This window comes from Peribacillus sp. FSL P2-0133 (assembly GCF_037975445.1).
Classification (GTDB): Bacteria; Bacillota; Bacilli; order Bacillales; family DSM-1321; genus Peribacillus; species Peribacillus simplex_E.
In genome coordinates this window covers 5,759,620-5,810,370 of sequence record NZ_CP150254.1, presented here as the reverse complement: position 1 = coordinate 5,810,370, position 50,751 = coordinate 5,759,620, and the positions used below count along the sequence as shown (strand labels likewise).

Sequence of the window (50,751 nt, the reverse complement as noted above, 5' to 3'; positions counted from 1 at the left end):
ACTTATCCCTCCTTTGCAAAAAATTTTTAATGATTGTATCTAAATGTATAGGCACAAATAAACTCATCGATTGCCGTCTTTATATTAATTTTGACAGCAAAGGTTCGGTGAGCTGTATAAAGGAATTTTGTGTTGTGTAATGTGAAGTGCCTAAAAACTATATCTTGCGCTGTACAACCTTTGTACAGACTACATCTGGTAAGCCAGTGCAGATTTGAATGTTTATTCATCAACAGGTATTTTAAGAATTATATAATAAAGAAGAAAAAAGGGTTTTCGACAATATCCACCATCTGTGGACAGATTAATATACACAGGTCGAATAAACTATCCACAAGTTATACACAGTCTGTGGATAAACGTTCCCTGTTGATAAAGTTATTCAGAGTGAAAACACAAATATAATATCAGAAATTCAGGCGTCTTGCAATGGGTTAGAAAACTTTATCCACAACTTACCGAGCTTGTGGGAAAAACTTTTCCACAGGCCATTGTTATGTGCAAAAGTCTATAAAATGGTTTGTGGATAGAAAAAAACATGTCGAATTTTATCCACAGACCGTGATTATAGCCTCGAATTAATTTAACTTGAACAACTTGGTTCAAGCTGAAAGACGTGCATGTGACAGATAGAAAGTGATTCAGGTTCATTCATATTATTTGTCGAATGTTGTGTCGATCAAGAGAGGATTCATTGCGAATCTCATATTTGTGCCCATCGATAAAATGATGGAAATTTCCCGTTCCCCAAAAATTTCTATATCAGTTCGGAGCAAAATCATTTACAATAGGCTAGGTAGTAAAAAAAGGCCTACTGGACATTGAGCATTAAAAATGAAATATTTTTATGGATGAGGTTGACAAGTAGAAACCTCCATCTATATAATTGTAAAGACTGTCTTTAACTGTTATTCCTCAGGGAGGTGTCATATAATGAAAAGAACTTATCAACCGAATAACCGCAAACATAGTAAAGTTCACGGTTTCCGTGCACGTATGAGCACGAAAAACGGACGTAGAGTAATCGCTGCACGTCGCCGTAAGGGCAGAAAAGTATTATCTGCATAGACCACTGAAAAGTCTCAGTGGTCTTTTTTCGCAAAATAAGGGATTTACTGAGACTCAATTCATGTAATGAAGGTGTAAAAATGAAAAAAAAGTTAAGGATTAAGAAAGAGGACGAATTTCAGCTTGTGTTTAAAAAAGGTGAATCTTCTGCTAATCGGCAATTCGTTGTCTATGTCCTTGAAAAGCCGGGTCAGGATTATTTTCGGATCGGCCTTTCAGTCAGTAAAAAAATCGGGAACGCCGTTGTTAGGAACCAAATCAAAAGATACATACGGCAAGCGTTTTTGGAATTGAAAGAAGATATAGAAGAGGGTAAGGATTATATTGTGATTGCTCGAAAACCAGCGGCGGAGATGGACTTTTTCCAGGTGAAAAGCAGCTTGATTCATGTCCTGAAACGTTCTAAATCATTAAACTTTAAAAAGAAAAAACAATAAAGTCCCCTTATATCGAATAAGCACTCCTCGGATCATGTGGTTACTTGAGAAAAATGACATAGAAAATTCCGATTGTAAACTGTGGAAAAAGTGGATTACTTTTCCTTGAAATCTTCTAATAATCAGTTCACAATTGTTTCAAAAAAGATTGATTGCAGTTAGGAGGAAATTACGGTTGAAAAAACGAATATTACTCATTATTGGACTAGCCTCGATAATGATGTTGTTAGCAGGGTGTACGGAAATCAAAGAACCTATTACTGCAGAGAGTGAAGGTTTTTGGAATTCATACATTGTCTATCCATTATCAGCCCTGATCATTTGGCTTTCTGAAGCATTTGGTGAGAACTATGGTTTGGGAATCATCGGTGTTACACTTATCATTCGCTTAGCATTACTTCCATTAATGATCAAACAGGTGAAAAGCTCGAAAGCAATGCAGGCCATTCAGCCTGAAATGAAAGAACTTCAAGCAAAATACAGCTCAAAAGATGCTGCCACACAACAAAAACTACAACAAGAAACAATGGCTCTATTTTCAAAATATAATGTGAATCCATTGGCGGGATGTTTGCCGATATTGGTGCAAATGCCGATTTTGATCGGATTTTACCATGCAATCAGCCGGACGGAAGAAATTGCTTTACATAGTTTTCTTTGGTTTGATTTAGGTTCCCCGGATCCTGTTTATGTTTTACCGGTCGTTGCAGGTATCACGACTTTTATTCAGCAAAAGATGTCCATGGCTGGAATGAACTCCAATCCACAAATGGCGGCACAAATGACGATGATGCTTTACATCATGCCAATCATGATTGTTGTTTTTGCTATTAATTTCCCCGCTGCTCTTTCTCTTTACTGGGTAGTTGGTAACCTTTTTGGTATCGTTCAAACATATTTCATCAAAGGTCCGGATCTTAGAAAAGCAGCTGCGGAAAACGCGGGAGGGGCAAAGAAAAAGTGAAAAAGGTAACTGCTACAGGACAATCTGTCGAAGAAGCAGTAAATTTAGCTTTAGCTCAACTGAACAGCACTAAAGATCGCGTGGAGATTGAAATAGAAGATGAGGGCAAAAAAGGATTTTTTGGTTTATTTGGTGCTAGGAAGGCCATTGTCCATGTGACATTGCCTGCAGATCCCATTGAAGAGACACTTGGGTTTTTGAAGAATGTCAGCGTGGAAATGGGAGTCGATGCACAAATTGATGTCACTCGTAAAGGGAAGAACGTAACATTCCATTTATCAGGTGATAAAATTGCATTATTGATTGGTAAAAGAGGTCAAACACTAAATTCACTTCAGTATTTAGCGCAGCTTGTTGCAAATCGATATTCGAAGCAGTTTTTGAATATTACTGTAGATGCAGAGGATTATCGAAATCGCCGCAATGACACTTTAGTCCAATTGGCTGAAAGAATGGCAAATAAAGCCATGAAAACAGGTAATGCTGTTTCACTCGAGCCGATGCCATCCTATGAACGGAAGGTCATCCATAATGCCCTCTTGGATTATCCAAAAATAAAAACAACTTCAAGTGGGACTGAGCCATATCGCCACTTGGTCATTACTCCACTTAAATGAACCTTCTGCTTTTAAGCAGGGGTTCTTTTTTTAGGCCATGAAATCGTTGTGTGTTTAATGTTTTTTTCAAGTATTAATTCAACAATAACTGACAAAATTCTTTTTATATTCTCTTGATTCGTAAAGGGAATGGGAGAAAGGGAAGCGGGCGACATTTGTTATTCACATGTGGATAAGTTAAAATGAATATTACAGAATATGGATTAATTGCATGTGGATAACTCTTGGAGAGCAGGAGTATCTACTTTTTTTCATGAATATACTGTGGTATTGTAGTAATTTAGGGATTCGACGATTTTATTAACAGAAAAAAATAGAACCATCATTATATAAGAGGTGAAAACATGGAATTCGATACAATCACCGCTATCTCTACTCCCTTAGGGGAAGGGGCAATCGCCATCGTTAGAATCAGCGGTGATGAGGCCATAGAAATAGCCGATAGGATCTTTAAAGGACCAGGTGGAAAAGGATTGCTTGAAGTGAAATCACATACGATTCATTATGGCCACCTTATCCAGCCTAAAACAGGTGAAATCATAGAGGAAGTCATGGTTTCGGTCATGATGGGTCCAAAGACATTTACAAGAGAAGATGTAGTTGAAATAAATTGTCACGGTGGAATCGTTTCGGTCAATCGGGTATTGCAGCTTATTCTCTCACAAGGTGCTCGTTTAGCGGAACCTGGTGAATTTACGAAACGGGCCTTTTTGAATGGCAGGATCGATCTTTCTCAAGCTGAGGCCGTTATGGATTTAATCCGGGCTAAAACGGATAAAGCCATGAATGTTGCATTAGGTCAAATGGAAGGCAGGCTTTCGAAATTAATCCAAAACCTGCGTCAGGAAATTTTACAGACCCTCGCTCAAGTCGAGGTAAATATAGATTATCCGGAATATGATGATGTCGAAGAAATGACGCATCGTTTATTTTTGGAAAAGGGCAGTTATGTGAAGAATGAAATAGAGAAACTGCTTCACACGGCCCAACAGGGGAAAATACTTCGGGACGGGCTTGCGACCGTTATCATAGGGCGCCCTAATGTCGGAAAATCTTCTTTGCTTAACAGCTTAGTTCATGAAAATAAAGCGATCGTCACTGATATTCCAGGTACAACACGTGACGTTATCGAAGAATATGTCAATGTTCGCGGTGTACCGCTTAAACTTGTCGATACGGCAGGAATTCGCGAAACGGAGGATATCGTCGAACGAATTGGAGTTGAACGGTCCCGTGCAGTATTAAAAGAGGCTGATTTAATATTGCTTGTATTGAATTATTCAGATGATTTCACTACTGAAGATGAGAAACTATTTCAAGCGGTTGAGGGTATGGATGTCATCGTTATCATCAATAAAACCGACCTTCCACAAAAAATCGATATGGCCAAGGTCAAGGAAAAGGCGGCATCCCATAAAGTTGTTACGACTTCATTACTGGAGGACCGAGGGGTCGATGAATTGGAGGAAGCTATCGCTTCTTTATTTTTCGAGGGTTCTTTAGAAACGGGAGACCTGACCTATGTTTCCAATGCCAGGCATATAGCTTTGCTGGGACAGGCATTACAGTCAATTGAAGATGCAATCGATGCTATTGAAATGGGTACACCGGTTGATTTGGTTCAAATCGATTTCACGAAAGCATGGGAGCTACTTGGAGAAATCATTGGCGAAAGCGTTCAAGATAATTTGATCAACCAATTGTTCTCTCAATTTTGTTTAGGAAAATAAGCGTAAAAGGAGGAAAAGGATATGCAGTACGAAGCAGGTAGCTATGATGTCATTGTTATTGGTGCCGGTCATGCTGGAAGTGAGGCAGGCCTTGCAGCGGCAAGAGTCGGAGCTAAAACGTTGATGATCACCATTAACTTGGATATGGTCGCCTTTATGCCATGCAATCCCTCCGTTGGTGGGCCGGCAAAAGGGATAGTCGTTAGGGAAATTGACGCTTTAGGCGGAGAAATGGGAAAAAATATCGACAAGACCCATATTCAAATGAGGATGCTCAATACGGCTAAAGGTCCGGCTGTTCGTGCATTGCGGGCGCAGGCAGATAAATTTCTCTATCAACAAGAAATGAAAAAGACGATAGAAGACCAAGAAAATCTAACATTGATTCAAGGAATGGTAGAGGAATTAATTGTTGAAAACAACGTATGCACGGGTGTCATCACTAAAACAGGCGCGGTGTACCGTGCGAAGACTGTCGTAATCACGACTGGAACATATTTACGCGGTGAAATCATTTTAGGGGAACTGAAATATTCAAGCGGCCCTAATAATCAGCAGCCTTCCATCAGGCTTTCTGAACATTTAGAGCAGTTAGGATTTGATTTGGTCCGTTTTAAAACAGGAACGCCGCCACGCGTGAATAGCTCTTCCATAGATTACAGCAAGACGGAAATTCAGCCTGGCGATGAAATGCCGCGTGCATTTTCTTATGAAACGACAAAGTTCATAACGGATCAATTGCCATGCTGGTTAACGTACACGAATGAGGGGACACACCAGCTCATTGATGAGAATCTACACCGTTCACCAATGTATTCGGGAATGATTAAAGGAACTGGGCCGCGTTATTGTCCATCGATTGAAGATAAAGTCGTCCGTTTTAATGATAAACCAAGGCATCAAATATTCCTGGAGCCTGAAGGTCGCAATACAAAGGAAGTTTATGTGCAAGGTTTATCTACAAGTCTGCCTGAAGATGTGCAAGTGAAAATCCTGCAAACAATTCCAGGACTTGAAAAGGCGGAAATGATGCGCGCTGGATATGCAATTGAATATGATGCTATCGTTCCTACACAGCTATGGCCTACACTTGAAACGAAGAAAATCAAAAATCTTTATACTGCTGGCCAAATTAACGGGACATCCGGCTACGAGGAAGCAGCAGGACAAGGATTGATGGCCGGTATTAATGCAGGATTGAATGCAATGGGTAAAGAAGAACTGATATTAAGCCGTTCGGATGCCTATATTGGTGTTCTCATTGATGACCTTGTAACGAAAGGCACGAATGAACCATACCGATTGCTGACTTCACGTGCAGAATATCGTTTATTATTGCGTCATGATAATGCCGATTTACGCTTAACGGAAATTGGATTCAATATCGGAATGATCAAAGAAGAACGCTACAATCGATTCCTTATGAAAAAAGAAGCGGTTGAAATGGAAAAGGAAAGACTGAAATCAAACTTCATCAAACCGACCAAAGAGGTACAAGAAGTCATTACTGCAAGTGGCGGCAGTGAGTTAAAGGATGGAATCCGGGCCTCCGATTTATTGAAACGGCCTGAAATGGATTATTCCCATATCCAGAAGTTGGCGCCAAGTGATGTCGAACTGAGCGATGAAGTGACGGAACAGGTCGAAATCCAGATCAAGTATGAAGGATATATCGAAAAATCCTTGCAGCAAGTCGATCGCCTGAAAAAAATGGAGAATAAAAAGATTCCAGAGAATATCGATTATGATGCAATTTCTGGACTTGCAACGGAAGCACGTCAAAAATTAAAGCAGGTCCACCCGCTATCAGTAGCTCAGGCTTCAAGAATTTCCGGTGTGAATCCCGCTGATGTTTCCATTTTGCTTGTTTATTTGGAACAAGGAAAGATTGCCAGAGTATCTCAGTAATGGAAATACCCGAAAAGGATTGAAAAGACATGAATATTGAACAGTTCCAACAAGCACTGCTGGAGAAAGGGATCGAGCTTTCTCCTCAACAGCTTGATCAGTTTGACACTTATTATCGATTATTGGTGGAATGGAACGAAAAGATGAACTTAACAGCCATCACTGATAAAGAAGAAGTTTATCTTAAGCATTTTTATGATTCAATCAGTGCAGCCTTCTATTTTGACTTTAACAAATCATATCGAATTTGCGATGTTGGGGCTGGAGCTGGATTTCCGAGTATTCCATTGAAGATTTGTTTCCCTGATATCCACGTCTCGATTGTGGATTCCTTGAATAAGCGAATTTCTTTTTTGAATCACCTTGCGGATTCCTTGCAATTAAAGGGAGTTTCCTTCTATCATGACCGGGCGGAAACCTTCGCCCAAAAACAGGAGCATCGCGAATCCTATGATATTGTCATGGCAAGGGCAGTAGCCAGGATGTCCGTTTTAAGTGAACTATGTTTGCCGCTCGTTAAACTGGATGGGACGTTCATTGCCATGAAAGCGGCTAGTGCACAAGATGAAATGGACACAGGGAAGAAGGCCATTTTTACATTAGGCGGAAAAATTGAAGAAATTCATCCTTTCACATTGCCAGAGGAAAATAGTGAAAGAAACATCATTACTGTAAAAAAAGTGAAGAAGACTCCTAAAAAATACCCAAGAAAACCAGGGACACCGAATAAGCAGCCTATTGAATAACCCTGTACGATGAGTAAGTTTTCATAGTAAGCGTAGATGATTCAGATATATGGCTGGTACTTGCCCTTATTTTCTTTTACTATAAATGTATGACCTTATTATTTTCACTCAATACTGCATTTGCCAACAAGAAGGCATTTTCGGTACATGTCAAAACTTGTGCCCTGTGCTGGCTGATTCAGGGAAATAATTTTGGGCAAGCCGCCGATAGTTATAATAACTGGCCTTCCATTCCTCATTATTGCCTTGATGGCGCCAGTCGACATGTTTTTTACAGCGAAGGGCCATATGTATAACCATGTCGGGAAATGTATGCAGGACTTGTCCTATAAATAGAGAATATGTTATTTGGGAGTTTTAAAAGGTGGTGTAGGAAGATGAAGCATCCTTTTTCGCGGTTCTTTGGGTTTGGCGAAAAGGAAGAAGAGCAACTAGAGATAGAGACACCTAGCAATAATAATGAAGAAATAAGAAAAATTTCCATTTCTGATATTGTGCCTAATCGATTTCAACCAAGGACCGTTTTTAATGACGATAAAATTGCCGAATTGGCTCAAACGATCCATACACATGGGATCATTCAACCAATTGTAGTAAGGGCTTATGGTCAGGGAAAGTATGAAATCATTGCAGGTGAGCGTCGTTTTCGAGCCATGCAAAAGCTTGGCTGGGAATTGGCACCCGCTATAATCAAAGATTTCACCGATACAGAAACGGCTTCCGTTGCGCTGATAGAAAACCTTCAGCGTGAAGAACTGACACCGATTGAAGAAGCTTTGGCTTATGGAAAACTATTGGAGCTGCATAGTTTAACACAAGAAGCTTTGGCACAAAGACTGGGAATAGGACAATCTACCGTGGCGAATAAGCTTCGGCTGCTTAAGCTGCCCCAGGAGGTTCAGGATGCACTTCTTCAAAAGCAAATTACGGAACGCCATGCCCGCTCGTTGATACCGTTGAAGAGTCCTGAAAAGCAGCTTAAACTGCTTTTGGAAATCATCGAAAAAGGGTTAAACGTCAAACAGACCGAAGAGCAGGTCGTCAAGCTCTTGAAGGGTACTGTGCAGAAGCCGAAACCTAAGCGAAAAGCGTTTAGTAAAGACATGAGGATTGCCGTGAATACCATACGCCAATCACTCAATATGGTTACAGACAATGGAATAAATTTGGATGCAGAGGAAGAAGAATTCGAGGAGTATTATCAGTTCACGATTAAAATACCCAAGAAAAAAACTTGAGTCCCTATCCTTACCCGCTTGGTAGTCTCCGATTACCAAGCTTTTTTTATTTTCGCGCCAAAACTGGTATTTCCACCTTAAAAAACATTCAACTTTTCCCGGATTTTTAATGCTTTTAGATATATTTCAAATTTTAAGAGGAATTTCAGAAAACGATTTCTTCCAGTAACATTCATGATAAAATAGAAAGAAATAAATGGATTTACGGTAAAAATCAATAGATATAAGCGTGATGAAGATAGTTGAAAGCGGGTGAATTCGTGGGTAAGATTCTAGCCATTGCCAATCAAAAGGGCGGTGTTGGAAAAACGACAACTTCTGTCAGTCTAAGTGCTTGTCTTGCATACATAGGACAGAAAGTCTTAATGGTCGATATTGACCCGCAGGGAAATGCGACAAGCGGTGCAGGCATTGACAAAGCCGATGTGGAACAATGTATTTATGATGTATTGGTTGATGATGTCGAAGCCAGTACCGTCATCATGGAAACAAAGGTAGAAAACCTATATGCCATACCTGCGACAATTCAACTAGCAGGTGCAGAAATTGAACTTGTTCCAACCATCTCAAGGGAAGTCCGATTAAAAAGGGCGTTAGAAGAGGTGCAGGGCCAATATGATTACATTGTGATTGACTGCCCTCCATCATTGGGTTTGCTTACGCTTAATGCCTTAACGGCCGCCGATGCAGTTTTGATTCCGGTACAATGTGAATATTATGCATTGGAGGGTTTGAGTCAACTATTGAATACAGTCCGCCTCGTCCAAAAGCATTTGAACCATGATTTGAAAATCGAGGGTGTGCTATTGACGATGTTGGATGCAAGAACGAATCTAGGTCTCCAGGTCATAGAAGAAGTCAAAAAATACTTTCAGGATAAAGTCTATCAAACCATCATTCCCCGCAATGTCCGTTTGAGTGAAGCACCGAGCCATGGAGAACCGATAATTATATATGATCCAAAGTCTCGAGGGGCGGAGGTCTATCTAGAACTGGCAAAGGAAGTGGTATCAAATGGCTAAAGGACTTGGCAAAGGACTTAACGCACTTTTCAACAGTGGGGAGATCAGTAAAGATGAAATCGTGCGAGAAATCAAATTAAGGGAATTAAGGCCAAATCCTTATCAGCCCCGAAAGAGCTTTCGGCTTGAAGCTATAGAGGAATTAAAGCAATCCATCATGGAACATGGGATATTACAGCCGATTATTGCCCGGGAAAGCATTAAGGGATATGAAATCGTGGCTGGGGAAAGGCGTTATCGTGCTGCCAAGGAAGCTGGTTTAAAGACAGTTCCGGTCGTTGTGAGGAAATTGAGCGAACAGCAGATGATGGAACTGGCGATTTTGGAAAACCTGCAACGGGAAGATTTGAATCCGATCGAGGAGGCTGTCGCTTATCAAACGCTTCTTGAAAAAATGGAATTCACCCAGGAGCAGTTGGCCAACCGGCTGGGTAAAAGCCGTCCCCATATAGCAAACCATGTTAGATTGCTATCTTTGCCTGAAGGGATTAGGAGATATATCTCCGACGGGGAAATTTCCATGGGGCATGGCCGGGCATTGCTAGGTTTAAAGAAAAAAGAGATGCTTAAGCCAGTAGCGGATAAAATCCTCAAAGAAGGAATGAATGTCAGACAGCTAGAGCAATATATACATCAATTGAATGATACCGTTTCACGTGAAACTAAACATAAGAAACAAGAAAAAAAAGATATCTTCATAAAGCAACGGGAGACAAGTCTGCGTGAAAGACTAGGAACGAGCGTAACGATAAAACAAAGCAAGAAAAAAGGAAAAATAGAAATAGAATTCTTTTCAAAAGAAGATTTAGAGAGAATTTTGAACTTGATCGATCAAGAGAACCTATCCTCTTAGATCACCTTATGAAAAGATCGTGACGACATATGCAGAAAATTAGGTGGATGAGATGGTATTATTAGGGGCTTTGGTGAATGGTGCCTGCATTTTAATCGGTTCGATTTTAGGAAGGTTTTTGCAACATATACCTGAAAAGATAAAAGAAACGGTCATGAGCGGTATCGGTTTGGCCGTCATGGTCCTAGGTTTGCAGATGGGCTTTAAAAGTGATAATTTCCTTGTTGTCATTTTAAGTATTGTCGGAGGGGCTGTCCTCGGTGAATGGATGAATCTTGAGGCCAGGCTGAATTCTTTAGGCAATTGGCTTGAACGCAGGATGAAAGCGAAGGAAGGAATTTCGATATCTCAGGGATTTGTAACGGCTACGCTCATATTTGGCATTGGGGCGATGGCCATCATCGGTGCCCTGGATAGCGGTATCCGGAATGATCATGACGTTTTGATAACAAAAGCGATCATCGATGGATTTACGGCATTGGTCCTCGCCAGTACGCTTGGCATAGGTGTACTTTTTTCAGCATTTCCGGTCATTCTTTATGAGGGGTTCATAGCGATTTTTTCAAGGCAGATCAATACGATGATCCCAACTGCTTTAATGGATTCCTTCATACTGGAAATGACGGCAACTGGGGGAGTCATGATTTTGGCGATTGGTTTGAATATTATCGGTCTGACCAAAATAAGGGTGGCAAATCTGCTTCCGGGCATAATGATCACCGCGATTCTGGTTACTTTCATGTATTATGTATAAAAAAAAGAAGGAAGGGGCCATCCCCTTCCTTCTTTTTTATGATAAGAAAAAACCGATCATAGGGTTTTTTCTTGCTTGAATGACCATGTGAAAGGAGTGATGGAAGGTTTTATTGGATAATGATTTTGTGCTTCATAAATCCCCTCGGCAATGGTTTTGGCCATTTTTAGCACAAGATTAAGACGCGTGTTCTGCAAGACCATGAACTCCATGAATCCACTTACATTCACGATTCCTGTAATATGGGCATTTCCGACGGAAGGAAGATCTTTATTGACCCCAGCTCCTGGCTTCACTGGTCCCTGGCCGATTTGAACGATGCCGACGCTTTTCATTTTCCCTAAGCAAGCATCGATTCCGACGATAAAGGAATTGGCATGCATCTTTTTGATTTCATTTAATTTTTCCTGTAAATTCATCGCATGTATAGGGTCATCCAGAGTACCATAAACATGGAATGAAGAAGAACCGTTTTCAGCTTTTTCACTAAGCAGAGTGCCGACAAGTGGTCCGAGTGAATCGCCTGTGGAACGGTCCGTGCCTATGCAGACGATGACGATTGGTTGGAGCTTTCCGGTTGGTAGGAGGTTGATTAATTCCTGGGAAATTTGCTTGGATGCATCCGTATCTTCATGCAGGATGCGACTCAATCTATTTTTATTATTATTAAATAGACTAGAATTCAGATTCATCGGCTCAACTCCTTTACTTTATTTGGTATTACAGTATACGGATAAAAAGGGGAAAATATACGGCATTTAACATCATGGATGAGGGAATTTTTTGTAGAACATGCAAACAGGTGAAGGGGATATGAATCGACGTTATCCTCTACCAATTGCTTTCATTTATACTTTCTAGTAAATAATTACTTTAATATTTGGGTAAAAACTTCTAATTCTTTTACCTATATACCCATAATTTTTTTGTACAGAAACCATTATTTATTGATAAAATAGAGAAAATCGCTCTACTTCATGGTTATCTCAATGCATGAAGGGTAGAGGAATACGTCTATATGGGGAAAAATCATATAGACGATATAAAAGATTTGCAGTTAATTGCATTAGGCAGGAGGAAAATATGGATCGCATTTATGATAACGTTACAAAAGAGATATTGGATGAAAAGATATGGCTGCTGTTGGGCGAGGGGATTATTAAAATCTTCCTTGTTCTGATGTTATCGCGTATTATTATTAGAATAGGAAAGACTATTCTGAATAAATTTTTCAAAGCACGTTTAAGGAGTCCCATTCGGGTATCGGAGCGCAGGGAAGCGACACTCATTAAATTGCTCGAAAATATCATTACCTATGTCATCAATTTCATTGCCTTGATAATGATTCTGGAAATTTTCGGAATAGAAGTAATGCCATTACTCGCTGGTGCCGGTGTTCTCGGTTTGGCAGTTGGTTTTGGTGCTCAAAGTTTGGTCAAGGATATAATTACAGGATTTTTCGTTATTTTTGAAGATCATTTCTCGGTTGGGGATTATATTAAAATCAATAATTTTGAAGGGGAAGTCATTGAGATCGGGCTTCGTACAACGAAAATTAAAAGCGGTGCAGGTGAATTGCACTTCATACCCAACGGCAGCATCATCCAGGTCACGAATTATTCCATTTTAAATAGTATGGCTGTTGTTGATGTGACCATACCTAACGATGGATCGGTCGAGCGTGCTGAGAAGGTGCTGATTGATCTTTTAAACAGTATGGAAGGCAAATACGATGCATTGATCAAAACACCTGAATTTTTGGGAATTGAAAAAATTAGTCCTGAAGAAATCGTCTTTCGGATTAAAGCGGAAACAAAGCCGATGCATCACATTGAAATCAGTAGGATATTAAGAATTGAAATAAGTGCTGCGCTTGATTCAAGTGGGATTAAATCTACGTACAATGGCAGCGAGTCATAGGAATTAGGGGGCTCATGGTTATGGAGGAAAAGGAATTTGCACTTAAGGATATTGTGGAAATGAAGAAACCGCATCCCTGTGGAGTGAATAAGTGGAGAATTATACGGCTCGGTATGGATATCCGGATAAAATGTGAAGGGTGCGGCCATAGCGTGATGCTGCCTCGACGTGAATTCGCGAAGAAAATGAAAAAAGTTCTGCAAAAGCATGAGGAGTAATCATGCTTTTTTTTTGGAGTGAAAGTAGTCCTGCGTTTCTCATGATTTACTTGTCTTTTTAGGAAGTGAAATCTATAATTGGGAAAGGTTTAGGTAATTGGAGGGTCTTTATAGAAGATCAGTTCTTTTCCCATATGTACGAATCATCTTGAAGGAGTGAAATATAAATGGCTTTAACAGCTGGTATAGTCGGTTTGCCTAACGTAGGTAAATCCACTTTATTTAATGCAATTACTCAGGCAGGTGCGGAATCTGCCAACTATCCTTTCTGCACGATCGACCCAAATGTCGGGATCGTGGAAGTGCCAGATCACCGTCTGCAAAAATTGACTGAATTGGTAAAACCGAAAAAGACGGTTCCGACAGCATTTGAATTCACGGATATCGCCGGGATTGTAAAAGGAGCAAGTAAAGGAGAAGGATTAGGTAATAAATTCCTTTCCCACATCCGTCAAGTGGATGCAATTTGTCAAGTCGTCCGTTGTTTTGCAGACGATAACATTACCCATGTCTCCGGAAAAGTAAATCCAATCGATGATATCGAAGTCATCAACCTTGAATTGATCCTTGCCGATTTGGAATCTGTTGTCAAACGCATCGACCGTGTCGGAAAAATGGCCAAGCAAAAAGATAAAGCCGCTGTGGCAGAACATGAAATCCTAGTAGCTTTAAAAGAAGCATTGGAAGATGAAAAGCCTGCACGTACCGTCGAGTTTACTGAAGAGCAGCAAAAAATCGTGAAGGGCATGCATTTACTTACAGCGAAGCCGACGCTTTACGTGGCGAACGTGAGCGAAGATGAAGTGGCGAATGCTGACGATAATGAATATGTACAGCAAGTTCGTGAATATGCTGCTAAGGAAAATGCCGAGGTGATCGTGATTTGTGCCAAAATCGAAGAGGAAATTGCAGAGCTTGAAGGTGAAGAAAAGGAAATGTTCCTATCTGAACTTGGCATCGAGGAGTCAGGTCTTGATCAGTTGATCCGTGCTTCTTATAATCTGCTTGGATTGGCAACATACTTTACAGCTGGTGTACAGGAAGTGCGTGCTTGGACATTCCGCAAAGGGATGAAAGCCCCTCAATGTGCCGGCGTCATTCACACGGACTTCGAACGTGGTTTCATCCGTGCCGAAACGGTTTCTTATACCGATTTACTTGAAGCGGGCAGTCATGGTGCTGCAAAAGAAGCAGGTAAAGTTCGTTTGGAAGGAAAAGAATACATCGTTAACGATGGCGATGTTATCCATTTCCGTTTTAACGTTTAAGATTCAAAGACCCTACCATTCCATATGTAGGGTCTTTTTTGTGGGACTTGAATCATGGATTACAATTAATTGTAATAAGTCGAACCGTTCGTTGCAAATCCACTTTAACTATGCTATAATTTCATCTTGTGAGTAATTATAAATAATTGCTCCTTGCCCAATTGGGCCGCTTAGACCAAAAGGAGGTGACAGTGATGAGAAAATACGAAATTATGTATATCATCCGTCCAAACATTGAGGAAGAAGCTAAAAAAGCTTTAGTTGAACGTTTCAACACAATCCTTTCTGATAATGGTGCGGAAGTAGAAGCAAAAGAATGGGGTAAACGCCGTCTTGCATATGAAATCAATGATTTCCGTGATGGTTACTACATGCTTCTTAAAGTTAACGCTGAAAGTGCTGCGATTCAAGAATTCGATCGTCTTGCTAAAATCAGTGAAGACATTATTCGCCACATGGCTACTAGAGAAGAAGTATAATTCGATATTTAATATAAATTCTAATCTTGTTTCATATGAAACAAGCTTGAAACCTAGGGGTTGATTCTGATGATGAATCGCGTAGTTTTGGTAGGACGCTTAACTAAAGATCCTGAATTACGATATACACCTAATGGAGTTCCCGTAGCTACCTTTACTTTAGCTGTGAACCGTGGTTTTACGAATCAGCAGGGTGAACGTGAAGCGGATTTCATTAACTGTGTAGTTTGGCGTAAACCGGCAGAAAATGTAGCTAACTTCTTGAAAAAGGGCAGTTTAGCTGGCGTGGATGGACGTGTCCAAACACGTAATTATGAAGGACAAGACGGCAAACGCGTATATGTGACGGAGATTCTGGCTGAGAGTGTTCAATTCCTTGAACCACGAAGCAGTTCAGCGGGTGAAAGAAATGAAGGCGGTTCTTACGGTGGAGGTCAAAGAAGTTATGGCAATAATAACGGAAATGACAACAATTCGTATGGACAAAATCCTAATCAGAATCAACGGAGCAATAACAACTACACTCGTGTAGATGATGATCCGTTTGCAAATGACGGTAAGACAATCGACATTTCAGATGACGATCTTCCGTTTTAAACAGCCGTTTAAAATGAAAATTCAAAAAGCAGGGAGGGAAATTTATCATGGCAATGGGTGGACGTAAAGGACGCGGTAAGCGTAAAAAGGTTTGTTATTTCACATCTAACGGAATCACTAAAATTGATTACAAAGATGTAGATCTTCTTAAAAAATTCGTCTCAGAACGCGGTAAAATTTTACCACGTCGTGTAACTGGTACAAGCGCTAAATATCAACGTAAATTAACGATTGCTATTAAACGCTCACGTACTATGGCATTACTACCATATGTATCTGGTGAATAATAAATTGGCACATTGAGGAGTTATCCTTAATGTGCCTTTTTTATAAGTTGTCACTTATGCCTGAAAACCGCTGAATTGCGGTTTTTTTATTTCAAAAGGAAGTTATCCGGACGTTTTCCTCAGAAAAAATAATCATATCCTAAAAAAGAATGTGATGTTTGAAATATCCTGGCCGTAACGGATACAATATAAAGATGGAGATAAGACATCAATAATAACAGGGGGTGAAATAAAGATGAATAGCGGGAGACGGATTGCTGAGGGCGGAGCCCTTCTGGCACTATATTGCATTTTATTGTTCATCACCATTCAAATCCCACTATTGGGTATTTTCACTACATTCTTTTTACCCATTCCATTCATACTTGTCACAATCAAACAAAAGTTATCGTGGAGCCTTGGTTACTTATTTGTAGCCTCGTTATTGTCGATCCTCATTGGGACGATATTGTCTGTTCCGCTGACCTTGCTCATGGGGGCAACGGGAATCGCAATCGGCTATTTTTTGAAAAAGGACAAACCGATGGCACCTATGTTCATAAGCGCAGTCCTTGTCTTCCTGGGAGGCATTTTATTAATATATGCAGCTTCAGTATTGATAACGGATGTTAATTACATAGAAGAATCGATGAACATGGCTGAGGGGTCCCTCGAAAATACTATCGGCATAATGGATTCTTTTGGACAGGCACCGACGGAACAAGTCAAAAAGCGGTTGTATGAATCACTCGATATGATGAACACGCTGATGCCAAGTTTGTTCGTCTTGATGTCAGTCATCATGGTTTTATTGATTTTCTTTGCGGCGCATCCCATTGTGAAGAGATTCAGTGATAAGGCGTTAAAATGGCCCCATTTTCGAGATCTGCGACTCCCGAAAAGTCTTTTATGGTATTATTTAATTACGATGCTTCTTGCTCTTTTTGTGAATACGGACAAGAACAGTTTTGTATATATGGCCATAACGAACCTATTTTTCATACTGCAGTTCTTTATTTTATTACAAGGATATTCCCTGATATTCTATATCGCTCATGTTAAGTCTTGGGCTAAGGCCATACCTGTTTTAATCGTGGTTTTTTCTTTGCTGCTGCCGATTCCGATTATTACGACGGCCGTGCGATTTTTAGGTATAATAGATTTAGGCTTTCCTTTTAGGGAGACAATCAAGAAAAAGGAATAGAAGACTTTTTTGTAAAACAGATGCTTTTAGGAGCTGAAACTATGCCATCTTATTTGAAAGAATACTCGATTAAGTCCCCATTGTATGGGGTGCTGGCCGCAGTCGTTTTACTTTTGGGCGTACTGGCTTATTATAATTGGGTTATTGCACTTGTTGGACTATTGATTCTTGCTGGTTTATTTTATTTAACATTAAGAATGGTAGAAAAAAAGCAACGAAAGACAGAAGAGTATATAACGACTTTATCCTATCGTTTAAAGAAGGTGGGCGAGGAAGCGTTATTGGAAATGCCGATTGGGATCATGCTCTTTAATGAGGATTATTACATTGAATGGACCAATCCATTCCTGGCTTCTTGTTTTAGTGAAGACTCCTTGGCAGGAAGATCGCTATACGATGTTGCGGACTCGATAGTGCCGTTGATCAAGCAAGAGATCGAGACAGAGACGCTTACGCTCCACGATCGGAAATTCAAGGTGGTCCATAAGCGTGATGAAAGGCTTCTTTACTTTTTTGATGTGACGGAGCAAGTGGAAATTGAGAAATTATATGAAGATGAGCGGACGGCAATTGCGATCATTCTTCTTGATAATTATGATGATTTGACACAGGGTATGGATGATCAGCGTAAAAGCAGCATTAATAGCTTGGTTACCTCACTTCTTGATAAATGGGCAAGGGATAATGGCGTTTTCTTTAAACGGGTTTCCTCGGAACGATTCATCGCTGTCTTCAATGAGCATATCCTTCATCAGCTTGAGAAGGGCAAATTCTCGATTTTGGATGAAATCAGGGAAACGACGGCCAAGCAAAATGTACCCTTGACCCTGAGCATCGGGGTCGGCTCGGCCGTGCCATCCTTACCGGAACTAGGTACGCTTGCACAGTCCAGCTTGGATCTCGCCCTTGGACGGGGCGGTGACCAAGTAGCGATAAAGCAAGCAAATGGAAAAGTGAAATTTTATGGCGGCAAAACCAATCCGATGGAAAAGCGCACGAGAGTCCGTGCACGTGTCATTTCCCATGCATTGAAGGATATAGTCCTTGATAGCGATAAAGTCATTGTCATGGGCCATAAAAACCCGGATATGGACGCAATCGGTTCAGGGATCGGCATCTTGAAAGTTGCCCAGATGAATGAACGTGAAGGCTATATTGTCATCGACACCCAGCAGCTCGATAGCAGTGTCCTTCGTTTAATGGAAGAAATCAAAAATAAAGAAGAGCTGTATTCCCGGTTCATAACACCTGATGATGCATTTGAAATGATTACGGATGAGACCTTGCTGGTTGTGGTCGATACACATAAACCTTCCATGGTGATTGAAGAGCGGTTATTGAATAGGATCGATAAGGTTGTAGTCATCGACCATCATCGCCGCGGTGAGGAGTTCATCAAGAATTCATTGCTCGTCTATATGGAGCCATATGCATCTTCAACAGCAGAACTTGTAACCGAACTGCTTGAATATCAACCGAAACGCTCAAAGATTGATATGCTGGAGTCGACGGCGCTTCTTGCAGGTATCATCGTCGATACGAAAAGCTTCACCTTAAGAACAGGTTCACGCACTTTCGATGCAGCCTCTTATCTAAGGGCGCATGGAGCTGATACGGTACTTGTCCAGAAATTCTTAAAAGAAGACGTGGACACCTATATCAAACGTTCGAAGCTCATTGAGGAAGTCATCTTTTATAAAAAGGGAATTGCCATTGCCTCTGCAAAAACCGATCAAGTTCATAATCAGGTGCTCATCGCTCAAGCTGCGGACACCCTATTGACCATGGATGGCGTTGCGGCTTCTTTCGTAATGGCTAAGCGATCTGATGATACAGTTGGCATAAGTGCGCGTTCTCTAGGTGATATCAATGTACAGGTGATCATGGAAATGTTGAATGGAGGCGGACATTTAACAAATGCCGCCACTCAACAGGTTTGCTCCATTGATGAAGCTGAAAGTCGATTGAAAGCAGCTATTGATGAATATTTAGAAGGGGGACAAAAAGAATGAAAGTAATATTTCTGAAAGACGTAAAAGGTAAAGGGAAAAAAGGGGAAGTTAAAAATGTAGCAGATGGTTATGCACATAATTTCCTGTTAAAACAAGGATTGGCTGTTGAAGCAAATAATTCAAATGTAAAAACTTTAGAAGCCCAGAAAAATAAAGAAGAATCACTTGCAGCAGAAGAGCTGCAGCATGCTGAAGAATTGAAAGTGCAGCTGGAGAAATTAACGGTTGAACTATCTGCCAAAGCCGGTGAGGGCGGGCGTTTATTCGGTTCCATCACGACTAAACAAATTGCATCGGAGCTTCAGAAAAAACACGGTGTCAAGGTTGATAAACGTAAAATGGAGCTTGCTGAAGGCATCCGCACTTTAGGGCATACAAAGCTTCCAGTCAAGCTTCATCCTGAAGTCACTGCGACACTGACTGTGCATGTGAAAGAAATTAACTAATTTTAGCTGTTTCATATCTGTGAAAAATTGATAAAATAGAGATAGACGAAAAATGTGATTGGGCATGTTGTCCTTTCACTTTTTTCTTTTTTACTAGAAACATATAAAAGGTATCCTCTTAGAATGGGAGGTTTTAAGATATGATAGAACAATTTCAGGATAGGATTCCCCCTCAAAATATAGAAGCCGAACAGGCAGTGCTAGGAGCCATTTTTCTTGAGCCCTCTTCATTGACCGTTACATCGGAAGTTTTGATTCCGGAGGATTTTTACAGAAGCTCTCATCAAAAAATCTTTAATGTAATGCTTAAATTGAATGACGAAGGAAAAGCTGTCGATTTGATTACGGTGACAGAGGAATTGGCTGCGACAAAAAACCTTGAAGAAGTTGGCGGAGTTTCTTATTTAAGTGAATTGGCCGGATCGGTGCCTACCGCGGCCAATATTGAATATTATGCCCGCATCGTCGAGGAGAAGTCATTGCTGCGTCGTTTGATCAGGACAGCGACCAACATCGCTCAGGAAGGCTACAGTCGCGAGGACGAGGTCGAGGAGCTGCTCGGGGAAGCAGAAAAAACGATCATGGAAGTGGCCCAGCGTAAGAATTCCGGGTCTTTTCAAAATATTAAGGATGTATTGGTTGCGACGTACGATAACATAGAAGTTTTGACTAACCGTAAAGGGGATGTCACAGGAATACCGACAGGGTTTGCTGAACTGGATCGAATGACAGCAGGGTTCCAACGTAATGACCTCATCATAGTGGGTGCCCGTCCTTCGGTTGGTAAAACCGCTTTTGCATTGAATATCGCTCAAAACGTTGCGACCAAAACGGAGGAGAATGTAGCGATTTTCAGTCTTGAAATGGGTGCAGAGCAGCTCGTTATGCGTATGCTCTGTGCTGAAGGAAATATCAACGCTCAGAATTTACGAACAGGTTCCTTAACTGATGAGGATTGGCGTAAACTGACGATGGCGATGGGAAGCTTGTCGAATGCCGGCATTTATATCGATGATACGCCTGGTGTGAGGATTGGTGAAATCCGTTCAAAATGCCGTCGTTTGAAGCAGGAACATGGCCTTGGCATGATATTGATCGATTACCTGCAGTTAATTCAAGGCGATGGTCGTTCAGGCGACAACCGTCAGCAAGAGGTATCCGAGATTTCACGTTCACTCAAAGCGCTCGCTCGTGAACTTAAAGTGCCCGTCATCGCCCTTTCCCAGCTATCGCGGGGAGTGGAGCAGCGTCAGGATAAGCGTCCGATGATGTCTGATATCAGGGAATCCGGGAGTATCGAGCAAGATGCCGATATCGTCGCATTCTTATACCGTGATGATTATTATGATAAAGAATCCGAGAATAAAAATATCATCGAAATCATTATAGCGAAACAGCGTAATGGTCCAGTAGGCACGGTTTCGCTTGCATTCGTAAAAGAATATAATAAATTCGTTAACCTCGAACGCCGCTTCGATGATGATTCGATGTCTCCCGGCGCATAGGGAACTGCCTGCCATTTTTGCAATGGCGGGCTTTCTCTGTTTTTGGAAAAGGAAAGGGCCTTATGATAATAGAAAAAGAAATCAAAGGGTACAATAATGATTGACAATCCAAAACCCAATGTAAAACCGAAAGAATTTTCTCATATTTACGAACAAAGTATTTATTGAAAAGTGTATTGTTCGGATTTTGTATTGACTTCCAGTTTGGATTATTGATAAAATAGGTTTGTTTGATAAGAACCGGTTAAAATGATCGGTATTACGTGAACCTTTGGAGGTGCTTTATTCAGATGTCATCAGTTGTAGTAGTCGGTACACAATGGGGAGACGAAGGTAAAGGTAAAATAACAGATTTTCTATCCCAGAATGCGGAAGCCATCGCTCGTTATCAAGGTGGGAATAATGCAGGGCATACAATAAAATTTAACGGCGTTACCTATAAACTGCATTTAATTCCATCAGGGATTTTTTATAGTGATAAGATTTGTGTCATTGGAAATGGTATGGTGGTTGATCCTAAAGCTCTTGTAGAGGAGCTTGCTTATTTACATAGCCATGGGGTGAGTACGGATAATCTTCGTATCTCGAACCGTGCACATGTCATTCTTCCTTACCATATCAAATTGGATGAAGTCGAAGAAGACCGTAAAGGCGCCAACAAAATTGGAACGACTAAAAAAGGAATCGGCCCTGCATATATGGACAAAGCCGCTCGTAACGGAATCCGCATGGCAGACCTTTTGGACCGTGAAATTTTCGAGGAAAAATTGTCTCAAAATCTTGTCGAAAAAAACCGTATGTTTGAACGTTTCTATGAAACGGAAGGTTTCAAAATCGAGGATATCTTGGAAGAATACTATGAGTACGGACAACAAGTGCAGAAATATGTTTGTGATACATCCGTTGTATTGAATGACGCACTTGATGAAGGAAAACGGGTATTATTCGAAGGGGCACAAGGTGTCATGCTTGATATCGATCAAGGAACATACCCATTCGTCACTTCATCTAATCCGGTTGCAGGTGGAGTTACAATCGGTTCTGGTGTAGGTCCTACGAAAATCAACCATGTGGTTGGAGTATGTAAAGCATATACAAGCCGTGTGGGCGATGGTCCTTTCCCTACAGAATTGCATGATGAAGTCGGTAACCAAATCCGGGAAATTGGCCGTGAATATGGTACAACTACAGGCAGACCGCGCCGTGTAGGCTGGTTTGACGCTGTTGTCGTTCGCCATGCTCGCCGTGTCAGCGGGATTACTGATTTATCATTGAACTCGATTGACGTATTATCAGGTCTTGATACGGTCAAAATTTGTGTGGCTTATGAATACAAAGGCGAGATCATTCATGAAGTTCCAGCGACTTTGAAAGCGATTGGCGAATGTAAACCAGTCTATGAAGAACTACCAGGCTGGTCAGAAGACATCACAGGTTGCAAATCATTGGATGAGCTTCCAGAGAACGCTCGTCACTATGTAGAGCGCGTATCTCAATTGGTAGGCATTCCTTTGACCACTTTCTCTGTCGGTCCTGACCGTAACCAAACAAATGTCGTGAGAAGCCCTTGGCGTCTAGCGTAATTCTTGAAAAAGGAGCTGGCTTTTTTGCCGGCTCTTTTCTTTCGTTATTAACATCCATGCTATTATATGTCACGTTCAGGAGGTCCGGGATACCGAATGAATGGATTAAACTGTTGGAAAATGAAAAAATATAAGAAAAAAATAATTTTATTTCAAAAAACTATTGCCTAAACTATATAAACCATGATATTATCAAAAGCGTCGTCACAATAGAACAAGCCATTAACAAGATACGGATGTTAAGTTAACATCCTGAAAAGAAACATTTCCTTAGTACGAGCCATTAGCTCAGTTGGTAGAGCATCTGACTTTTAATCAGAGGGTCGAAGGTTCGAATCCTTCATGGCTCACCATTTTTTCCGGCCCATTGGTCAAGCGGTTAAGACACCGCCCTTTCACGGCGGTAACACGGGTTCGAATCCCGTATGGGTCACTTCTTTATATAAATGCTTTACTGGTCCCGTGGTGTAGCGGTTAACATGCCTGCCTGTCACGCAGGAGATCGCGGGTTCGATTCCCGTCGGGACCGCCATTTTATTTTTTTCTAAAATAGAATATTTGGCTCAGTAGCTCAGTCGGTAGAGCAAAGGACTGAAAATCCTTGTGTCGGCGGTTCGATTCCGTCCTGAGCCATCCTTTTATAAACGCCTTTCCTTTAGGGCGTTTTTTTGTTTTGCGTCCAGATGTATTTTGAATGAAATCTTGTTAATAGATTGTTAACGATTTGTAACATACCAATTTAGACCAATTCGCTTATTACTCGCTTTTAACCTTACTGGGCCTAGGCCCACTCCTTTTTCTGCAGTTTATTGATCTTTCCCCATTCCTATATTTATTGGTACATGTTGTCACGATTTATACAGTTCCATTACATTATGAAGTCTGTTTCTTGTTTTTTTTCTCAATATGGTAGAGTTATGAGTGATAAAAATCATTATAGAAATCAGTCATAAGCATGTGGATATTTAAATTGGACTAATAAATCTCAAAATAAAATTGATTAGTTTCTTAATTGGTGACTGAGCCGTTAAGGAGGACAATATATGTTTAGCTCAAAAGGCAAGGGGATCATCCTGTTGATGGTTTCCGTCATTTTAATGCTTGCAGGAAATCGGGCAACTGCTGCTGGAATATCGGAAACTGCAACCATACAGCATGTTTATCTTAACGATGAGTTCGTCGGAAGTGTGACGGACGAAACGGAAATCGAAAAGATTGTAGCCGATAAGGTAGAAGAAGCACAGGAAGATTATCCGGACTTAACATTCGATAAGGAGACACAGCTGACGTTTGTACCTGAAGAGGTATTCGATGAAGAGGTAAAAGAGGATCAGGCTGTTAAGGGAATTCAAGATCAGTTGAATGTGAAGGCAGAGGCTTATGAAATCGACATAGATAATCAGGCGGTCGCTTATGTTGCGTCAAAGGAAGATGCCGAGGACGTTTTGGAGAAAATCACTTTATTATATGTGAATGAAAAGGAATACGCTGAATATGAATCAGGTAAAAAGGAAAGTGAAAAAGATGCGGATCCGTTAAAAGAGCCAGGAAGTAGAATTCTGGACATCGAATTTTCACTTCCCGTCACGTTTAAAGAGACAATGGTATATCCAGACGAAATCAAGAGCGTCGATGAAACCCTTTCCATGATAGAAGAAGGAAAGGAAGGAACGACGAGCTATGAGGCTAAGGAAGATGAGGATCTTGAAGCCATTGCCACTAGCCATGATATGGACCTGGATCAACTGCTGGAACTAAATCCGGGACAGGATGAGAACAAAGGTGTTAAAGAGGGCGAGCGTCTTTATGTGACCCAACGTATCCCCTATGTGAACGTAATGGTAAAAAGAGAAGTATTTAAGGAAGAGAGGATTCCTTTTGAAAAGAAAGTGAAGGAGGATGACGAACTTCCAAAGGGCGAGCTCATTACTGAACAAATAGGGAATGAGGGGATTCTTGCGTTCACCTATAATGTATCCGAAACAAACGGAAAGAAAATCAGTGAAACAATCGCAAAAAAAGAAGTCACGGAAAAGGCCAAAACAGAAATCACCAGAAAAGGCACCAAGGTCATTCCTTCACAGGGCAGCGGTACATATTCATGGCCTGCAGATGGGGGCTATATTTCCAGTAAGCAGGGCCAGCGCTGGGGGAAACTGCATAAAGGTATTGATATTGCCCGGCCAGTCACCAGGACGATAACGGCAGCAGATCATGGGATAATCGAAACTGCCGGAAACTCCGGAGGATATGGAAATAAGATAACGATCAATCATAATAACGGGTATAAGACAGTGTATGCGCATTTGGATTCAATAGATGTACAAGCAGGACAAAAGATTGAAAAAGGCATGAAAATTGGCATGATGGGTTCAACGGGGAACTCGACCGGTGTCCACCTCCATTTTGAAATATATAAAAACGGGTCTCTCGTTAATCCGCTAAACTATATAAGCCAGTAATCGGTGGAAGTCTTCGAAAATTATTCGAAGACTTCTTTGCTACATACATAGATGAGAATAATAGGAAAAAGGTGATTTAATGCCTATAAAATGATAAAGTAGAATAGAGACAATTTGCTTTCATTCCGGTGTTCAGCCCCTTTTATTGGGTATATATATGTAACTTTGCTAAAACTAGGTTGCCGGGTTGTGCAAGCAGAAGGAAAAGTGAATAAGGTCCCGGATAAGGACATGGTTTTTAATAGATTCAGTTCAGTTATTAAAAAGGAGATAAGTACATGGATAAAAAGATTCTGGTAGTGGATGACGAAAAGCCAATTGCTGATATATTACAATTCAATCTGAAAAAAGAAGGCTATGAAGTTTTTTGTGCTTATGATGGCAATGAAGCCCTCAAAATGGTAGAAGAACGGCAACCCGATTTGATTTTACTTGATATCATGCTGCCGCAGCGCGATGGCATGGAAGTTTGCAGGGAAGTAAGGAAGAAGTATGAAACGCCGATCATCATGTTAACGGCAAAAGATTCAGAGATTGATAAGGTCTTAGGATTGGAGCTTGGTGCAGACGACTATGTGACAAAGCCATTTAGTACCCGGGAAATAATTGCCCGCGTTAAGGCGAACCTAAGACGTCAGCAAGCTGTTCCTGTTCCCGATCAAGAAAATGAACCGAAGGAAATTACGATAGGAACGCTCACTATCCATCCGGATGCCTATGTGGTATCCAAGCGGGGCGATACGATTGAATTAACGCATCGCGAATTTGAGTTGCTTCATTACTTAGCGAAGCACATCGGTCAGGTCATGACAAGGGAGCACTTATTACAAACCGTGTGGGGCTATGATTATTTTGGTGATGTGCGGACGGTCGATGTAACGGTCAGACGTCTTCGTGAGAAGATTGAAGACAATCCAAGCCATCCTGGCTGGATTGTAACTAGAAGAGGGGTCGGTTATTACCTGCGTAACCCTGAACAGGAGTAGTTTCTATGAAAAAGGTTGGTTTTTTTCGCTCAATTCATTTTAAATTTGTTCTGATTTATGTATTGCTCATTTTCGTAGCTATGCAAATAATCGGAGTATATTTTGTTGGGGAATTGGAAGAAAATCTTGTCGGGAACTTTACGAAATCAATAAAAGGTCACGTTAACCTGCTTACCTACAGTATTGGTGAAGAAATGGAAAAAGAGAGGGGAGAGGAAGATCCGACCCTCGAAGAAGCGATTGATACGATATTGAAAGACCGGGATAATTCATCGAATGATATTTCGGAAGTACGTGTCATCGACACCCGCAGCAGACGCGTGATCGGGACTTCAGCCCCAAGTAACCAGGATATTGTAGGGAAGAAGACAACAGAGGTCCTTATTAAGAATACGCTCATTTATGGAAAAGAAGATAGTGATATATTTCGGGACAAAGGCAGGCGGCTCTGGGTCCTTTCGACACCTATTGAAGCAAATGGGGAGGTCATTGGCGCCGTCTATGTAATAGCAGAGATGGAAAATGTCTTTGAGCAGATGGATGAAATCAATAGTATCTTCATGACGGGTACGGCCATCGCCTTGGTCATTACGGCCATCTTGGGGATCCTGCTCGCACGAACGATCACAAGGCCAATGTCCGATATGAGAAAACAGGCCCTGGTGATGGCGAAAGGGAATTTCTCCAGAAAAGTTAGGGTATATGGCGATGATGAAATTGGTCAGCTTGCCGTCACTTTCAATAATTTGACCAAAAAGCTTCAAGAGTCGCAATCAAGCACAGAAGGAGAGCGGCGCAAGCTTTCTTCTGTACTTTCCAATATGACGGATGGCGTAATTTCAACGGACAGACGCGGTCGGGTGAACTTGATTAATGAACCGGCGGCACAATTATTGAATGTCTCGAGTGAAACCGTCATGAACCAACCGATCATTGAGGTTTTAGGTCTTGAAGAAGAATATAAATTTGAGGATTTACTGGAAGAGCGAGATTCCATTATCCTTGATTACAGCAAAAAAAATCGGCCTTTCATTTTGAGGGGGAACTTTTCGGTCATTCAAAAGGAAACGGGATTCGTCAATGGTTTGATTACTGTTTTGCATGATATAACAGAGCAGGAAAAAATCGAGAGCGAACGCAGGGAGTTTGTTGCCAATGTATCACATGAACTGCGAACACCGTTAACGACGATGAGAAGTTACCTGGAAGCATTGGCTGAAGGTGCATGGAAGGACGAGGAAATCGCTCCATCCTTTTTAAGTGTGACCCAAAATGAAACGGAGCGAATGATCAGGCTTGTTAATGATCTGTTACAGCTTTCGAAAATGGATAGTAAAGATTACAGGCTTAAAACAGGCTGGGTGAATTTCAATAAATTCTATGACCACATCATCGATCGTTTTGAAATGACGAAAAATGATGACATCACGTTTAAACGTGATTTGCCGAAGGAAGCTTATTTTGTGGATATTGATGAAGATAAAATTACCCAGGTTCTCTATAATGTAATCTCCAACTCATTAAAGTACTCACCTGAAGGGGGTCAAGTGACTTTCCGCGTCAGGGCATCTGATGGCTTTATCATTGTGAGCATTACAGATCAAGGAGTGGGTATCCCGAAAAACGTCATTGATAAAATATTCGATCGCTTCTATCGTGTGGATAAAGCAAGGGCCCGTAACTTAGGCGGGACAGGGCTTGGTTTAGCGATTGCAAAAGAGATGGTCGTGGCGCATGGCGGGAAAATATGGGCGGAAAGTGTGGATGGAAAAGGAACTACGGTGTTCTTTACACTTCCTTACGAACAGGAAGAAGAGGATGATTGGTCATGAATTTTGAACGTGCAAAAAGCATCATACTGATTATTTTGGTTGGGACAAGCATTTTTTTGACATGGAGCATTTGGACATACGAGCCTGAATATGATCAATTTGAACAATCGTCGGAATTTATAAAGATTAAAAGCGATGTCCAGATTGTCAGTGATGTCATTAAACCAGTCAGTATCCTTTTCCATGGCAATGGGCAGCATTTCCAGACTTCCAATCCGGTAGAAATAAATGAAATGGAAAAAGAATTCTCGCAATGGCGTTTCAGCGGCATAAAAGAGGTATCCGTAAAAAGGCTGCAAAGGAAATTTGACGATTTTGTCCATGAAGATGGATCGATTGAAATCGAATTTTCCGATGATATTCCTATTGCCCTTTATAAAACGGTATTGAATATAACGGATAAGGAAGTGCCTAAGTTTTCTTTTGATCGAATCATCATTAAACAAAAGGGTATCAGTGGTAAGGAATCTGCCGTTTATTTTGTTTCCTACGATCAAGAGAAGATTTATCAAGGGATGGTCGACTCTAAAAAACTAAGGAATTTCATGGATTCATTTTATAGGGGTTCTTACGATAAGCACCCTGAATACACGGCCGAAATCATAAACAGCAAAAAGACGCTCTTCGTCCCGGAAAACCCAGTTGAGATCAACAAACTTGAATATTATATTGACGATTTGGATATTGGAAACTTGAAAAATGCATTATTTAATTATCCGAAGTTCGTACGCCAGGAATCCGTTTCGGTCGGTGAGGAATACACGGATGGAACAAGACTTATGACGGTCAATAAAGAGAATTACCTAATTTCTTATATCAATCCGGCACAAAAGAGCAAGCAATTTGACAGTTCCAGTGACCTTTTGCAAAAAAGCATCGATTTCATCAATGACCATGCAGGTTGGGAAAATAACAATTACCGCTTTGCCTATATGTCGGAGAATGAACAGCGAGTGGTATTCCGCTTATTCGTAAATGGTTATCCGACCTTCAATGAATCGGGAATGACAGAAATCGAGCAAATTTGGGGGAAAGAAGAAATTTATAGCTATGACCGCCCATACTTTTCACTTGACTCAGTCCTCCCGTCAGAAGGAGCGGTAGTAATTTTACCAAGCGGTAAAGAAGTATTGAATAAGCTGAAATCGAAAGATAATATCGATTTCAAAAGCGTGGAGGACATCTCGATTGGCTATAAACTGAATAAATCCCTCGATTCCAAACTTGTAACACTAGTTACACTTGAGCCTACTTGGTATTATCGTATCGGCGATAAATGGTTTATGGTGCCTGAAGAAGATACGGGAGGCGATCAAAGTGGATTGGAATAATACAAAGTCGATTTTCATCATGGTTTTCTTCGTTTTGAATATTTTTCTACTTTATCAATTCCTGGAAAAGATTAATGACTCCCAATATGAAAGTTTCACGGAGTCCTCAACGGAAGAACTGTTGAAAGAAGATGAGATTTCAATAGAAACCCCACTTCCGAAACAAAAGTTGAAGGATCAATTCCTGATTGCCCAAAGCAAGACTTTCGAGAAGAAGGATATTGAGCACCTGAAAAACCAAAAAGCAAAAATCATCGATGATAAGAAGCTTGTGGGTACATTTAAAACACCGGTTGGCATGAAAGCGGAAGTTCATGCTGCAGACCTTGATATATTCCTGAAGGAGTATATTTTAAATGGAAGTGAGTATCATTTTTGGAGCTATGATGAAATCAACCAGACTATCATCTGCTATCAAGTGGCAGATAAAAAGATGTTTTTTAATAATAGTAAGGGGAAGGTCACTTTATATCTGAACAAGAAGGGCGAAATCGTTTCCTATGAACAGATGTATTTAGAGGGAATCAAAAAATTCAATAAACCAAAAGAATTGGTATCTGCTTTAAATGCTATTGGAGAATTGTATGATAATGGTGATATTGATCCCAAAAGCAAAGTCACGAATGTGAAACTGGGCTTTTACAATTCGCTGCAAACGACATCTGTGTCACATTTACTTGTGCCAACATGGTGGGTGGTCATTGATGACGAAACGGATCTCTTCGTGAATGCTTTTGATGGAGAGGTCATTGAATTGAATACAGAAGAAAAAATACTGGAGTGAGTAAAGATGACAATGCATTTTAGTGTTCTCGCAAGCGGGAGTACAGGAAATGCCTTTTTCGTGGAAACGGAGGATCAATCATTCCTTGTCGATGCCGGCTTAAGCGGTAAAGCCCTGGAAGCATTGTTTCAGGATATAGGCCGTGATATGTCGAAGCTATCCGGTATCCTTGTTACCCATGAACACAGCGACCATATTAAAGGTCTTGGCGTGGTTGCCAGAAAACATAAACTCCCGATATATGCGAATGCAAAAACATGGAATGCCATGGATCGATCAATCGGTGAAATTGCAACCGAACAAAAATTCACATTTGAAATGGAACAGGTCAAAACGTTCGGCAGTCTTGATATAGAATCTTTTGGCGTTTCACATGATGCGGCAGAGCCGATGTTTTACGTCTTTCATCATGAGGATAAGAAACTTGTGGTCATAACCGATACAGGGTACGTAAGTGATCGGATGAAGGGAATCATCTCGAATGCCGATGCTTACGTATTTGAAAGTAACCATGATGTGTCCATGCTGAGGATGGGAAAATATCCATGGAGCATCAAGCGCCGGATTTTAAGCGATGTCGGACATGTTTGTAATGAAGACGCTGCCCTTGCAATGAGTGAAGTGGCCGGTGATAAGACCAAGCGGATTTACTTGGCCCACTTAAGCCTTGATAACAATATGAAGGATCTAGCAAGAATGTCGGTGGAACAGACGTTAAAGACAAAGGGGATCATCGTTGGCGAACAATTTTCCTTATATGATACAGACCCGAAAAGACCAACGGAACTTGTTACGTTATAAATAAAAGGAATGGATGAGGGATATCCTTGTTCATTCCTTTTTTATTTTTAAAAATTTCAGTTCGTAAGTTACGAATCGGATTAAAAGGGGTACCGTTTGGTTAGAACTGTATAGGTAAAAAGAAAATGGCTGTATACTAGTCAATTTTACGTTTCCCCTTAAATAAAAGCATTCATTTTTTTAGAAAAAATTCGGTAATTGAGTATAATTGAGGGAGGATACCAAACAATAGAATTGCTATAATTTATTCCTAAAATGAGAGGATGGGGCGGTCTTGGGTTATTATGATCAGAATGATGAGAACCAAAATAAACGGAAAAGAGGCTATACGGGCTATTTTCTAGCAGGCTTGGGGGGCGTCATTATCGGGGCCTTACTTATTTTACCGGGAAGTGGGTTGTTAAATAACGATGATAACGAAATTACAACGGGGAAATCAACAGAGAATGAGCCCGCGGAGCAGTCCCAGCAAAACCTTACTCTTGATGTAACAAGTGCTGTCACCAATGCTGTTGATAAGGCCAGCGACGCAGTGGTCGGGATCACTAACATTCAGGAAACGAACTTCTGGAGTCAAGGGACCAACGCCGAGGACAGTTCGGCAGAAGCCGGCACTGGTTCTGGAGTCGTCTACAAAAAAGATGGGGGCAAAGCCTATATCGTCACGAATAATCACGTCATTGAAGGCGCTAATGAATTGGAAGTGACATTAAGTGATGGCACTAAATTGCCAGCTGAACTACAAGGTAGTGACCCATGGACAGATTTAGCTGTCATTGTCGTGAATGGCGATAAAATCAAAACCATTGCTGAATTCGGAAAATCCGGCAAATTGAAACCTGGTGAGCCCGTAATTGCCATTGGTAATCCATTAGGCCTCCAATTCTCTGGATCGATCACACAAGGGATCATCTCCGGATTGGAGCGTACAATAGAGGTGGATATCAATGAGGACGGACAAGTGGATTGGAACGCGGAGGTCATCCAGACCGATGCGGCGATTAACCCAGGTAACAGCGGGGGGGCACTCGTTAATATGTCAGGGCAGGTCATCGGAATAAATTCGATGAAGATTGCGGAAAATGCAGTGGAAGGAATCGGTCTTTCCATTCCGATCGATTCAGTTATACCGATTATTAATGATATAGAGGAATTTGGTGAAGTGAAACGTGCCTTCTTGGGTGTGAATTTGGCATCTGTAGAAGAGATTTCCCAATACCATCAACAAAATACATTAAAGTTACCAAGAAAAGTTACATTTGGCGTTGCAATAACAGGCGTTCAAAGCAACTCTCCAGCATCCAAAGCAGGATTGAAGGAATTTGACGTCATTGTTGGAATGGATAATGAAAAAATTCATGACGTTGTGGAATTACGAAAATACCTTTACAACGAAAAGAAAATCGGTGATAAAGTTAAAATCATTTATTACCGTGACGGAAAGAAAGAAACTACGGAAGTCAAACTTTCAAGCAGCGAAATTTAAAAGCACAAAAGGACAGGGGGAAAAAAATGCCTCCTGTCCTTTCTATTTCCTTGCGATTTTCTTATTTTTTGTTACGATTACCTGTGGATATATACTTAAATTAAAGATCTCAAGTAACTTGTGGATAATTGGGAATAGAAGTACTGGGAATAATGAGTGGGAAAGGAGATATGAAGGATGAAATTATATTGCTGTCAGGAACACGTGGACATGGCGCTGGATGAAGTGGTATACGAATGTGAAACCTATCCTGTTTTAACGCTGGTTCCCGAAGAAAATCAGTTATCAACAACCTGTGAATATTGTCGAAACGTGGCAATATATCTAGTAGGGAACTAATATTCCCATACAAGATGTGGATAGATTTTGTGGATATGTGGATAACTATTGTGGATAACATGTTCGTAACATGTTCTTAACCTGTTCTTAACATTTTCCGAAGAATGAAGCGGCGGGTGGAATGGTTTAGATTCAAGCTTTTGGTTGTACGAATAAGCAACATAATTCTTTATCGGATCTGAACTAAGTCCAGCCCAATTTCTTCAATACACATTAAAAAATAATGAAAGTTACCGTTGCCGCTTTCAGGGGCAGCGGTTTTTATTTTAAAAGCATTAAAAATTGGAAAGGATATGCTTGTTTTGCTTATAGGTCACTGTAAGGTATGATAATAGGTAGGCAAATCCAACAATTGATAGTAAAAACATAATGAAAGCTAGAGGATATATATGAAAATAACGATTATTACTGTTGGCAAGCTAAAGGAAAAATACTTAAAGCAAGGAATTGCTGAATATACAAAAAGGTTAAGCGCCTATGCTAATATAGAACTTGTCGAAGTACCGGATGAAAAAGCTCCGGAGAACCTGAGTGCAGCGGACATGGACATTGTAAAGCAAAAGGAGGGTGAACGAATCCTGGCGAAAGTCAGCCCGGACACCTACGTAATAACGCTTGAAATCAATGGAAAACAGCTTACTTCAGAGCAGCTGGCCACTCATTTGGATCAGCTCGCCACCTATGGAAAGAGCAAAATTGCCTTTATTATTGGCGGGTCGCTTGGGCTTGGCACTGAGGTGTTATCAAGAAGTGATTATGCCCTTTCCTTCTCGAAAATGACCTTTCCGCATCAATTAATGAAATTGGTTCTAGTGGAGCAAATATATCGGGCTTTTCGGATAAATAGAAATGAACCATATCATAAATGATGGAACTAATTCCGGGGAAATTCCCCGTAAGGTTAATGGGTTAAAATATTAAATCTTAATGTAATGAAAAGAGGGTAACGAATGAATAAAGAGTCCATTTATGGTTTAACATTCGAACAATTGACATCATGGCTTTCGGACCATGGCCATAAAAAATTCAGAGCTTCCCAAGTCTGGGAGTGGCTTTATAGAACACGTGTGACGAATTTCTCTGAAATGACGGATGTTAATAAAGAGTGCATAAAATTACTTGAAGAGCACTTTGTCATCCAGACTTTGACTGAGCACGTTAAGCAAGAATCAGCGGATGGAACGATCAAGTTCTTGTTTAAATTACAGGATGGAAACCTTATCGAAACCGTCATGATGAGGCATAAATACGGAATTTCGGTTTGTGTCACCACCCAAGTGGGCTGCAATATTGGCTGCAGTTTCTGTGCCAGTGGATTATTGGCCAAAAGCCGCGATTTATCCAGCGGCGAAATAGTGGAACAAATCATGAACGTTCAACTGCATCTGGATAAATTGGAACAAGGGGATGTTGTTAGCCATGTTGTTGTAATGGGTATTGGTGAGCCGTTCGATAACTTTGAAAATATGATAGACTTTTTGAAGGTACTCATGGACCATAAGGGTCTTGCTATCGCTGCTAGGCGTATTACTGTTTCGACGAGCGGTCTTGCCAATAAGATTTATGATTTCACTGATACCCAATTACAGGTGAATCTGGCCATCTCATTGCATGCACCGAATAATGAACTCAGGACACGGATCATGAAAATAAACCGAGCTATTCCGATAGAAAAATTGATGAAATCTCTTGATTATTATTTAGAGAAAACGAATAGGAGAATTACGATTGAATATATCCTATTGAAAGATGTCAATGACCACCAAGAAGAAGCCGAGCAACTCGCCAATCTTCTTGAGGACAAAAAACATCGGCTCTATGTCAACCTGATTCCATACAATCCTGTAGATGAGCATAGTCAATACCAAAGAAGTGAAAAAGAGTCCGTTCTCTCGTTTTATGATACGCTGAAAAAGAGAGGCGTAAATTGTAAAATCCGCCAAGAACATGGAACGGATATTGATGCAGCTTGCGGCCAGCTTAGAAGCAAGCAAATCAAGAAAGCCGAAGCCCAGTAATCACTAAGAGAAAACAACAAAAAGAGGCCGCATATTTCGCGGCCTCTTTGGCATGATTTTATTATTTAGCTATTTCCTTTACCGAGGCGACTTCATACGTTGTAAGCTCGCTGCCTAGAATTGGAGATTCTTTTTTTGCTTCACCGGAACCTGGTTCAGGCCGTTTATGTGCAGCTTTGAATGCATCGCTATTTCTCCAAGCAGTAAAGTTATCAAGGTTTTCCCAGTACATATTTACGCTCAGTTCATCGTGGTCCGACAAATTCTGCGTTAATAATACTTCTACTTTTACGAAGCCTTCCGTAGTATCAAGTGGACCTGGCGCAGTAAATCCTGGGGCCATGACTGCACCCATCCCTTTTTTGACTCTGATTCTATTCGTTACGATTATCATAAATCAGCACTCCCTTTGGACATCGGTTTAGAAACTACACCCTATTTAGGCTTTTATATCATACATATTTTAGCATATTGGAAGAAGCAGGGTCCATTTTGATTGACTCAGATCATGATATCCAGATGACCATTTTTTTAATGAAGACGGATGTTTCATTATATTAAAAAAGGCATTTGAATTTGGTTATTACAAGGTTTATCGATGCATATCGCGTATAATAGAACCTTGTATAAGGAAATTACGATTATGGAAACAATAAAGCAACATACTAAACAACAAAAGAGGCTGTCATATGAATGAATTGAGTTTTACTGATTATACATTAAGCGATGAAATTGTAAGGGCATTAGAAAGCTTGGGATATCAGCGTCCAACAGAAGTACAGCGTGAAGTGATACCAGTGGCGCTGGAAAAGAGGGATCTTGTCGTTAAATCCCAAACGGGAAGTGGCAAGACCGCTTCATTTGGCATACCGATCTGCGAAATGGTCGATTGGGAGGAGAATAAGCCTCAGGCGCTTATTTTAACACCGACACGTGAGTTGGCTGTACAAGTAAAAGAGGATATTACGAATATAGGCAGATTTAAAAGGATAAAGGCTACTGCGGTTTATGGAAAACATCCATTCGCACTGCAAAAAGCGGAATTGAAACAAAAAAGCCATGTAGTCGTTGGAACCCCGGGGCGTGTCCTGGATCATATCGAGAAAGGGACATTCGCCTTGGAACGCTTAACCCATTTGGTTATTGATGAAGCCGATGAAATGCTGAATATGGGCTTCATTGAACAAGTGGAAGCCATTATTAAAGAGCTTCCGAAAGATCGAGTAACCATGCTGTTCTCTGCTACGTTACCTGAGAGTATAAAAAAACTATGCAAGCAATATATGAAAGATCCTTTGGATATTGAAATCAAAGCAAAGGGTGTAACGACGGAGAAGATTGAACATGCTCTTATAGAAGTGAAGGAAGACGACAAGTTTTCCTTGCTTAGAGACGTCACCATCACGGAAAACCCCGATAGCTGCATCATTTTCTGCCGGACGAAAGATAGGGTAGACCAAGTATGTGAACAGCTGCTGGAACTGGAATATCCGTGTGATATGATACACGGCGGCATGCTTCAGGAAGATCGCCTTGCAGTGATGAATGAATTCAGAAGAGGTGAATTCCGCTATTTGGTTGCGACAGATGTTGCTGCACGCGGAATTGACATCGACAATATAACCCATGTGATTAACTATGACCTGCCAATGGAAAAGGAAAGTTACGTACATCGAACTGGAAGAACGGGCCGTGCCGGTAAAAAAGGAAAAGCCATTACATTTGTGACGCCGTACGAAGACAAATTCCTTGCTGAGATTCAAGGATATATCGGTTTTGAAATCCCTAAGATGACTGTTCCTTCAAAAGAGGAAGTCTCCAATAAAAAAATGGAATTTGAAGCGAAACTGGAAGCTCGTCCAAAAATCAAAAAAGATAAAAGTGAACAATTGAATAAACAAATCATGAAGCTGTATTTTAATGGCGGCAAGAAAAAGAAACTCAGGGCTGTGGATTTTGTCGGAACCATCGCAAAGATTGATGGAGTAAATGCAGAGGACATCGGGATCATTACGATTCAGGATAATGTTTCTTATGTGGAAATATTGAATGAAAAGGGACCGCTTGTCTTGAAAGTGATGAAAAATACGAAAGTAAAAGGCAAACTTTTGAAGGTTTCAGAGGCTTTTAAGAAGTAAAAGGTATTGAATGAAAAAGAAGCGGAAGCTTATCTAAACAAGGTTAACCAATTAAAATTGGTTAACTTCTATACCTGGAACAAAAAAAGTGGTGGAAGTTTTGAGAGTAAACTTCCACCACTTTTTTATTGCTAAAAAAGCTTCTTTTATTTTTTTTGAAATTTTATAAATTCTAAATACATCATTGGGAAAACAATTACAAACATTATTATAAAACCTATTATGATTCCTACCAAACTTTTATCCTGAGTTATGGACATGGATACATAATAGAACGCTACACTCGTAATAATTAAATATAATAAATATCTTAAATACTTCATTTTGTTATATCAATCCACCCATTATTTTTATACCAATCCTTAGAATCTAAAAATTTTGCTATGGCTACACCAACATCTGCATAGTCTAAAGCAAAACTGACAGCACCACCAATTACTGTTGCTATAGCAACTCCTCTTACTGTTTGAATTCCAAGCTTCTTTGCTTGAGCTGTAGCAACCCTTGATATTCCTTCGGTAGCTGCTTTTTTTCCTTTCTTCTTAATATAACTTTTTACTGCACTTACACCCCCGCCAACTTACTCCACCTATTGCTACATTGAAAACAGAACCTGCAAAGTAAACACCAACTCTTACTTTTCCTTTTTGTTTATTAGATGCATATACTTTATCTGAACCAAAAAGTAACTTTTTTGCCTTAGAGTAAAAAACTAATTCTTCAGATTCTAACTTTTCAACATAGTTTTCTTCTAATTGTTCTTGAGCAGCCTTTAAATCATTAAATGTTTCTGAATTTCCATCAAAAATACCTATAAGTGCTTTTTCTAATAACTCAACTTCCTCAGTACCAGAAATTGCTGCTGCTTCTTCAATTGTTTTTATAAATTCTTTTTTTTCAAATTCATTCATTTTTGATATATCTAAATTATCAACCGAAGCTTCAAAATCAAAATTTTCATCTAGTATTTCATGGTTAAATTCATCAGCACCATTATCTGTATTTACTCCTAAATCTTCAATCTCGGAATCACTTAACTTATTAAAATCATTAAAAGTTAAATCTTCTAAAAATGGCTCATCCTCAAAATGTTCTCTAAAATCTTCTAATGAATCATTTTTAGCAAAAGCTAAAAATGGTTCACCAACCGTTGATAATAAAAAAATAAAAATAGTAAAATTTATAACATTTGATATAAAGAGTTTTTTCATATAATTATACCCTCCTTTTCAATAAATTTGGTTAATGGAGTATTATAGTTATAATAATACATTTGTACTAAAAAAATGCAGCAAGTTTTATATTTACAATAAAAATATGAAGAAAAATTATTAATATTAGGTATTTAGTCTATATAATATTGCTCTTTTCTAGTGATTATTTAATTAGAAAACTATTAGATAGGCTTAGATTTTTATACGTTTTGATAACTACCCAGAAATAATTTGACTTACCCCAGGACAGACCTACACCGTGAAGTTTCTTTTTCTGAATTCTGTTTATTCGTCAAAATAGAGTGGTATATGAGGAAGGATAACGCAATTATTTCGAATTAAATAAATACATACAACACGATTTAATCTGAATTCTTAGACATGGAGGGGAATGAGTGGGATGACAAAAGCAAATGAAAACGGAAGAATCGATGAGCAAAGTAAGCAGCGGCAGTTGGATCAATATCGAGTGGACGATAATGGGAAAAAGATGACGACTAACCAAGGTTTGCGTATTTCTGAGGATGAGCATTCTTTAAAAGCGGGAACACGTGGTCCGACTTTGATGGAGGACTTTCATTTCCGGGAAAAAATGACTCATTTTGACCATGAGCGTATTCCTGAGCGGATTGTCCATGCCCGTGGATCTGGTGCTCATGGATATTTTCAGGTATATGAACCGATGGCCGAATTTACAAAAGCCAAGTTTCTTCAAGACCCTTCAGTCAAGACACCAGTATTCGTTCGTTACTCCACGGTGGCAGGTTCCCGCGGATCGGCAGACTCGGTCCGTGATGTAAGGGGATTTTCCACCAAGTTTTATACTGAGGAAGGAAACTATGATTTGGTCGGAAATAATATTCCGGTATTTTTTATCCAGGATGCCATTAAGTTCCCGGATTTAATTCATGCGGTTAAACCGGAGCCTCATAACGAAATACCTCAGGCTGCGTCTGCCCATGATACTTTTTGGGACTTCGTCGCCAACAATGAAGAAACGGCTCATATGGTCATGTGGCATCTTTCTGATAGGGCCATACCGAGAAGTTTCCGGATGATGGAAGGGTTTGGTGTCCACACATTCCGTTTTGTAAATGAACAAGGCACGGCCCATTTCGTTAAATTCCATTGGAAGCCTGTATTGGGAGTTAAATCCCTTGTCTGGGATGAGGCACAGAAAATCGCAGGGAAGAATCCTGACTTTCACCGCCAAGATCTGTGGGAAGCGATAGATACCGGAAATTATCCTGAATTTGAATTTGGCGTGCAAATGATTAAGGAGGCAGATGAATTCAAATTCGACTTTGATATCCTAGATCCTACTAAACTATGGCCTGAAGAACAGGTCCCGGTGAAAATAATCGGAAAAATGGTATTGAATCAAAATACGGATAACTTTTTTGCAGAGACGGAACAGATAGCATTCCATCCGGGGCATGTCGTACCGGGTATTGATTTTTCAAATGATCCGCTGCTCCAGGGACGTTTATTCTCCTACACCGATACCCAGCTATCCCGATTGGGAGGACCGAATTTCCATGAGCTTCCGATTAATAGGACGGTTGCCCCCGTTCATAATAATCAGCGCGATGGCATGCACCGAATGTCAATAAATCCAGGACAGGTCAGCTACCACAAAAATTCCCTTGTAGGCAACTCCCCCGAACCTGCTTCGGAAGAGGAGGGTGGCTATGCACATTACCAGGAAAAAGTCGATGGCAGGAAGGTCCGACAACGCAGTGAAAGCTTCAAGGATCATTATAGCCAGGCTAAATTATTTTGGAATAGCATGACGGAAGTGGAGAAGGAGCATATTATTCAGGCTTTCCACTTTGAAGTGGGAAAAGTGAAAAGTAAGGACGTTCAGCAGCAAATCGTCGAGATGTTCAGCAATGTGGATGTCGAACTGGCTAAAACGATCGCTATTGGAGTGGGCGTGAATCCTCCAGCCAATAAAAGCGAGGTCAAAATGGATTTGGCTTCTCCGGCTTTAAGCCAGGAGCAAATGAAAGTGAACACGGCCGCAACAAGGAAAGTGGCAATCTTGGCTGCAGATGGTTTCAACGGGTCAGAGGTTAATCAAGTCTTGGAATCATTTAAATCGGCAGGGATAACGGCTGAAATCATCAGTCTTAATCGTGGAGTGATTACAAGTTCTGAAGGACAGCAGGCCGAGGTGAATCAGACATTCCTGACAGCCGATTCGGTACTTTTCGATGCTGTATATGTGGCAGGAGGCCAGGAGAGTGTCGATGCTTTAAAGGCATCCAAGGAACCAATTTACTTTGTTGATGAAGCCTACAATCATTTCAAAGCGATTGGTGCAGGAAAAGAAGGAGCCGAGATCTTATCGAAGGCAGGCATCGTTTCCAATGATCCAGCCTCAGGCATTGTAGCTGTTACGGATAATAATAGTGGTACTGCCTTTATCGAGGCAATTGCCAAGCACCGTCACTGGAGTCGCGCTTAATATTGGATGAAAAACCCCCAGACTTGGAGTCGGGGGGTTTTTCAATAAAGACATTTCGTATCAAGCTACTTTGCTTTTTCTTCAAAAAGCGATGCAATGCCAACGATCACCTTAGTGGCCAGGATCATATTATCGACGGAAATAAATTCATATTTGCCATGGAAGTTCTCCCCGCCCGTAAAGATGTTGGGTGTTGGCAGGCCCATATACGATAATTGAGAACCGTCCGTACCACCGCGTATTGGCGAAATTTTTGGTTTTATATCGAGTTTCTCCATTGCTTCGTGGGCAATATCCACGATTTCCTTCACGGGCTCAATTTTTTCCTTCATGTTGAAGTATTGGTCGTGTAATTCAAGCTGGATACGGTTTTGCCCATATTTTTCTTTTAAATCTTCGATTACTTTTGTTATATATTCCTTGCGTTCATTGAATTTTTGGCGGTCGAAATCCCTGATGATATAAGAAAGCTTGGTCTCTTCCACATCACCGTGAAATGAAATCAGATGATAAAATCCTTCGTAATCTTCCGTATATTCCGGTGCTTCTGCCACTGGGAGTTTATTGTGGAATTCCATGGCGATTTTGGACGAGTTGACCATTTTTCCTTTAGCCGTACCAGGGTGAATATTCGTCCCTTTGATCAGGATTTTGGCCGATGCTGCATTGAAGCTCTCATATTCAAGTTCTCCAAGTGGCCCACCGTCCACGGTGTAGGCAAATTGGGCATCAAAAGCATCTACATCAAACTTATGGGGTCCCCTGCCGATTTCCTCATCGGGAGTAAAAGCAACACGGATTTTTCCATGCTTGATTTCCGGATGCTGGATCAAATAATCCATGGCAGTCATGATTTCAGCAATTCCAGCCTTATTATCTGCTCCCAACAGGGTTGTCCCATCCGTTGTAATCAAGGTATGCCCTATATAGTTCTTAAGCGAAGGAAAATCATCAGGTGAAAGAATGACATCCAATTTTTCATGTAAAGTAAGATCTTTGCCATCATAGTTGTCAATGACTTGCGGTTTTACATCTTTTCCAGTGAAATCCGTTGCTGTATCGACATGGGCCAAGAAACCGATTGTCGGGACATCCTTATTTGAATTGGCTGGCAATGTTGCCATGACATATCCGTTCTGATCAATTGTCACTTCCTTCATCCCAATGGATTGAAGTTCCTTGACCAATGCATTTGCCAAGGTCAACTGTCCGGGTGTAGAGGGGCATGATGGATTTTCCTCATTCGATTGGGTATCCACTTTCACATAAGAAGTGAATCTTTCAATGATTTCATTTTTCACTTTTCCTTCAACTCCTTTTTCCCTTATCTTACCATGGTTAATTGAAATGGAAAAATTATCTTTACCTATGTGACATACAGACTTATTTCCAAATCTTCGAGGGTGGTGTCATCAGCAAAGAACAGCATATCCGCAAATGACATGCCGTTCTTTGCTTTCCCTTTTTAGAGTGGATTATTCAAGGCCCAAACCGATACGCTTTTCCCATGAACGGGAAAGGTCGCGAAACCATCTTCTTCAATGGTGATGTGGTCATCTCTATGACAAGTTAAATCACTCCAGATTTCACCGGCACGATGTTCACCGACGAACATCCTTTTTTCACTGTTGTGATCTCCATTCGAGATTATGACGGCGCACCCCGAGCCATCTAGCTCTTCAACTCCGTGTCGGACCCAGCCTATCGTATTTGGATCATCAAAGTAGTCGGTCTGTTCCCCGTATGCTTTTTCATACCTAGCATATAAGAGGCGATCTAGAATGTCCTTTTTCCCAGGCACCGGAGAAGGCCCGCCGATTCCATAATAGTCCCCGTAAAAGACACATGGATAACCGCAAAGTCTAAGCAAGGTGAGTGCATATGCCGATGGTTTGAACCAGTCCTTTACCCAAGATTCCAGTGATTCATGAGGCTGGGAGTCATGGTTGTCGACAAAAGTGACGGCCTGTGCCGGATTGGTTTGGACGAGGGTATCATCAAAGATGGTTGAGAGGTCGAAGTCAGTTCCTGCGTTTGAGGCCTCATGAAATTTATAATGCAGGGAAACATCGAACAAGTTGAGGTCATGCTTGGTTTGCTCTAAGTAAGTTTGACAAGCTTTAACATCCGCCTTCCAAAATTCGCCGACCATGAAGAAATGTTCCTTTGTATAAGGAATGAGTTCTTGGAGAAATTCATTGATGAATTCATAATCGATATGTTTAACGGCGTCCAAACGAAAACCATCACACTTTAACGTATCAACCATCCATTTTCCCCAGCTAATCATTTCCTGACGAACTTCCGGCAGGCTGTAATCGATGTTGGCAAACATTAAATAATCATAGTTTCCGAATTCATCGATGACATGCTGATTCCAGTGCTTGTTTTCGCCTGTGATTCGATATACACCCATTTTGTCGTTTTCGGCATCATAGTCTGTACCATTAAAATGAGTATGGTTCCACTTAAAATCAGAGTATTTATTATTACGGCCTGGAAAATCAAATTTTGTCCAGCCTTCCATTTCAAATGGTTCTGAGATATCTTCCATACGGTTTTCTGGATTGACTTCAATCACTTCAAATTTTTCGGTACCATCGGCTCCTGCTTTATGGTTCATGACTAAATCGATATAAACGCAAAGCCCGTAGTTATGACAGGTGTCTATTGCTTGCAGCAATTCATCTTTGGTCCCATATTTGGTACGGACTGTTCCTTTTTGGTCAAATTCCCCCAAATCGTATCCGTCGTATATTCCATATCCATTATCCCCAACGGATTGCCCTTTGGTAACTGGCGGAAGCCAAACGCAGTCAATTCCTATATCCTTCAACTTGGAGGCTGCAAATTTCAATCTCTCCCAATGAGAACCATCTGCCTCAAGATGCCACTCAAAAAATTGCATCATCGTATGATTTCTTTTCATCCGTTTCCCCCCTGACACCGACCCGTTTTTAACAAAAGTGAAACTGTACGATCGGAAAAAGTAATAATGAAAATCTTTACCCCCTAAATTCAATTGATAAACAAGTGAACAATCCTCTTGATTGAGGTTCATCTACCTCTCTATTTTACTATTTTATACCAAATAAGGGTATTTTATATTAATTAGCAGTTAAAAATTAATCAAACGTGGAGGAATAACCCGGAAAATACCATGCGCCAATTCAATAAAAAAGGTATCCCGAATATTTTGGGATACCTCAGACTATAGATAATTCGAAGAAAAACGTTTGCCTACAGTTTTCTTTAAAAACTTCAAGGTGTTTTCAGAAATCCGCTTCCTTTCCGCCGACTGTCTGCCAAGCCTCCTCACGGCAAGCGCCTGCGGGATCTTTGCTGGCCAGTTATTCGGCAGGAGTGCCGCAAATTTCTTCAATCTAGTAGGGGTTTCAAAAAACAGTAAAAAAACATTAGTATACCCTAGTTAATCATGTTTAGGGATGGAACCATTCCTAACCCCCTTTTGCACCTTTTTCTAGAATGGAAGGGGGATAGTCTATTATCCTTTTTTACCTCTTCGTTTAAAGAAGAGGGCGAAAGCCATTGCACCTAATAATAAGATTAGTAGCACGGAAGATAGAATGATCATATCTTTGGAGGAGCTAATGTTACTTGCCCCCTTTTGGCCCATGTTCCCGTTTATACCTGGAGGTGCACCATTCCCGCCGCGGTCCATGTCAGGGGGCCGCATGGCAGCCCCATTCTCGCCGCCGCCCATGTTTGGTAGTTGCTGGCCTGCATTTGCGTCATCGCCCATATTAGGAGCTCCGCCGCCCATACCGCTTTCTGTCTCGGCTTCCACAACCAGGTCTCCAGAAAGCTGCGCCAAGATGGATTCAGCACGTTGGACAGCGAAGTCAACCAGGGTTTCCTCGCCTGACGTTGCTTCTGTATACTCGTCCATTGTATAAAACTTGGTCGGATCCTTTTTCACATATGGTGTGATTAATGTGGAAATTTCAGTGGTCATTGCTGTCATATTTTCTTCAGAGAAAAAATCTGTAGCAATGTCGTCCAGATAATCATAATATTTTTCACGATACCCGTCGTTGGAAAGCAGGGCATTCAATAAAGGGCGATCTTCAAGGGCCGTACCTGAAACAGGCTCGGTAATGCTGAAGTTGATATTATTTTCATTCATGAAATTCGAACTCATATCCATCATTCCGCCACCGTTCATATTCGGTGCTTCCCCAAGGAGTTCCGTGTCATCCTGCTTATCAGCATCGTCGTTACTCTCAGCCGTCGCTCCATTTTTTTGGTCAGCGGTCACTTCACTTTTATTTTCTTGATCGGATGCGCCCGCCGGTCGCCCGACGCCTCCGGAAAAGCCTCCAAATGACATATTATAGTCCCAGGGAAGCATGGAAAAGATTCCATTCTCTTCATATAGATAGTAGTTATGCTTTAATGTGCCTTGATAATGATCGAGGTTGACGAGGGCCGTATTTGCTGCAAAGTAGCGTAATGTTTCATCTACATCCAAGACTTCTTCCAAATCCCCGCCATTATTGATAGCATCAAGCATCTTGATCATGGCAGATTGATCAGAATTTTCATTTGTTTTTAAGTTCAACCCTGTATAATCATCAATATCATCACTAATCCATTTTAAATCACTTCCGGTGCCATCAGGATAATAAAGGTCACCGTTGCCAGATGGAAAGTTATTATTCAAAAATGTTTCATTAATAGATTCAACGCCTAAATACAAGCCCCATTCTTTTCCGTTGATGGTCACGTACATATAGGAATGTCCGGGAGTTGCTATGCCCATCTTTTCCATAAGCTCATATGAAAGGTACTCCCTCATATACGTGGGATCACTATAATTATTATTTAAATCGAATTCTTTCAGGCCGTGTAAATTTTGATCTGTCTGATAGTAATTAAAATCTATATTCCAGCTGTAGCGTTCCGAATCTTCCATTTGGACAACAGAGTTTAAGGAAAGGTTCCCTTTGGTTCGAAACCCTACATTTTCAACTTTTTCCCCATTAATGGTCACATCGGATGCAACAACTTCCTTTTCGGAGGGGTTATCCAGGATGGATTCCAAATCCTCATCAGCCAATGTTATATCCACGGTTGTCACCTTACTTTGGTCAAAAACAGATTCTGTATAAGTATTTCCTTTAGTAGCTTTTTCAACTTGAAGATTGGGAAGGAAAAACATCACTGCTATAAAAATTATTATCAATAATCCACTGGTCGCTACAACATATCTTGTTTTTAACATGTCAAGGCTCCTTCCTCCTGTTGTCTTATATAGAGGGGTGGGCATGGATTTTTATGTCCGCCATCTATCTTAAGCTGTGAAGTTGCCATCATAACTTAACATGATGGCAGAGTGAACGCTGTTCATGTCCTTGACTTGATTTATGAATTCCGCATTATTATCTTTTAATCGAATTTCATATGTCACTTCGAGGTTATTATCCGCCATGACGGATTTCGATTTGACGGAATGCTTTTTCACCTTGTTGGATATCATTTCTTCTAACGTTTTTTCAATTGATGCATCTGAATATTTAACGATTAATAAAAATGGGTTTTCAACAGTGATCCGATTGGCAAATATGAGCATCACGATACCTATTAAAATGGCACCTATGATAACCAGCGGAATTAGTCCTGCCCCGCATAAAATCCCGGATGCCGCTGCCCAGAATAGGAAGACCAAGTCCATTGGATCTTTGATAGGCGTTCTGAATCGTACGATGGAGAGGGCACCGACCATACCAAGGGAGATAACGATATTAGTTGATATGCCCATGATGATCAAGGCCGTGGCCATTGTCATTACGATGAGGGATATATTGAAATTGTGTGAGTACATCACACCGGAAAAGGTCTTCTTATAAATGACGTAAATGAACAATCCGATGGCAAATGCCAACAGTAATCCAATTAGGGAGTCAATGATTGAAAAACTCTCAGTCTTGTCCAAAAAGCTTGATTTGAAAATATCATTAAAAGTGGTGTTGGTGGTCGTCGTATCCATTTTCTATTCCTCCAAATTTTATGTGTTTGTTGCAATCAGCCGAATCTTCTGCTTAGTTGGTATTTTGAAAAAGCTGTTTTTCTAGTATCGATGATAGATAACAATTGTTTGATGATATCCGGAAGAAATTCGTCAAACTTTATTTCCAGGATTACGTAATCTGGGTCTAAAGCATCGACCATGATTAATTCGGGATTCAGGAAATCCGTATTCCGATAGCTCGTTTTCACATTACTGTCAAAGGTGACCCGCACATTTCCGTACTCATAGATGAATACCTCCCTTTCATAGTCAACGACGGTTGTAGGCTTGATTTGGAAAAGGGTCATTTGAATGTATAAGTCCCTGAGGATATCCCTTGAATCCTCGGACATCCAATCTATATCCCCTGAACGAATCCGTTCGTATTCTCTAGCAGAAAGCCTGCACTTCTGTTTATAGGTAAGGTTATTCCGCTTACTCTTTTTTTCTAGATTGATGAAATTCGCATTATGATCATAAAGTCTAGCCCTGAACTTATCCCTGTGATAGAACCCCTCTGTTTTTTGCCTCAGGATTTTATTGTCAAAGTTGTCGAAATAAACACTTCGAATTAAATATTTCCCATCAAGCCCATGGGGATCAAGCTTCATGAAGTTTTGCAGATTTTTTCTTAATAAATGACAATCCGCTTTGGTGATTGCATGTTTGAGTTCCCGCCTTCCCTTTAAACCGTTCATTGTCGTTCCTCCTTTTCCATGATTTTTGACTGCGTTCAGCTTATAAATGGAATCTTAATAAAACCTTAAGAACATTTTTTATATTCAATAGATAAATAGAGAATAGGCCCCAGTTTTAACCTTTTCTTAATTTTATTGGAATTTAATAGCAGAAAAATGAGTGAATTTACTCATTGAGAATAATTATCATTATCAGTAAAATGAATTTCATGATAATGATAATTATTCTCAATTAATTCAATACATGGAGGTTCACTATGGTAACGAACACGCTTACAAAAAATGATCAACTTTTGGAACAACAAAATACAAGGGAATCAAATGCACGATCATATCCTAGAAGATTACCCATGGCGATCGATCAAGCGGAGGGAATTTACTTAACAGACATGGATGGAAAACGATATATTGATTTTCTTGCGGGGGCTGGAACATTAGCGCTTGGACACAATCATCCGGCAGTGCTTGAAGCAATGGAAAAAATTCTTAAGGACAAGCGTCCTTTGCATACATTGGACTTTACAACGCCGATCAAAGAGCAGTTCGTCGATGAAATTTTTGAATGCCTGCCTGAGGAATTCAGGAAAAATGCAAAAATTCAATTCTGTGGTCCTACTGGCGGAGACGCCATTGAGGCAGCACTTAAACTAGTAAAAACAGCGACAGGCAATAGAAGCATTTTATCCTTCCAAGGAGCTTACCACGGGGCAACGCATGCAACCATGTCAATCAGCGGCAATACAAAACCAAAGGAAAAAATACAAGGGTTAATCCCAGATGTACAATTCCTGCCGTATCCTTACCAATATCGCTGTCCTTTTGGAATAGGCGGAGAAGAAAGCCATAAAATCAGCAGCCAGTATATCGAAAATCTATTGAACGATCCTGAATCCGGATTATTGCCGCCAGCAGGAATGATTTTAGAGGCAGTACAAGGTGAGGGAGGCTCCATTCCAGCTCCAATTCCATGGCTTAAGGAAATCAGGAGAATAACGAAAGAGAAGGGCATTCCGCTAATTATCGACGAAGTTCAATCAGGTATCGGCCGTACAGGGAAAATGTTTGCCTTTGAACATGCAGGAATCGTTCCGGATGTTCTTGTACTATCCAAAGCAATAGGCGGAAGTCTTCCATTATCGGTGGTGATTTATAACAAAGAGCTTGACCTATGGTCACCAGGTGCACATATCGGTACGTTCCGCGGAAATCAAATGGCAATGGCAGCAGGAACGGCTACTTTAAAATACATGAAAGAGACGAATCTTGTGGAGCATGCCGCTAAAATGGGAGAAATATTAAAGGATATTCTTAAAGATTTGCAAAAAGATATTAAGCAGATCGGTGATGTCAGGGGCCGGGGATTAATGGTCGGTGTGGAAATGATCAATCATGAAGAACCGCAAAATGCGAATGGAAGCCATCCTGCTAATTCGCAACTTGCCAGTGCCATTCAACAGGAATGCTTTCAAAGAGGGTTGATTCTGGAGGTTGGCGGCAGACATGGAAGTGTTGTGAGATTCTTGCCTCCATTGATCGTAACGGAATCCCAGCTTCGCGAAGCCACTGCAATTTTTGAACAAGCTGTTCGTGCAGCTGTTGCAAGAGGGTGAATGATCAATGATCGAAATGATAAATAAAACGGATTTTGCTTATTCTCGATTGTTCTTGAATAACGAAGAAGGTTTCAATAACTACAGCCAGTCATTAAAAATCATTGAAAAAAAGCTGACGGACTTTTTAAAGGGGAACGATTCACCATACTCTGGGAAAAAACCGTATGAAATCGAGGCAAGATTAAACGAGCTGTCCATTGCTTCTCTAAAAGGGAAGACAATGGAAGCAGTAGCGGATGAGCTGGCAGAGTTTGTTATTAACGACAGCATCAATGTACACAGCCCTACTTGTATAGGACATTTGCATTGCCCGACATTAATACCTGCCGTGGCTGCCGAAATGATTATAGGTACGTTGAATCAATCCATGGATTCATGGGACCAAAGCTCGGCGGCCACCTTCGTTGAAGAGCGTTTAATAGATTGGCTGTGCAGCCAGGTGGGGTTACCTGAACAAGCGGATGGGATTTTCACAAGCGGTGGAACCCAATCTAATTATATGGGACTGCTATTGGCGAGGGACGCTTATTGTAAGCGTTTCTGGGGTGTGGATGTTCAGCAGCAAGGTTTGCCAGCCGAGGCGAAAAAGTTGCGGATCTTATGCTCCGAGGCTGCCCACTTTACGGTCCGTAAATCAGCGGCACAGCTGGGGCTTGGTGAACAGGCTGTAGTCACGATTAAAACGGATTCAAATCACCGTCTGTCCATAGATGAATTAAATCATCAAATGTCGATTTTAGAGGAACAGGGTTTACTGCCATTTGCCATCGTTGCAACTTGTGGAACAACGGATTTCGGTTCAATCGATCCATTACACGAATTGTCCGAAGCTGCAAGGAAAAATGGGATATGGCTGCATGTGGACGCCGCATATGGAGGCGCGATGATTTTAAGTAAGGATTACAAAGAGTTAATCAGCGGAATTGAACGGGCCGACTCGATTACGGTTGATTTTCACAAATTATTCTATCAACCCATCAGTTGTGGTGCTTTTCTTGTCTCTGACAGCAACTCATTTCAATATATCCAGCATCACGCCGATTACTTGAATCCTCAGGAAGATGAAGCCGAGGGCATGGTTCATTTAGTCAATAAATCGGTTCAAACGACGAGAAGGTTCGACGCATTGAAACTCTGGATGTCATTGAAGGTCGTTGGACTGGATACCTTTGCCGAAATGATCGACTATACTTGTCATCTTGCACGTGAAGTGGCAGCGAAGATCGATAAGGAGGAAGGATTCACAGTATTAAATAAAGAACCTGAATTGAATGCGGTTGTATTCCGTTATAATCTCGAGGGAGAAAGTGATCAGTTAGTAAATCTATTAAATAAACAGATTCAGCAAGAATTACTGAAAAGCGGACGGGCATTTTTAGCGAAAACGCGTTTTGACGGACAGGTATATTTAAAAATGACACTATTGAATCCAATGACAAGCCTTGAACACATAGAGGGAATTTTAGACGAAATCCGAGTATTAGGTGAAATGTTCAAGATAATGGAGGAATGAAGATGAATGGTAAGCAAATAGCTGAAAGGGCGACAATGCAAAGCTTTCTGAATTGTTATTTCCGGGAAACCGGAAATTACAGTTTAGAAGAAACGAAAAACTGGCCGAATTTGGATGGGTCCATTCCGGATTCATTAGTAGTCAGTAAGCTCATGTCCCAAGATATTGCATTGCTTGTTCCGCTTAAATATTGGTCGGAA

The 50,751-nt window shown here is 40.7% G+C and carries 45 protein-coding genes and 4 tRNA genes (1 of these 49 only partly in view); 41 read left to right on the top strand and 8 right to left on the bottom strand.

Annotation, left to right across the window (positions count from 1 at the left end):
- Window positions 1–933 precede the first annotated feature (933 nt).
- From rpmH to MKY17_RS28045, 11 genes are all read left to right on the top strand, one after another.
- The gene (rpmH, locus tag MKY17_RS28095; RefSeq protein WP_034316183.1) at window positions 934–1,068 is read left to right on the top strand and encodes a 50S ribosomal protein L34; all 135 of its coding nucleotides are present in this window, start codon (window positions 934–936) and stop codon (window positions 1,066–1,068) included.
- An 80-nt stretch (window positions 1,069–1,148) separates the two neighbouring features.
- Window positions 1,149–1,505 carry a ribonuclease P protein component gene (rnpA, locus tag MKY17_RS28090; protein ID WP_076368512.1) on the top strand — a complete coding sequence of 119 codons (357 nt, stop codon included), beginning with the start codon at window positions 1,149–1,151 and terminating at the stop codon, window positions 1,503–1,505.
- A gap of 175 nt (window positions 1,506–1,680) precedes the next feature.
- Complete coding sequence (gene spoIIIJ, locus MKY17_RS28085) at window positions 1,681–2,469, top strand: YidC family membrane integrase SpoIIIJ (RefSeq protein ID WP_098370328.1); 789 nt, start codon at window positions 1,681–1,683, stop codon at window positions 2,467–2,469.
- Entirely contained in the window at window positions 2,466–3,086 is a 621-nt protein-coding gene (gene jag / locus MKY17_RS28080) for an RNA-binding cell elongation regulator Jag/EloR (RefSeq protein ID WP_339201183.1), read from the top strand. Before spoIIIJ ends, jag begins: the two co-directional genes overlap by 4 nt.
- A 344-nt stretch (window positions 3,087–3,430) precedes the next feature.
- Window positions 3,431–4,816, top strand: coding sequence for a tRNA uridine-5-carboxymethylaminomethyl(34) synthesis GTPase MnmE (gene mnmE / locus MKY17_RS28075; RefSeq protein ID WP_098370326.1), 1,386 nt, complete (start codon window positions 3,431–3,433; stop codon window positions 4,814–4,816).
- 21 nt (window positions 4,817–4,837) lie between these two features.
- Window positions 4,838–6,724: a tRNA uridine-5-carboxymethylaminomethyl(34) synthesis enzyme MnmG gene (gene mnmG, locus MKY17_RS28070; protein WP_098370325.1), complete on the top strand. Its 1,887-nt coding sequence runs from the start codon at window positions 4,838–4,840 to the stop codon at window positions 6,722–6,724.
- A gap of 29 nt (window positions 6,725–6,753) precedes the next feature.
- On the top strand, window positions 6,754–7,470 hold the full coding sequence (gene rsmG, locus MKY17_RS28065; RefSeq protein WP_141992407.1) for a 16S rRNA (guanine(527)-N(7))-methyltransferase RsmG: 717 nt from the start codon (window positions 6,754–6,756) through the stop codon (window positions 7,468–7,470).
- 377 nt (window positions 7,471–7,847) lie between these two features.
- The gene (gene noc / locus MKY17_RS28060; protein ID WP_098370323.1) at window positions 7,848–8,708 is read left to right on the top strand and encodes a nucleoid occlusion protein; all 861 of its coding nucleotides are present in this window, start codon (window positions 7,848–7,850) and stop codon (window positions 8,706–8,708) included.
- A 260-nt stretch (window positions 8,709–8,968) separates the two neighbouring features.
- Window positions 8,969–9,730: an AAA family ATPase gene (locus MKY17_RS28055; RefSeq protein ID WP_076368556.1), complete on the top strand. Its 762-nt coding sequence runs from the start codon at window positions 8,969–8,971 to the stop codon at window positions 9,728–9,730.
- Window positions 9,723–10,583 carry a ParB/RepB/Spo0J family partition protein gene (locus MKY17_RS28050; RefSeq protein WP_098370322.1) on the top strand — a complete coding sequence of 287 codons (861 nt, stop codon included), beginning with the start codon at window positions 9,723–9,725 and terminating at the stop codon, window positions 10,581–10,583. Before MKY17_RS28055 ends, MKY17_RS28050 begins: the two co-directional genes overlap by 8 nt.
- Before the next feature lie 52 nt (window positions 10,584–10,635).
- Window positions 10,636–11,337: a DUF554 domain-containing protein gene (locus MKY17_RS28045; RefSeq protein ID WP_076368504.1), complete on the top strand. Its 702-nt coding sequence runs from the start codon at window positions 10,636–10,638 to the stop codon at window positions 11,335–11,337.
- A 56-nt stretch (window positions 11,338–11,393) separates the two neighbouring features.
- On the opposite strand, the gene yyaC is transcribed toward MKY17_RS28045, so the two are convergent.
- Window positions 11,394–12,029, bottom strand: coding sequence for a spore protease YyaC (gene yyaC, locus MKY17_RS28040; RefSeq protein ID WP_098370321.1), 636 nt, complete (start codon window positions 12,027–12,029; stop codon window positions 11,394–11,396).
- 391 nt (window positions 12,030–12,420) lie between these two features.
- Here yyaC and MKY17_RS28035 point away from each other — a divergent pair, with 391 nt between their 5' ends.
- The 25 genes from MKY17_RS28035 to rlmN all read left to right on the top strand — a co-directional run bounded on the left by MKY17_RS28035 (window position 12,421) and on the right by rlmN (window position 34,874).
- Window positions 12,421–13,257 carry a mechanosensitive ion channel family protein gene (locus MKY17_RS28035; RefSeq protein WP_098370320.1) on the top strand — a complete coding sequence of 279 codons (837 nt, stop codon included), beginning with the start codon at window positions 12,421–12,423 and terminating at the stop codon, window positions 13,255–13,257.
- Window positions 13,258–13,277: 20 nt separating this feature from the next.
- On the top strand, window positions 13,278–13,475 hold the full coding sequence (locus MKY17_RS28030; RefSeq protein ID WP_034316158.1) for a DUF951 domain-containing protein: 198 nt from the start codon (window positions 13,278–13,280) through the stop codon (window positions 13,473–13,475).
- A gap of 167 nt (window positions 13,476–13,642) precedes the next feature.
- Window positions 13,643–14,743 (top strand): redox-regulated ATPase YchF, encoded by a 1,101-nt coding sequence (ychF, locus tag MKY17_RS28025; protein WP_076368500.1) that lies wholly within the window; start codon window positions 13,643–13,645, stop codon window positions 14,741–14,743.
- 194 nt (window positions 14,744–14,937) lie between these two features.
- Complete coding sequence (rpsF, locus tag MKY17_RS28020; protein ID WP_034316153.1) at window positions 14,938–15,222, top strand: 30S ribosomal protein S6; 285 nt, start codon at window positions 14,938–14,940, stop codon at window positions 15,220–15,222.
- 69 nt (window positions 15,223–15,291) lie between these two features.
- On the top strand, window positions 15,292–15,819 hold the full coding sequence (gene ssb / locus MKY17_RS28015) for a single-stranded DNA-binding protein (protein ID WP_076368498.1): 528 nt from the start codon (window positions 15,292–15,294) through the stop codon (window positions 15,817–15,819).
- Between the two features lie 47 nt (window positions 15,820–15,866).
- A complete protein-coding gene (rpsR, locus tag MKY17_RS28010) occupies window positions 15,867–16,106 on the top strand; it encodes a 30S ribosomal protein S18 (RefSeq protein WP_034316147.1) in 240 nt (79 codons plus the stop codon).
- A 235-nt stretch (window positions 16,107–16,341) separates the two neighbouring features.
- Window positions 16,342–17,289 carry a YybS family protein gene (locus MKY17_RS28005; RefSeq protein ID WP_339201178.1) on the top strand — a complete coding sequence of 316 codons (948 nt, stop codon included), beginning with the start codon at window positions 16,342–16,344 and terminating at the stop codon, window positions 17,287–17,289.
- A gap of 41 nt (window positions 17,290–17,330) precedes the next feature.
- On the top strand, window positions 17,331–19,301 hold the full coding sequence (locus MKY17_RS28000; RefSeq protein WP_098370317.1) for a DHH family phosphoesterase: 1,971 nt from the start codon (window positions 17,331–17,333) through the stop codon (window positions 19,299–19,301).
- Window positions 19,298–19,747 (top strand): 50S ribosomal protein L9, encoded by a 450-nt coding sequence (gene rplI / locus MKY17_RS27995; protein ID WP_098370316.1) that lies wholly within the window; start codon window positions 19,298–19,300, stop codon window positions 19,745–19,747. Before MKY17_RS28000 ends, rplI begins: the two co-directional genes overlap by 4 nt.
- Before the next feature lie 140 nt (window positions 19,748–19,887).
- Complete coding sequence (dnaB, locus tag MKY17_RS27990; protein WP_098370315.1) at window positions 19,888–21,252, top strand: replicative DNA helicase; 1,365 nt, start codon at window positions 19,888–19,890, stop codon at window positions 21,250–21,252.
- A gap of 290 nt (window positions 21,253–21,542) precedes the next feature.
- Entirely contained in the window at window positions 21,543–22,835 is a 1,293-nt protein-coding gene (locus MKY17_RS27985) for an adenylosuccinate synthase (protein WP_034316136.1), read from the top strand.
- A gap of 277 nt (window positions 22,836–23,112) precedes the next feature.
- Window positions 23,113–23,188 (top strand) — tRNA-Lys (locus MKY17_RS27980).
- Window positions 23,189–23,196: 8 nt separating this feature from the next.
- A tRNA-Glu gene (locus MKY17_RS27975) sits at window positions 23,197–23,268 on the top strand.
- Between the two features lie 23 nt (window positions 23,269–23,291).
- Window positions 23,292–23,367: transfer RNA gene (locus MKY17_RS27970), tRNA-Asp, on the top strand.
- 28 nt (window positions 23,368–23,395) lie between these two features.
- Window positions 23,396–23,468, top strand: a tRNA-Phe gene (locus MKY17_RS27965).
- 410 nt (window positions 23,469–23,878) lie between these two features.
- Window positions 23,879–25,297, top strand: coding sequence for a M23 family metallopeptidase (locus MKY17_RS27960; RefSeq protein ID WP_339201176.1), 1,419 nt, complete (start codon window positions 23,879–23,881; stop codon window positions 25,295–25,297).
- A gap of 278 nt (window positions 25,298–25,575) precedes the next feature.
- Window positions 25,576–26,283, top strand: a complete 708-nt coding sequence (gene yycF / locus MKY17_RS27955; protein WP_034316131.1) for a response regulator YycF — start codon at window positions 25,576–25,578, stop codon at window positions 26,281–26,283.
- 5 nt (window positions 26,284–26,288) lie between these two features.
- Window positions 26,289–28,115 carry a cell wall metabolism sensor histidine kinase WalK gene (gene walK / locus MKY17_RS27950; protein ID WP_098370313.1) on the top strand — a complete coding sequence of 609 codons (1,827 nt, stop codon included), beginning with the start codon at window positions 26,289–26,291 and terminating at the stop codon, window positions 28,113–28,115.
- Entirely contained in the window at window positions 28,112–29,446 is a 1,335-nt protein-coding gene (gene yycH / locus MKY17_RS27945) for a two-component system activity regulator YycH (RefSeq protein WP_098370312.1), read from the top strand. Before walK ends, yycH begins: the two co-directional genes overlap by 4 nt.
- On the top strand, window positions 29,433–30,230 hold the full coding sequence (yycI, locus tag MKY17_RS27940; RefSeq protein WP_098370311.1) for a two-component system regulatory protein YycI: 798 nt from the start codon (window positions 29,433–29,435) through the stop codon (window positions 30,228–30,230). The genes yycH and yycI overlap by 14 nt, the downstream gene beginning before the upstream one ends.
- 6 nt (window positions 30,231–30,236) lie before the next feature.
- The gene (locus MKY17_RS27935; RefSeq protein WP_076368488.1) at window positions 30,237–31,031 is read left to right on the top strand and encodes an MBL fold metallo-hydrolase; all 795 of its coding nucleotides are present in this window, start codon (window positions 30,237–30,239) and stop codon (window positions 31,029–31,031) included.
- Between the two features lie 274 nt (window positions 31,032–31,305).
- On the top strand, window positions 31,306–32,517 hold the full coding sequence (locus MKY17_RS27930) for a S1C family serine protease (protein ID WP_098370310.1): 1,212 nt from the start codon (window positions 31,306–31,308) through the stop codon (window positions 32,515–32,517).
- A gap of 177 nt (window positions 32,518–32,694) precedes the next feature.
- Entirely contained in the window at window positions 32,695–32,856 is a 162-nt protein-coding gene (locus MKY17_RS27925; RefSeq protein ID WP_065310847.1) for a CxxH/CxxC protein, read from the top strand.
- A gap of 389 nt (window positions 32,857–33,245) precedes the next feature.
- Complete coding sequence (gene rlmH, locus MKY17_RS27920; RefSeq protein WP_098370309.1) at window positions 33,246–33,725, top strand: 23S rRNA (pseudouridine(1915)-N(3))-methyltransferase RlmH; 480 nt, start codon at window positions 33,246–33,248, stop codon at window positions 33,723–33,725.
- Window positions 33,726–33,806: 81 nt separating this feature from the next.
- Window positions 33,807–34,874 (top strand): 23S rRNA (adenine(2503)-C(2))-methyltransferase RlmN, encoded by a 1,068-nt coding sequence (gene rlmN / locus MKY17_RS27915; RefSeq protein ID WP_098370308.1) that lies wholly within the window; start codon window positions 33,807–33,809, stop codon window positions 34,872–34,874.
- Between the two features lie 61 nt (window positions 34,875–34,935).
- Here rlmN and MKY17_RS27910 read toward each other — a convergent pair whose 3' ends face one another.
- Complete coding sequence (locus MKY17_RS27910; RefSeq protein ID WP_063234288.1) at window positions 34,936–35,268, bottom strand: heme oxygenase; 333 nt, start codon at window positions 35,266–35,268, stop codon at window positions 34,936–34,938.
- A gap of 295 nt (window positions 35,269–35,563) precedes the next feature.
- Here MKY17_RS27910 and MKY17_RS27905 point away from each other — a divergent pair, with 295 nt between their 5' ends.
- The gene (locus tag MKY17_RS27905; RefSeq protein ID WP_098370307.1) at window positions 35,564–37,012 is read left to right on the top strand and encodes a DEAD/DEAH box helicase; all 1,449 of its coding nucleotides are present in this window, start codon (window positions 35,564–35,566) and stop codon (window positions 37,010–37,012) included.
- A gap of 542 nt (window positions 37,013–37,554) precedes the next feature.
- Here MKY17_RS27905 and MKY17_RS27900 read toward each other — a convergent pair.
- Window positions 37,555–38,223 carry a hypothetical protein gene (locus tag MKY17_RS27900; protein ID WP_098370306.1) on the bottom strand — a complete coding sequence of 223 codons (669 nt, stop codon included), beginning with the start codon at window positions 38,221–38,223 and terminating at the stop codon, window positions 37,555–37,557.
- A gap of 403 nt (window positions 38,224–38,626) precedes the next feature.
- Between MKY17_RS27900 and MKY17_RS27895 the strand changes: the two genes are divergently transcribed.
- Window positions 38,627–40,696, top strand: a complete 2,070-nt coding sequence (locus MKY17_RS27895) for a catalase (RefSeq protein ID WP_098370305.1) — start codon at window positions 38,627–38,629, stop codon at window positions 40,694–40,696.
- A 65-nt stretch (window positions 40,697–40,761) separates the two neighbouring features.
- On the opposite strand, the gene pepT is transcribed toward MKY17_RS27895, so the two are convergent.
- The 5 genes from pepT to MKY17_RS27870 all read right to left on the bottom strand — a co-directional run bounded on the left by pepT (window position 40,762) and on the right by MKY17_RS27870 (window position 47,425).
- Complete coding sequence (gene pepT / locus MKY17_RS27890) at window positions 40,762–41,997, bottom strand: peptidase T (RefSeq protein ID WP_098370304.1); 1,236 nt, start codon at window positions 41,995–41,997, stop codon at window positions 40,762–40,764.
- Between the two features lie 164 nt (window positions 41,998–42,161).
- Entirely contained in the window at window positions 42,162–43,625 is a 1,464-nt protein-coding gene (locus MKY17_RS27885; protein ID WP_098370303.1) for an alpha-amylase, read from the bottom strand.
- A gap of 576 nt (window positions 43,626–44,201) precedes the next feature.
- Entirely contained in the window at window positions 44,202–45,941 is a 1,740-nt protein-coding gene (locus MKY17_RS27880) for a CotH kinase family protein (RefSeq protein ID WP_098370302.1), read from the bottom strand.
- A 69-nt stretch (window positions 45,942–46,010) separates the two neighbouring features.
- Window positions 46,011–46,706 (bottom strand): DUF4956 domain-containing protein, encoded by a 696-nt coding sequence (locus MKY17_RS27875; RefSeq protein ID WP_098370301.1) that lies wholly within the window; start codon window positions 46,704–46,706, stop codon window positions 46,011–46,013.
- A gap of 35 nt (window positions 46,707–46,741) precedes the next feature.
- The gene (locus MKY17_RS27870) at window positions 46,742–47,425 is read right to left on the bottom strand and encodes a polyphosphate polymerase domain-containing protein (protein ID WP_098370300.1); all 684 of its coding nucleotides are present in this window, start codon (window positions 47,423–47,425) and stop codon (window positions 46,742–46,744) included.
- Between the two features lie 257 nt (window positions 47,426–47,682).
- Between MKY17_RS27870 and MKY17_RS27865 the strand changes: the two genes are divergently transcribed.
- The 3 genes in view from MKY17_RS27865 to MKY17_RS27855 are tightly spaced (at most 7 nt apart) and all read left to right on the top strand, a layout consistent with a single transcriptional unit that may run on beyond the window.
- Entirely contained in the window at window positions 47,683–49,035 is a 1,353-nt protein-coding gene (locus MKY17_RS27865; RefSeq protein ID WP_098370299.1) for an aspartate aminotransferase family protein, read from the top strand.
- A gap of 7 nt (window positions 49,036–49,042) precedes the next feature.
- Window positions 49,043–50,551, top strand: a complete 1,509-nt coding sequence (locus MKY17_RS27860; RefSeq protein WP_286176931.1) for an aspartate aminotransferase family protein — start codon at window positions 49,043–49,045, stop codon at window positions 50,549–50,551.
- Window positions 50,552–50,553: 2 nt separating this feature from the next.
- Window positions 50,554–50,751 carry the beginning of an IucA/IucC family protein gene (locus tag MKY17_RS27855; RefSeq protein ID WP_098370298.1) on the top strand. The gene runs 1,605 nt beyond the window's last position, so the window shows 198 of its 1,803 coding nt (coding positions 1–198); the start codon lies at window positions 50,554–50,556; its stop codon lies beyond the right edge, outside the window.

Coding starts and splice junctions, on each gene's coding strand:
- rpmH (WP_034316183.1), top strand. CDS start 934: ATGAAAAGAACTTATCAACCGAATAACCGCAAACATAGTAAAGTTCAC.
- rnpA (WP_076368512.1), top strand. CDS start 1,149: ATGAAAAAAAAGTTAAGGATTAAGAAAGAGGACGAATTTCAGCTTGTG.
- mnmE (WP_098370326.1), top strand. CDS start 3,431: ATGGAATTCGATACAATCACCGCTATCTCTACTCCCTTAGGGGAAGGG.
- mnmG (WP_098370325.1), top strand. CDS start 4,838: ATGCAGTACGAAGCAGGTAGCTATGATGTCATTGTTATTGGTGCCGGT.
- rsmG (WP_141992407.1), top strand. CDS start 6,754: ATGAATATTGAACAGTTCCAACAAGCACTGCTGGAGAAAGGGATCGAG.
- noc (WP_098370323.1), top strand. CDS start 7,848: ATGAAGCATCCTTTTTCGCGGTTCTTTGGGTTTGGCGAAAAGGAAGAA.
- MKY17_RS28050 (WP_098370322.1), top strand. CDS start 9,723: ATGGCTAAAGGACTTGGCAAAGGACTTAACGCACTTTTCAACAGTGGG.
- MKY17_RS28045 (WP_076368504.1), top strand. CDS start 10,636: ATGGTATTATTAGGGGCTTTGGTGAATGGTGCCTGCATTTTAATCGGT.
- yyaC (WP_098370321.1), bottom strand. CDS start 12,029: ATGAATCTGAATTCTAGTCTATTTAATAATAATAAAAATAGATTGAGT.
- MKY17_RS28035 (WP_098370320.1), top strand. CDS start 12,421: ATGGATCGCATTTATGATAACGTTACAAAAGAGATATTGGATGAAAAG.
- MKY17_RS28030 (WP_034316158.1), top strand. CDS start 13,278: ATGGAGGAAAAGGAATTTGCACTTAAGGATATTGTGGAAATGAAGAAA.
- ychF (WP_076368500.1), top strand. CDS start 13,643: ATGGCTTTAACAGCTGGTATAGTCGGTTTGCCTAACGTAGGTAAATCC.
- rpsF (WP_034316153.1), top strand. CDS start 14,938: ATGAGAAAATACGAAATTATGTATATCATCCGTCCAAACATTGAGGAA.
- ssb (WP_076368498.1), top strand. CDS start 15,292: ATGATGAATCGCGTAGTTTTGGTAGGACGCTTAACTAAAGATCCTGAA.
- rpsR (WP_034316147.1), top strand. CDS start 15,867: ATGGCAATGGGTGGACGTAAAGGACGCGGTAAGCGTAAAAAGGTTTGT.
- MKY17_RS28005 (WP_339201178.1), top strand. CDS start 16,342: ATGAATAGCGGGAGACGGATTGCTGAGGGCGGAGCCCTTCTGGCACTA.
- MKY17_RS28000 (WP_098370317.1), top strand. CDS start 17,331: ATGCCATCTTATTTGAAAGAATACTCGATTAAGTCCCCATTGTATGGG.
- rplI (WP_098370316.1), top strand. CDS start 19,298: ATGAAAGTAATATTTCTGAAAGACGTAAAAGGTAAAGGGAAAAAAGGG.
- dnaB (WP_098370315.1), top strand. CDS start 19,888: ATGATAGAACAATTTCAGGATAGGATTCCCCCTCAAAATATAGAAGCC.
- MKY17_RS27985 (WP_034316136.1), top strand. CDS start 21,543: ATGTCATCAGTTGTAGTAGTCGGTACACAATGGGGAGACGAAGGTAAA.
- MKY17_RS27960 (WP_339201176.1), top strand. CDS start 23,879: ATGTTTAGCTCAAAAGGCAAGGGGATCATCCTGTTGATGGTTTCCGTC.
- yycF (WP_034316131.1), top strand. CDS start 25,576: ATGGATAAAAAGATTCTGGTAGTGGATGACGAAAAGCCAATTGCTGAT.
- walK (WP_098370313.1), top strand. CDS start 26,289: ATGAAAAAGGTTGGTTTTTTTCGCTCAATTCATTTTAAATTTGTTCTG.
- yycH (WP_098370312.1), top strand. CDS start 28,112: ATGAATTTTGAACGTGCAAAAAGCATCATACTGATTATTTTGGTTGGG.
- MKY17_RS27935 (WP_076368488.1), top strand. CDS start 30,237: ATGACAATGCATTTTAGTGTTCTCGCAAGCGGGAGTACAGGAAATGCC.
- MKY17_RS27925 (WP_065310847.1), top strand. CDS start 32,695: ATGAAATTATATTGCTGTCAGGAACACGTGGACATGGCGCTGGATGAA.
- rlmH (WP_098370309.1), top strand. CDS start 33,246: ATGAAAATAACGATTATTACTGTTGGCAAGCTAAAGGAAAAATACTTA.
- rlmN (WP_098370308.1), top strand. CDS start 33,807: ATGAATAAAGAGTCCATTTATGGTTTAACATTCGAACAATTGACATCA.
- MKY17_RS27910 (WP_063234288.1), bottom strand. CDS start 35,268: ATGATAATCGTAACGAATAGAATCAGAGTCAAAAAAGGGATGGGTGCA.
- MKY17_RS27905 (WP_098370307.1), top strand. CDS start 35,564: ATGAATGAATTGAGTTTTACTGATTATACATTAAGCGATGAAATTGTA.
- MKY17_RS27900 (WP_098370306.1), bottom strand. CDS start 38,223: ATGAAAAAACTCTTTATATCAAATGTTATAAATTTTACTATTTTTATT.
- MKY17_RS27895 (WP_098370305.1), top strand. CDS start 38,627: ATGACAAAAGCAAATGAAAACGGAAGAATCGATGAGCAAAGTAAGCAG.
- MKY17_RS27885 (WP_098370303.1), bottom strand. CDS start 43,625: ATGAAAAGAAATCATACGATGATGCAATTTTTTGAGTGGCATCTTGAG.
- MKY17_RS27880 (WP_098370302.1), bottom strand. CDS start 45,941: ATGTTAAAAACAAGATATGTTGTAGCGACCAGTGGATTATTGATAATA.
- MKY17_RS27875 (WP_098370301.1), bottom strand. CDS start 46,706: ATGGATACGACGACCACCAACACCACTTTTAATGATATTTTCAAATCA.
- MKY17_RS27870 (WP_098370300.1), bottom strand. CDS start 47,425: ATGAACGGTTTAAAGGGAAGGCGGGAACTCAAACATGCAATCACCAAA.
- MKY17_RS27865 (WP_098370299.1), top strand. CDS start 47,683: ATGGTAACGAACACGCTTACAAAAAATGATCAACTTTTGGAACAACAA.
- MKY17_RS27860 (WP_286176931.1), top strand. CDS start 49,043: ATGATCGAAATGATAAATAAAACGGATTTTGCTTATTCTCGATTGTTC.